The organism is Phenylobacterium sp., assembly GCF_036563285.1.
GTDB lineage: Bacteria > Pseudomonadota > Alphaproteobacteria > Caulobacterales > Caulobacteraceae > Phenylobacterium.
The window spans coordinates 171,654-227,101 of the sequence record NZ_DATCMR010000002.1; the positions used below are offsets into that span (position 1 = coordinate 171,654).

Sequence of the window (55,448 nt, forward strand, 5' to 3'; positions counted from 1 at the left end):
GCGCCGAGCCAAGGGGGAACGGGACTCTCGGTATTGGGTGACGAGCGCCGGAGCGCCTTACCAGGTCAAGTGACCGTTTGTGGGCTCGCCGGGGGGCAGATGCTCACGGCCATCAGCGATACCGACCGGTGCTTTGAACCGGCCGGCGGCTAGCGTTCATCGAATGACGGAGGCTGCGACCTCCACAACACTCAGTGAGGCGGCCGGATCGCAGCGCTGGCAGGCCGGGCCCTGGTGCGCCATGTTTCGGCCGGTGGAAGACGCCCCCGCCATCGTGATCTTCGGAGCCGCCGTCCGCGCCGACGGTCGCCCGTCGCCGGCGCTCGCCCGGCGGATCGGCTACGGCCTGGAGGCGGCGGCCGACATCGGCCACGCCCCGATCCTCTGCTCCGGCGCGATCGGCCGGCACGGCCCGTCGGAGGCCTCGGTCATGGCCGCGGCGCTGAAGGCCCGCGGCGTCGAGCCGGCGCGCATCGTGCTGGACGAGGACAGCCGCGACACCCTGCAGAGCGTGATCGCCGCCGCGCGCTTCCTGAAGGCGAGGGGGCTGTCGCGCTGCATCGTCTGCTCCGATGGCTACCATATCCCGCGCATCCGCCTGCTCCTGGGGGCCCTTGGCGTGGCGACCACGCCCGGCCCGCTGGCGCCGGGGCGCGGCGGCACACGGCTGCGCCACCGGCTGAAGATGACGCTGCGCGAGGCGGTGGCGATCCCCTACGACCTCGGCATCGTGCTGGCGCGGCGCCGCGGCTTCCTGCAGGCGATCCACGGATGATCCGGGTGGGCACGGCCGGCTGGGCGGCCCCGCGTACGGTGCGAGACCGCTTCCCCGAAGCCGAAAGCGGCCTCGCCCGCTACGCCGGCCGCTTCGACTGCGCCGAGATCAACTCCACCTTCTACCGCTCGCACAAGCCGTCGACTTATGCGCGCTGGGTGGAGCAGACGCCGGACGGCTTCCGCTTCGCCCTGAAGATCCCGAAGACCATCACCCACGAGCGGCGGCTCGCCGACAGCGACGACCTGCTGGAGGCCTTCCTCGCGGAGGCGGCCCTGCTCGGCGACAAGCTCGGTCCGCTGCTGGTCCAGCTTCCGCCGAGCGCCGCCCTGGACAGCCCCACGGCCGAAGCCTTCTTCCGGTCCTTCCGCAGCCGCTTCGACGGCGCCGTCGCCTGCGAGCCGCGCCATCCCACCTGGTTCGAGGCCGACGCCGAGGCGCTGCTGCGCGAGCATCGGATCGCCCGCGTGGCCGCCGATCCGGCCCGCGTCCCGGCCGCCGCCGAGCCGGGCGGCTGGGACGGCCTCAAGTACTGGCGGCTGCACGGCTCGCCGCGCATGTACTGGTCGTCGTACGAGCCGGCCTGGCTCGCCGAGCTCGCCGCCCGGCTCAGGGCGGCGCCCGCCGAAGCCTGGTGCATCTTCGACAACACGACCTCGGGCGCCGCGGCCGCCAATGCCCTGGACCTCCTCGAACAGCTGGATTGACAGGCGGGATTACATGCGTAGTTTGCCTCTCGGACTACAAACATAATCTGGGAGAGAGACACCATGCGTTGGAAACCCCTGGCCGCCGGCATGGCCGCCGCGCTCGCCGCGACCCACGCCGCCGCGCAGGCCTATGCCCCCCCGGACCCGCAGCTCGTCCCGGTCGACCCCGAGGAGCGGCTGCACATCCTGCGCGTCTTCATGGACGGCGACCCGGTGGTGAAGCTCGTGCTCGCCGGCCTGCTCGTCGCCGCGATCGCCGCCCTGGTGCTCTGGATCCTGCAGGCCAGCCGCCGCACCGCCGCGCCGCGCTCGATGACCTTCCTCGCCGTCTGGAGCCGGTCGGCCGTGCTCGTCGGCCTGTTCGGCGCCAGCTACACCCTGATGAACTCCGCCATCGGGCTCTCCAACCTGCGGCCGGCGCCGTCCATCGGCGTCGTGGCGCCCGGCCTGGCCGAGGCCCTGCTGTCGGTGATGCTGGGCCTGCTCGGCGCCGCCATCGCCACCATGGGCCACCGCCACCTGCAGGCCAGGCTCGTCCGCCCGGTTGAGGTCGAAGATGCGGCCGAGGCCGGACCGCGCGCCACCGTCCGCCTCGCCCACGAGGCTGGTTAGGTCTCTCCCCTACTGAGGGCGGCAGCCACCGGAGGGGCCGCCCTCAGGCTCTTTGCGCTATTTCCTGGTCGATCCAGGCGCCCGCGCTACAGTGAGAGAGGATCTTTCTCATTGTGCATCAATGGCTTACCTGTCGTCGAGAGTTGTCGCGCTGACTCGCGCAACTAGCCCTGACGGCCAATGTGACATCGCCTTGGCTAGGCGGTGCGGTTCAGCGTGATCGCCGTGGCCGCCGCGGCCGAGTTGGTCGCCGTCGTCGCCCCGGGGCCATAGCCCGCCGACTGCTGCCGCTGGCTGGCGACCTCGTCGGCGATGGCCCGCACCAGGCCCTCGGTCACCGTCTTGGCCGCCATCACCGCGCGGCCGTGGCGGGCCAGCACGGCGTCGAAGGCCTCTGTCGCGCGGACCAGCTTCTGGCGCTGGTCCGGCGGCGCGCCGAACACCAGGTTCGGCTCGGCGCGGACGCGGGCCGACTCGTGGCGGTAGATGTTGGCCAGCCGCTGGGTCTCCTCGACCTGGGCGGCGGCGTCCTGCGGCCGGCGGCTTTCGAAGGCCTGGGCCTCCCGGGCGATGAGGTCGGTCAGCCGCTCGGTGAGGATGATCAGCTGCTCCACCCGGTCGGCGGCGTCGTGGGCGGCGAGCGCCATGGCGGTCCTCCTACTTCAGTCCCTGCAGCTTCAGCATCTCGCGGGCGATGGTGTCGGAGAGCCCGATCCCGCCCGACTTGACCATCTGGTTGGCCATGGCCTCGGTCATGAACGACTTGAACATGCTCTCGCCCGGGCCGCCGTCGAACGGGGCGGCGGGCTCCACGCCCTCGAACATCTGCTGCAGCATGATCGACAGGAACTGGGTCTCGAACTTCCTCGCCGTCTCCTGGATCTGCCCGCGCTTGGCGAGCTCGGCGGCGTTGGCCGGGCCGGTCGGCTGCAGCAGGGACGGGGAGACGGAGACGGGGGCTAGGTCGGCCATCACATCACCTCGATGTCGGCCTGCAGGGCGCCGGCCGCCTTGATGGTCTGCAGGATGGAGATCATGTCGCGCGGGGTGACGCCCAGGGCGTTGAGGCCGGCGACCAGGCTCGCCAGCGACGCGCCGTTCCGGATGGTCACGAACTGCCGGCCGGTCTCCTCGTCCACCGAGACCTGGCTCTGCGGGACGACGGCGGTCTGGCCGGTGCGGGCGAAGGGCGGCGGCTGGCTCACCGCCGGGCTCTCCTGGACCGTGATGGTCAGGTTGCCCTGCTGGATCGCCACCGTGGAGACCCGCACGTTCTCGCCCATGACGATCACCCCGGCCACCTCGTCGATGACCACCTTGGCGGGCGCGTCCGGCTCGACGGAGAGGTTCTCCACCTGGCTGACGAAGGTCATCATGTCCTGGCCCGACGCCGGGCGGATCGAGACGATGGTGGGGTTCTCGGCCAGGGCCGAGCCCGGGTACTTGCCGTTGATGGTGTCGGCGATCCGCCGGGCGGTGGTGAAGTCCGGGTTGCGCAGGGTCATGCGCAGCTGGCCCATGTGGGCGAGCTGGAACCCGATCTCGCGCTCGACGATGGCCCCGCCGGCGATCCGGCCGGCCGTGGGCACGCCCTTCGAGACGGTGGAGCCCGAAGCGCCCGAGGCGCTGATCGAGCCGGTCTGCACCGTCCCTTGCGCCACGGCATAGGCCTGGCCGTCGGCGCCGAGCAGCGGGGTGACCAGCAGGGTGCCCCCCAGCAGGCTCTTGGCGTCCCCCAGCGCCGACACCGAGGCGTCGATCTGGGCCCCGGCCGCCGCGAACGCCGGGAGCTTGGCGGTGACCATCACCGCGGCCACGTTCTTGGTGTTGAGCTGCGCGTCGCGGACGTTGACGCCCAGCCGCTCCAGCATGGCCTCGAGGCTCTGCTTGGTCATTGGCACGTTGCGCAGGGCGTCGCCGGTGCCGTTCAGGCCCACGACGATGCCGTAGCCCACCAGCATGTTCTCGCGGACGCCCTCGAACTCGACGATGTCCTTGATGCGCGACTTCGCCGCCGCCGGCTGCGGCACGGCCATCGCCAGGGCGGCGAGGAAAACGAGGACTGAGCGGAACGAGCGGATCATGGTTAACCGTGAAGCTGCTTCGGACCCCGCCATGCGACGGTCGTGCCACTCCACGGCTCTCGAAAAGCGCAGCAGTTTCAACGTCGGTAGGGCGGGGAAGGGCGGCGCCCGGCGCCCGTCGGCAAAAACTGCCCGGCATTAACCATACCGCAAGCAAGGAAGCCGAAGACTGCGCCTCATGAAGGTCATCGGGCCCAACGGAATCGGCCAGACGCAAGGCCCCCGCCAGGCGCGGCCCTCGGGCGCGGGCGGATTCCGGTTGCCGGGCGCCGCCGACGCGGCCGGGCCCTCGCAGGCGGCCTCGGTCTCCGGGATGTCGAGCGTCATGGGCATGGACGCCCTGCTCGCTCTCCAGGACGTCGGCGGCCCCCTGGAGCGCAAGCGGCGCGCGGTGAGCCGCGCCGGGCGAATCCTCGACGAGCTCGAGAAGCTGAAGGTCGCCCTGCTTGACGGCGAGGTCACGAACCTCGACATGCAGCGTCTGCAGCGCGCCGTGCGGGAGGCGCGCGACCAGACCGACGATCCGCGGCTGGAAGCTGTGCTGGAAGAGGTGGAGATGCGGGCCGCCGTCGAACTCGCAAAACTTGAGGTTGCGACCCGTGCGGCGTAATCGCACTGCCGATTTCGTACGATTGAAACCCGCGTTCTCTTTGCTATACACCCACCGCGTGTTCCGGCTTACCCAGGGGGCGTGAGGTTTGCATGAAGGCAGCCGCAGTTTTGGCTGAGAAGCCTGAGTATCGTCCCTCCGAGGACGAGGAGTTCATGAACGAGCGTCAGCTTGAGTACTTCAAGCAGAAGCTTCTGAACTGGAAGGAGGACATCCTCCGCGAATCTCGCGAGACGCTCTCGCATCTCCAGACCGAGACTGAGAATCATCCCGACCTCGCCGACCGTGCGTCGTCGGAGACCGACCGGGCTCTGGAGCTGCGCACGCGGGACCGCCAGCGGAAGCTGATTTCCAAGATCGACGAGGCGCTTCGGCGCATCGAGGACGGCTCCTACGGCTATTGCGAGGAGACCGGCGAGCCGATCGGCCTCGCCCGGCTGGAGGCCCGCCCCATCGCCACCCTGAGCCTCGAAGCCCAGGAGCGGCACGAGCGCCGCGAGCGCGTCCACCGAGACGACTGAGACATCCGACCTTTGGGCCCCGAAAGGGGCCTTTTTCTTGCGCGGGTTTGGTGCGCGGCCGAGCTTGGCCTATATATGCTCACACTGAGCATTTCTCCCTTACGCCCGTTACGCGTTAGCAAGGGCAGGGAGAGCCAGGGAGCGCCAGCCGTGCCGAAGCCGTTCTACGCGATCCACAGCCACGGCTTCGTCCGCGCGGCGGCCTGCACGCCGAAGGTGCTGCCGGGCGATCCCGGCTACAACGCCGACGAGACCCTGAAGCTCGCCAAGGAAGGCGACCTGGAAGGCTGCGACCTGATGCTGTTCCCCGAGCTGGGGATCAGCGCCTACGCCATCGACGACCTCCTGCTGCAGGACGCCCTGTTGGCCCGGGTGGAGGACGAGATCGCCCGCCTCGCCAAGGCGAGCGCGCGGCTCAAGCCGGTGCTGATCGTGGGCGCGCCGCTGGCCCACTCCGGCCGGCTCTACAACTGCGCTGTCGCCATCAGCCGCGGGAAGATCCTGGGCGTGGTCCCGAAGAGCTTCCTGCCCAACTACCGCGAGTACTACGAGAAGCGCTGGTTCGCGCCGGGCCACGGCGTCAGCGGCGTGACCATGCGCCTGGCCGGCGAAGAGGTCCCGTTCGGCACGGACCTGCTCTTCGAGGCGGCCGACCTGAAGGACTTCGTCTTCGCGCTGGAGATCTGCGAGGATTTCTGGGCCCCCGCGCCGCCGTCGACCCAGGCGGCCATGGCCGGAGCGCTGATCCTCTGCAATCTCTCGGCCTCGAACATCGTGGTGGGCAAGGCCGACGAGCGGGAGTTGCTCTGCGCCTCGCAGTCGTCGCGCTGCCAGGCGGCCTACCTCTATTCGGCGGCGGGGCCGGGGGAGAGCACCACCGACCTCGCCTGGGACGGGCAGGCCTCCATCCACGAGCTGGGCCGCCGGCTCGCCCAGACCGACCGCTTCCCGGCCGGCTCCCAGATGGCGGTCGCCGACATCGACGTCGAGCGCCTGCGCCTGGAGCGGATGCGCTCGCCCACCTTCAACGACGCCGCGGTCGCCGCCGGCCATCCGGAGCGGCGCTTCCGCCGCATCGCCTTCGAGCACAAGCCCGCCTTCGACGACGTGGGCCTGATCCGGCCCGTGGACCGCTTCCCGTTCGTGCCGGACGATCCCGCCCGCCTCGACAAGGACTGCTACGAGGCCTTCAACATCCAGGTGCAGGGCTTGGCCAAGCGCCTGCAGGCCACGAAGTCCAAACACGTGGTCATCGGCATCTCGGGCGGGCTCGATTCCACCCACGCCCTGATCGTGGCGGCCAAGGCCTTCGATGCCCTGGGCAAGCCACGCTCGGACATCCTGGGCTTCACCATGCCGGGCTTCGCCACCAGCGAGGGCACCAAGTCCAACGCCTGGAAGCTGATGCGCGCGCTCGGCGTCACGGCCGAGGAGATCGACATAAGGCCGGCGGCCATCCAGCTGCTGAAGGACATGGGCCACCCCTTCGCCGAGGGGCAGCCGGTCTACGACGTGACCTTCGAGAACGTGCAGGCGGGCCTGCGCACCGACTACCTGTTCCGGCTGGCCAACCAGCGCGCGGGGTTCGTGGTCGGCACCGGCGACCTGTCGGAGTTGGCGCTGGGCTGGTGCACCTACGGCGTCGGCGACCAGATGAGCCACTACAACGTCAACGGCTCGGTGGCGAAGACCCTGATCCAGCACCTGATCCGCTGGGTGGCGAAGACGGGCCAGTTCGACGCCGCGGCGTCCGAGACTCTGCTGTCGGTGCTGGGCACCGAGATCTCGCCGGAGCTCGTGCCGCCGGACGAGAACGGCCAGATCCAGTCCACCCAGGCCAAGATCGGGCCCTACGAGCTGCAGGACTTCAACCTCTACTACATCACCCGCTATGGGCTGCGGCCGTCGAAGGTGGCGTTCCTGGCCTGGCACGCCTGGCATGACGTGGAGAAGGGCGACTGGCCGATGCACTTCCCCGCGGAGACGCGGAACGCCTACGACTTGGCCGCCATCAAGAAATGGCTCGGCGTCTTCCTCTTCCGCTTCTTCGAGATCAGCCAGTTCAAGCGCTCGGCCATGCCGAACGGCCCCAAGGTGATCTCCGGCGGCAACCTGTCGCCCCGCGGCGACTGGCGCGCGCCCTCGGACGGTACGGCGCGGGTCTGGCTGGAAGAGCTGGAGGCCAACGTCCCCTGAGGACGGCGGCCTAAGTCGCTGAATTCGCGAGCTTGCGCCCGCTCAACTCATCCGGGCAACGCGGATCTCGTCGGCCGGATCATCCGAGGCGCCCCAGGTCAGCAGGGCCGGCACCACGTCCTCGATGCGCTCGACGGCGACGAAGCTGTCCATGAAGCCTTCCGGGGTCAGCTTCTCGTCCACGGTCATCTGGAAGGTCTCGAACAGCGGCTTCCAGAAGTTGCGCGGGTTGTAGAACACCACCGGCTTGGCGTGCAGGTCGAGGCGGCGCCAGGAGAGCAGCTCGACCACCTCCTCCAGGGTGCCGATGCCGCCGGGCAGGATGACGAAGCTGTCCGAGCGGTCGAACATCATCATCTTGCGCTCGTGCATGTTGGAGACGACCACGTGTTCGACCTCCTCCAGCACACGCTCCTTCGACAGCAGGAAGTCGGGGATGATGCCCAGCACGCCGCCGCCGGCCTGGTGGGCGGCGCGTGCGGTCGCGCCCATCAGGCCGACGCCGCCGCCGCCATAGACCAGCTTCAGCCCGGCGCCCGCCAGCGCCCGGCCCAGCGCGGCGGCGGCGCTGAGGAACTGCGGGTCGGCGGCGTCGGACGAGCCGCAGAACACACAGACGGACTCAAGGCGGGAAACGGACATCTAGGCGGTCACTCCGAAGGGCCGGCGCTTGTAAGCGAGCCAAGCCTGATTAGCTATGGTCAGGGTTAAGGACTTTCAACCAACGGGCGTTCCCGGGCGGGATCTCGCGCCTTGGCCGTCGAGGTGAGGCGAGGGCGGTTGGCGCATATCCACGCAGGCGGGCGGAGATTCGGCGGGGCCGGCGCCGTCGCGCCGAGGGAAACCAAATTCGACTTCTGGGGCTCGCTAGCCGACCTCGGGCGGCTCGTCATGCGCTCCGGCGCGCCGCAACTGCGGCTGCGGATCGCCGCGGCCCTGGTGCTGGTCGTCTCGGGCAAGCTGGCCGGCGTCGTCGCGCCGGTGATGCTGGGCGACGCGATCGACACCCTGTCGCCCGCCGGCCGTGGCGCGGTTGTGGTGGGGGCCAGCTTCATCGGCCTCGCGGTCGCCTTCGCGGCGCTGAGGCTGGCCGCGGCCTGTGCGCCCTTCGCCCGCGACGCCATCTTCGCCCGCGTCTCCGGCGCCACCCTGGCGAGGGCGGCTGTCGAGAGCTTCTCGCACGCGCTCTCCCTCTCGCTCGACTACCACCAGACCAAGCAGAGCGGGACGCTGTCGCGGACGATCGAGCGCGGCTCCCGGGCCACCGACTTCCTGATCCGCAGCCTGATCTTCAACCTGGGCCCCACCTTCGTGGAGCTGGTCCTGGCCATGGCCGTGATGGTGGTGCGCCTGGACTGGCGGTTCGCCGCCACCGCCCTCGTCACCCTGGTGATCTACGCCGCAGTGACCTTCAAGATCACGGACTGGCGACTCTCCCACCGACGCGAGCTCAACGACGCCGACAGCCGCGCCGCGGGGCTGTCGATGGACGCCCTGATGAACTACGAGACCCTCAAGGCCTTCGGCGCCGAGCCGCGGATGGTGGAGGGCTACCGCCAGGCCATGGCCCAGTACGTGGACGCCGGCGCGCGGGCCAACGTCTCGCTGAACCTGCTCAACGCGGCGCAGTCCTTCATCCTGAACCTGGGGCTGGCCATCATGACCGTGATGGCCGGCGTGGCGGTGGCGGGCGGGCGGTTCGGCATCGGCGACATCACCGTGGCCATCCTGCTGCTGCAGGGCCTCTACGCGCCCCTGGGCATGCTGGGCTTCCAGTACCGCGAGATCCGCCAGGGCTTCATCGACATGGAGCAGATGGTCAGCCTGACCGCGATCAAACCGGAGATCACGGATGCGCCCGACGCTCGCGACCTGCCGCCGGCCGACGCCCAGGGCGCGGCGCTGGCCTTCGAGCACGTCAGCTTCCGCCACGATGCGCGCTCCCAGGGGCTCACCGACGTCACCTTCGAAGCCCGCCCCGGCGAGACCGTCGCCCTGGTGGGGCCGTCGGGCGCCGGCAAGACCACGGCGGTGCGCCTCGCCATGCGGCTGCTCGACCCGCAGGAGGGGCAGGTGACCCTCGACGGCGTCGACATGCGCCAGGTGCGGCAGGCGTCGCTCAGGCGCGCGATCGCGCTGGTCCCCCAGGACGTGGCCCTGTTCAACGACACCCTCTACGCCAACGTCGCCTTTGCGCGTCCCGACGCCACGCCCGACGAGGTGAGAGGCGCGGCAGACGCCGCCGAGCTCGGCCCCTTCGTCGACGGACTGCCGAACGGGCTCTCCACCATGGTCGGCGAACGCGGCCTGAAACTCTCCGGCGGCGAGCGCCAACGGGTCGGCATCGCCCGCGCGCTGCTGGCCAATCCGCGCCTGCTGATCCTCGACGAGGCCACCAGCGCCCTGGACGGTCCGACCGAGGCCGCCATCCAGGAGACACTGCGCAAGGTGAGGGCAGGGCGCACGACCCTGGTCATCGCCCATCGGCTTTCCACCATCGCCGACGCCGACCAGATCCTGGTGCTGCGGCGCGGGCGGATCGTGGAGCGCGGCACGCACGACGAGCTGCTGGCGAGGGCGGGCGAGTACGCGGCGCTGTGGCGGCGGCAGACCCGGGCCGGCTGACGCCTACTCCGCGGCCTGCGGCAGGTCCTCGCCGACCACGGCGCGCCTGGGCTTCGGCTCGAGGCCCATCCGCCGGCGTCCCCAGGCGAAGACATTGCCGAACCGGCGGGAGGCCACTTTCGGCGCGGCGAGCAGGACCGGCGTCAGCACCAGCGTCAGCAGGGTGGAGAAGGAGAGGCCCCACACGACCGCCGCGGACAGGTGCACCCAGATCTGGGAGCCCGGCGACTTGGTCTCGACGATGCCGGCCCCGAAGTTCGGGTGGACCTGGAACATCAGCGGCAGCAGGCCGACCACCGTCACCAGGGTGGTGAGCATCACCGGCCGGAAACGCTGGGTGGCGGCGCGCACCGCCGCGTCGTCCGCCGGATAGCCCTGCCGCCTGAGCTGGTAGAACGTGTCCACCAGCACGATGTTGTGGCCCACGACGACGCCGGCCAGCGACACGATCCCGGTGCCCATCATGATCACTGACAGGTAATCGAAGGTGCCGGCGACGTTGACGACCACGCCGAGCAGCACGCCCACGGTCGACAGCGCGACCGCGGAGAGCGTCACCAGCACGCCGTAGAAGCTGTTGAACTGCCACAGCAGGATCACCGCCATCAGGAACAGCGAGACCGCCATGGCGATGGCGAAGAACTTCGCCGCGGCCTGGCCCTCCTCGTCCGCGCCGGTGAACTTCCAGCGGACGGCCGGGTCGGTGAGCGTCTTCTCGAGCCAGGGCTTGAGCGTCTCGATCTTCTGGTTGGCCGCCACGCCCTTCTGGGTGTTGGCCTGGATGATCACCAGGCGCTGGCCTTCGCGGCGCTGGATCTGGGTGATCTGCTGGGCGGGGACGCGCTTGACGAAATAGCTCGCCGGCACCGGGCCCATGGGGGTGGTGATCTTGAGCCGGTCGAAGGCGGCGTTGTTGCGGGCGTCGGCCGGGAAGCGGACGCGGATGTCCAGCTCGTCCTGCACGTCGTCCGGCCGGTAGCGGCCCACGAGCACCCCGCCGGTCAGGAACTGGATCGCCTGGCCCACCGAGAGCACGTCGGCCCCGTAGCGGCCGGCGGCCTCGCGGTCGACCTGCAGGTTCCACTCGATGCCGGGGGAGGTGCGGTTGTCCTCCTGCTCGATCAGGTCGGGGTCGCCCATCAGCCTGGCGGCCACGGTGTCGGCGGCGCGGTAGAGGGCGACGGGGTCATGGCTCTGCAGCTGGACCTGGATGGCCTTGCCCGTGGGCGGGCCGTTCTGCGGCAGGCGCACCTCCACCTGCATGCCGGCGACGTCCTTCACCCGGCCGCGGATCGTCTCGGTGATCTCCAGGCCGGTGAGGCCCTTCTCCTTCAGCTCCTCGTACTTCTCGAACTCGACCTGGACGCGGCCGACGGTGTCGTTGGGCGCCGAGTTCGGTCCGCCGTTGCTGGAGAAGCCGCCGGCGCGCACGTAGAGGGAGTTGATGCCGTCGATGCCGGCGAGGCGGCTCTCCACCTGCCGCACCAGTACGTCCTGCGCTTCCGGCGAGAGGTTGCCGCGGGCCTTGACGTAGACCGTGACGAATTCCGGATCCTCGACCGGGAAGAATTCCACCCGGTGCTTCTGCATCCCGAAGGCGACGACGATCACCGCCACGATGGCGAGCGCGCCCAGGCTGGTGCGGCCGGGGTGGCGGCCGAGGACGGTCAGGGTGCGGGCGTACCAGCCCATGAAGCCGGTCATCTCGGTGGGGTCGCCGTGCTCGGACTTCATGATCTCGGCGAGGTGCGCCTCGTCGGCCTTCTTCGTGCCGCCGAACAGGGAGCCGAAGGCCGGCGTGAACACCAGGGCCACGAAGATCGAGGCGCCGAGGACGAAGAACAGGGTCAGCGGGAAGAAGCTCATGAACTTCCCGGTGATCGAGTTCCAGAACATGAAGGGCAGGAAGGCGCAGAGCGTCGTCAGGGTGCCGTTCACGACGGGCCAGAACATCCGCTTCCCGGCGGCGGCGTAGGCCTGCTCCTTCGGCAGGCCCTCGGCCATCTTCCGGTCGGCGTACTCCACCACCACGATGCCGCCGTCGACCAGGATGCCGACCGCGAGCACCATGCCGAACATCACCATCTGGTTCAGGGTGATGCCCATGAAGTTCATGGCCATCAGGCCCAGCATGAAGCAGATCGGGATCGACAGCCCGACCATCAGGCCCTGGCGGATGCCCAGGCTCCAGACCACGATCATCATGACCAGCAGGCTGGCCATCAGCAGGCCGCTCTGCAGGATCGCCAGGATCCGGCCGATGAAGTCCGAGTTGTCGTAGGTGAAGTTGACTTTCACGGTCGACGGCCAGCGGGCGGACTCCTCCTCGACCACCTTGTGGACGGTCTTCACCGTCTCGAGGATGTTCGCGCCGTTCCGCTTGGAGACGTCGAGGGCCACGGCCGGCTCGCCGTTGTAGCGGGTGATGAAGGCCGGCTCCTTGAACGTGCGGCGCACGTCGCCGATGTCGCCCAGGGTCACCAGCCGGTCGCCATTCTTCTTGATCGGCAGGGCCAGGATGTCGGCCGGGCCCTGCACCACGCCCGGCACCTTCACCGCGAAGCTGCCGGCGCCGGTCCGCAGGTTGCCGGCGGGCACCAGCTGGTTGTTGCGCGCGATGACCTGGGCCACCTCGCCGGCCGTGACGTTTAGGGCCTCCATGCGCACGGGATCGATGCTGACCTCGAGCAGCTCCTCGCGGACGCCGGACTCGAAGACCTCCTGCACGCCGGGCGAGCTTTCCAGCCGCTCCTTCAGGTCGCGCGCGATCCGGGTGAGCTCGCGCTCCGGCGCCGAGCCGGAGAGCACGATCCCGATCACCGGCTGGTCGGCGAAGCCCTGCTCCTGGATGATCGGCTCCTCGGCGTCGGGCGGGAAGCGCCCGCGCGCCAGGTCTACCTTGGCGCGCACGTCGGCGAGCGCCTGCTCCGTCGAGAAGCTGGGGTCGAACTCCAAGGTGATGATGGCGAGGTTCTGCCGCGCCACCGCGTTCATGTGCTTGACGCCCTTCAGCGTCTGCAGCTGCACCTCAAGCGGCTTGACCAGCAGGCGCTCGGAGTCCTCCGGCGACACGCCGGGGAAGGGGACGATCACCGAGATGTAGGGCAGCTTGATGTCCGGCTGCGCCTCGCGTGGCATGGTGAGGTAGGCCATGAAGCCGAACAGGCAGGCGACCAGGGTCACCCCCAGCACCACCTTCCGGCGCTTGATGGCTCCGTCGATCAGGGCCGCGATCATCTCAAATCTCCAGCCGCCGGGACGCTAGCGCGCCGAGGCGACGCGAACCTTCTGTCCGTCGGCCACGTACGACTGGCCGACCGTGATCACCCGGACGGGGCCGGCGAGCCCGCTCACCCACACGCCCTGGGGCGTCTCTTCCTGGATGGTCACGGGGGCGAAGGCGACCCGATCGCCGACGAGGTAGCGCACGCCCTGGCGCCCCGCGGTGTCCAGCACCAGCGCCGAGATCGGCACCAGGTGCGCGGGGCCTGCGCCTGCGCCCACGCGAACCTCCGCCGAGAGGCCGGAGCGCACCTGCATCGACGGGTTCTGGACGGCGACCTCGATGTGATAGGTGCGGGTCTGCGGGTCGGCGTCCTGCGCCACGTAGCGGACCTGACCGGAGAGCATGCGGCCGTCGACGAGCCGGGCCGTCGCCGGGCTGCCGACGCGCAGCCGGGCGGCCTCGGTCTCGGGCACGTCGCCCACTACCAGCAGCGGGTTGAGCTCGATCATGGTGCCGCACGGCTGGCCGGGCGCGAGATAGGTCCCGATCTCGGCGTCGCGCTTGTCGAAGACGCCGGAGAAGGGCGCGCGGATGTTCACCTGGTTGAGCGCGATCTCCGCCTGGCGGACCCCGGCCTGGGCCAGGTCAAGGGCGGCCTGGGCCTCCAGCACCTGGGTCTGCGAGCGGTAGCCCTTCTGCGCGAGCTCCTGGGCCGCCTGCCGCTGCAGTTGCCGGGACCTCAGCTGGGCGCGAGCCTGGTCGAGCGTCGCCTGGCGCGCGTCCACCGAAAGCCGGCAGAGCACGGTCCCGGCGCGGACGAACGAGCCTTCCCGGGCCGGGGCCTGGGCCACCACGCCGGCGGTCTCGGAGCGCACCACGACGGTGCGGGCGGATTCGGTGCGGCCGCGCAGCACGACCTGGCTCTCGCGCACCGCCTCGGGCACGGCCACGACCTGCACGCTCGGCAACTCGTTGGCGGCCTTCGCCGCGGCCGTCGGCTTCGCCTCGGCCGTAGACGGGTGGCCGCCGAAGACGCTGCGGACCAGGAAATAGATCGCCAGGGCGCCGACCAGCGCGATGACGAACATGTACTGCGGCTTCAGACGCATAGGAGCTATCCCCGACCCCTCAACTCCGCCCTGCGCACCCACACGCGATGCGCCGGCTGTACCATCCGTAAATGGAGTCCGGAGCTTCTGATGCCACCGTTACGCGAGTGCAAATGAATTCGCGGACAGGTGGCAGGCGCAGTGTTTCGAGCTTATCTCGCCTCCGAGTGCAGCACGCGTTGCCGACGCGCGCCGCGTGACCACGTGTCGCACAGCTTACGCAGTAAGGGAAAGAGCCTTGAAGTACCTCCACACCATGGTGCGGGTTCGCGACCTCGACGCCTCGCTGGATTTCTACTGCAACAAGCTGGGCCTGGTGGAGGCGTACCGCACCGAGAACGAGCAGGGCCGCTTCACCCTCGTCTTCCTATGCGCGCCGGACGACCTGGAGACCGCCCGCGAGAATAAGGCGCCGATGGTCGAGCTGACCTACAACTGGGATCCGGAGGACTACCAGGGCGGGCGCAACTTCGGCCACCTGGCCTACGCCGTGGACGACATCTACGAGGCCTGCCGGCGGCTGAAGGACGGCGGCGTGGTGATCAACCGGCCGCCGCGGGACGGGCGCATGGCCTTCGTCCGCTCGCCCGACAACATCTCCATCGAGCTGCTGCAGAAGGGCGGCGCGAAGCCGCCCGCGGAGCCCTGGGTTTCCATGCCCAATGTGGGCAGCTGGTAGCTGCAACCGGCAGCTTACGACCTCAGCGCCTGGTCCAGGTCGGCGATCAGGTCGTCGGCGGCCTCCACCCCCACCGACAGGCGCACCAGGGAATCGGCGATGCCGATGCGGGCGCGGGTCTCCGGCGGGATCGAGGCGTGGGTCATGATCGCCGGGTGCTCGATCAGGCTCTCCACCCCGCCCAGGCTCTCGGCCAGGGTGAAGAGCTGCGTGCGCTCCAGGAAGGTGCGCGTGCCGGAGAGGTTGCGGTCCAGCACGGCGGTGATCATGCCGCCGAAGCCGTGCATCTGCTTGCTCGCCAGCCCGTGCTGAGGGTGGCTGGGCAGGCCCGGATAGATCACCTGCGCCACGCCCGGATGCCGCTCCAGCCACCGGGCGATGGCCAGGCCGTTCTCGCAGTGCCGCTGCATGCGCAGCGCCAGCGTCTTCAGCCCCCGGAGCGTCAGGTAGCTGTCGAACGGCGAGGCCACGGCGCCCACCGCGTTCTGCAGGAAGGTGAGCTTGTCGCGCAGCTCAGGGTTGTCGCCGACGACGAGGGCGCCGCCGACCACGTCGGAGTGGCCGCCGATGTACTTGGTGGTGGAGTGCATCACCACGTCGAAGCCCAGCTCCAGCGGCCGCTGGACGTAGGGGCTGGCGAAGGTGTTGTCGGCCGCCGAAATCAGGCCGCGGCGCCTGGCCAGATCGGCGATCGCCTCCAGGTCGGCGAGCCGGAGGAGGGGGTTGGTCGGCGTCTCTACCCAGATCAGCTTCGTCTTGGGCGTGATCGCCGCCTCGATGGCTGAGACATCGGCCATGTCCACGAAGCTGAACTCCAGCCCCGCCGAGCGCCGCTTCACCTTGTCGAACAGCCGGAACGAGCCGCCGTAGAGGTCCTCGCTGGCGATCACGTGGTCGCCGGCGTCGAGCGCGTCCAGCAGGGTCGAGATCGCCGCCAGTCCGGAGGCGAAGGCATATCCCTTGGTCCCGCTCTCCAGGTCGGCCAGGGCGCGCTCCAGCGCGAACCGTGTCGGGTTCTGGCTGCGGGAGTATTCGAAGCCCTTGTGCTCGCCGGGGGAGGTCTGGGCGTAGGTGGAGGTGGCGTAGATCGGCACCATCACCGCGCCCGTGGTGGGGTCGTGCTCCTGGCCGCCGTGGATGGCGCGGGTGGCGAAGTCGAGCCGGTTCTTGCCGTGCAGATCGTCGCTCACGCCGTGCGCCTCAGGTAGTTGATCAGGTCGATGCGGGTGATCAGCCCCAGGAACTCCTTGCCGTCCATGACGATCGCCACCTGGTCGCGCTCGAAGATCGGCAGCAGGGCCTCCAGCGGCTCGTTGGCCTGCAGGGTGTTGAGCTTGGCGGTCATGGCCGCGCTCACCGGCCGGCGGAAGCGGGCGTCCTGCTTGGGATGCTCCACGGCCTCCAGCAGGTCGCTCTCGTCGATCAGCCCGATCAGCCGCCCGTCGTCCATCACCGGCAGCTGGCTCACGTCGGCCTGGCGCATGCGGTTGTAGGCGGTGAGCAGGGTGTCGTCGGGGCCGACCGTCACCGTCTCGCCCTCGGTCCGCGCGATCAGGTCGCGCAGGTCGCCGTGCAGCTTGCGGTCCACCAGGCCCTGCTCGGCCACCCAGCTGTCGTTGTAGACCTTCGACAGGTAGCGGGAGCCCGTATCGCAGACGAGGGTCACCACCCGCTTCGGCTCGGTCTGCTCGCGGCAGTAGCGCAGGGCGCCGGCCAGCAGGGTCCCCGACGACGAGCCGGCCAGGATGCCGGCCTTGGTGAGCAGCAGGCGCGCCGTGGCGATGCTTTCGCTGTCCGGGATCTCGTAGGCCTTCTTCACGAAATCGAGGTCGCAGTTGTCGGGGATGAAGTCCTCCCCGATCCCCTCCACGACCCAGGAGCCGGGCTCCACCGTCTCCCCGCGCTCCACCAGCGGCGCCAGGATCGAGCCCACCGGGTCGGCCAGCACCATGGCCGTCTTCGGCGAGGCCTTGGCGAAGAACCGGCCGAGGCCGGTCAGCGTGCCGCCCGAGCCCACGCCCACCACCACCGCGTCCACGTCGCCCTCCATCTGCTCGAGGATCTCAGGGCCGGTGGAGGTCTCGTGCGCCTTGGGGTTCGCCGGGTTCGAGAACTGGTTGATGTAGACGGCGTTGTTGAGCTTCGCCGCGATCGCCGCGGCCATGTCCTGGTAGTATTCCGCGTGGCCCTTGCCGACGTCGGAGCGGGTGATGCGGACGTCCACCCCCATCGCCCGCAGGTGCTGGATCTTCTCGCGCGCCATCTTGTCGGGCACCACCAGCAGCAGCTTGTAGCCCTTCAGCAGGCCTACCTGCGCCAGGCCCAGGCCGGTGTTGCCGGCGGTCGCCTCGACGATGGTGCCGCCCGGCTTCAACTCGCCCGAGGCCTCCGCCGCCTCGATCATCGAGCGCGCGATGCGGTCCTTGATCGACCCGCCCGGATTGGCGCTCTCCAGCTTCACGAACAGCCGGCAGGGGCCGGTGTCGAAGTCCTTCAGCTCCAGCATCGGCGTACGGCCGATGAGCTCCAGGGCGGTCTGCACGACCGGCGGGACGGGGGGTGTCGTCAAAGGCAGGCCTCCGGGGGCGAAACGCGCTCACACCGGCGTGATTTTGCGCGCAGCCCGGCTGTCGAGACATAGGCGTTGCCCAAACACCCGCGCAAGGCGGAAGTTTCTTGCGCCCGGTTACCTCAGGAGCCCCAACGGCACAGCGTCACCCATCGCCCGGTAGCCGGCGTCGTTGGGGTGCAGCCAGTCGCCCACCTGGAAGTCCGCCCGCATCCGGGTCGGCCGGGCCGGGTCGCGCACCACCGCGTCGAAGTCGATGACGCCGTCGGCCTCCCGCTGGGCGCGGATCCACTGGTTGACGGCCGTCCGCGCCGCCTCGCCCTCCGGCCGGAAGTAGGCGGCGCCCTCGTAGGGGACGATGGTGGCCAGGATGACCTTGATCCCCTGGGCGTGCGCCCGAGCGATCAACTGACGGTAGCCGGCGATCAGCGCCTCGGCGGGCGGGGAGGGCCGCGCGCCCAGGTCGTTGACGCCCTCCAGCACGATCATGTGCGTCGCGCCGGGGACGGAGAGCACGTCGCGGTCGAAGCGCGCCAGCGCCGATTCGCCGAAGATCGGGATCGCGCCCACGCTCAGCACCCGGTTGCCGCTGATCCCGGCGTTGACCACGGCGGCCCGTCCGCCGAGCCGCTCCGCCAGCCGGTCCGGCCATCGGCGGTTCGCCCCCACCGTGGAGCCGAACCCGTCGGTGATGGAATCCCCCAGGGTCACGATCACCGGGCCACGCCGGCCGCCCTCCACCTCCACGGCGGACAGGAAGGTGCGCGCCTGGGTCGTCGCCGCCGGCTTGAACGGCTTGTCCGTGTAGTCGCCGGGCGGCGAGACGTCCGCCAGCTGCTCGCCGCGCGCATGGCAGCTGCACGGGCCGGCTTCGCCGGGGAAGTAGAGGCTGATCTTCAGCTGGGCGAGGGCAGGGACGCTCAGGTCCACGGCGTCGCTCAGCAGCGGGGCGCGGGCAGGGACGGTCACCGACGCGGCGCCGGAGAAGGTCACCTCGCGGACGCGCCCGGGCAGCGGCCGTCCGGCCCCGTCGAGCAGCGCCACGCGCACCCGGCCCACCTCGAGCGGCTTGTCGCCGTACTCGTTGGTCAGGCGCAGGCGCAGGCGCGCGCCTCCGGCGCTCAGGCGCACGTACTGCACGACCGTCTGGTTGTTGATCAGCGGGGTCGCGCGATTCGGCTGGGCGTTGGCCGCCGCGGCCTGCGGCAGGCCCGGCGGCGCCGCCCAGCTTCCGCGCCAGGTCTGCGCGGCCGCGCTCGTCGAGATCGCCGCCGCCAGCGCGACCGCCGCCAGGAACCCACGCATGACGCTTCCCCCGCAACCGTTGTCGCGGCCACGCTAGGCGAGTTCAGGATGTGGGGGGAAGGGTCTCGATGGCTCCCGGAGCAGGACTCGAACCTGCGACAAGTCGGTTAACAGCCGACTGCTCTACCAACTGAGCTATCCGGGATCAGGCCGTCGAGAGGCCGCGCATATACGCGTGGGCCGCGCCGGGCGCAAGCGGCGCAAAGCCGCAAAGAAAAACAGCCTGGGGACGAGCCCCAGGCTGGTACAAAGTCGGTGATGGTGGGGTGTCTTCAAGGAAGACGAGGCAGAGACTCGGCCTGTTCGGTAAACCGGGAGTTAACGCGCCGAATTGGTTCCAATGCCGCCTCGGATTGAGCTTCCGGGCTGAGGCGCCGCGCATTGTCGCCCCGGATTGGACAGGGCGGTACGATCCGCTACTCACGATCTGATTCCGCACGAACGAGTAGGGCTTCCATGCGCATCCACTTCACGGGCATCGCCGGGGCGGGGATGAGCGCGGTCGCCCTGATGATGCGCGACGCGGGCCATGTGGTCTCCGGCTCCGACGCGGACGCCTTCCCGCCGCTGTCGACCTATGTGGAGAGCCTGGGTTTTCCCTTCTTCCGCAGCTTCGCGGCCGCGAACCTCCCGGCGGACCTCGACGTGCTGGTGCTCGGCGCCAGCGCCAAGCTGGGCGGCGCCGACAACGCCGAGGTGGCGGAGGCGCGCCGGCGCGGCGTGAAGGTCACCACCTTCCCCGAGCTGGTGGGGGAGGCGACGCAGGCTCGCCTGAACACCGTGGTCGCCGGCTCGTTCGGCAAGTCGACCTGCACCGCGCTGATGGCGCACATCCTGAAGGAGTCCGGCCGCGACGCCGGCTGGATGATCGGCGCCATCTCGCCCTCGCTGCCCGCCACCGGCCACTGGGGGACCGCGCCGGAGGTGATCCTGGAAGGCGACGAGTACATCGTCGGGCCCTCGGACAGGCGCTCCAAGTTCGTGCTCTACCATCCGCGCGACGTGCTGCTGACCAGCCTCGTCCACGACCACGTCAACGTCTTCCCGACCTTCGCCGACTACGAGGCGCCGTTCCGCGAGCTGTTGCGGCTGATGCCGAAGGACGGCCTCTTGGTCGCCCGCCAGCACCCGGCGATCCGCGCCGTGGAGCGCGAAACCGCCAGCCGCATCGTCTGGTACGACACCGCCCCCTGCGCCGGTTGGTACTCGGAAGGCGTGGTCTACGGCGAGACCACCCGCTTCACCCTGGTGACCCCCGCCCGCCGCCGGATCCCGCTCGCCACCACCCTGCTCGGCGAGCACAACATCGAGAACATCGTGGGCGTCGCCGCCTACCTGCTGGAGCGGAGCCTCGTCACCGAGGCCGCGCTGCAGGCTGCGGTGCTCTCCTTCGCCGGCATCCGGCGGCGGCTCGACCGCCTCACCTCGCGCTCGGCCGTGCCCGTGATCGAGGGCTTCGGCTCCTCCTACGAGAAGGCCCGCTCGGCCATCGAGGCCATGCTGCTGCACTACCCTACGCGCCCGCTGACGGTGGTGTTCGAGCCGCACACCTTCTCCTGGCGCAACCGCGACGCGCTCCCCTGGTACGACACGGTGTTCGACGGCGCAGCCCGCGTGCTGGTCTGTCCGCCGCCCAGCCACGGGGCCGACAGCCACAACCAGTCCAGCTTCGACGAGATCCTGACCCGCACCGCCGCAGCGGGCGTCCCGACCCGCGGCGTGCGCACGGCCGACGAAGCGACCGCCGAGCTCTCGGCCCTGACGGGCGACGAGGTGGTCCTGCTGCTCTCCTCCGGCCCGCTGCTGGGCCTGCCCGATAGCCTGCCGCCGGTGTTCGAGAAGCTCTACGGAGCAGCCGAGGCCGCCTAGGCTCCCTGCGCCTTGCGGGCGCTGGCCTCCACCACCTCGCGCGGGATCAGGCGGATCGTCGAGCTCGCCTTGGCGAGCACCTTGCCCGCGCCGTCCAGCAGCCGGCCCTCGGCGAAGCAGGTCGCCTTGCCCGGCTTCTCGATCCATCCCTCTGCGACCACCAGCCCCGGGCGGGCCGGCGCGAAGTAGCTGACCTTCAGCTCTAGGGACATGGGCGTCATCTCCGGCCACAGCGTCAGCGAGGCGTGCGCCATGGCCGCGTCGATCCAGCCGCAAACGAAGCCGCCCTGCGCCACCCCGCCCGAGTGGCACATGTGCGGACCGACTTCGTACTCGATCACCGAGCGGCCGTTCTCGTCCGTCACGATGCGGCGCTGGCCGAGCGTCGTCTGCAGGGTGGGGGCGATGGAGTGGGTCATGGGCGAGCCGGCGTCGGTTGGGTGTACTCGTCGCTACGCTTTCCGTAGGCCTCGGTGAACTGCTTCCGCTTCGGGCCCAGGTAGCCGAACAGGTAGGCGGCGACCTTGCGCATCTGGATCTCCTCGGAGCCTTCCGTGATCCGGTAGCGGCGATGGTGGCGGTAGATGTGCTCGAAGGGCTTGTGCCGGGAATAGCCGATGCCGCCGTGCACCTGCATGGCCCGGTCGGCGGCCTCGCAGACCAGCCGGTTCGCCCAGTAATTGCACATCGAGACCTTGTCGGAGATCGTCCGCTCGATCTCCTTGTGGTCCATCCGGTCCATCTGCCAGGCGGTCTTGCGGATCAGCAGCCGCAGCATCTCGCACTGGGTCTGCAGCTCCACCAGCGGCCACTGGATGGCCTGGTTCTCAGCCAGGGCCTTGCCGAACGGCTTGCGCTCGCGGGCGTACTTCACGCTCTCGTCTATGCAGAACTGCGCCGCCCCCAGGCTGGAGGCCGCCTGGCGGATGCGGTTCTGGTGCACGAAGCTCTGGCCCAGCCCCAGCCCGCGGTCGATCTGCCCCCAGTAGCTGTCCTCCGGCACCCAGACGTCGGTGAAGCTCACCCGCGGGTGGTCCGTCGGCATGTTGAAGGTCCACAGGTACTCCTCGATCTTCACCCCTGGCGTGTCCGCCGGCACGATGAAGCACGTGATCCCGGTGGCGTCGCCGTCCTCGCCGGAGGTGCGGGCGAAGACCATCACGTGGGTCGCCACGTGCATCCCCGTTGTCCACATCTTCTCGCCCCGGATCAGCCACCCCGGCTTCCCGTCCTTCTCGTGGGGGACCGCGCGGGTCTCCATGAAGGTGGCGTCGGAGCCGTGGTTGGGCTCGGTGAGGCCGAAGCCGGTGCGCATCTTGCCGGCCAGCAGCTTCTCGCCGTCGCGCTCGTATTGGGCGTTGGTGGCGAACTCCTTGAACATGAGCACGAAAGGGTTGTTGCCGACGATCGAGTGCTCGGTCTGCAGGTCGTTGAACAGGCCCAGCCCCTTGGCCGCCAGGTGCTCGCGGATGATCGCCATGGCCAGCTGGCTGCCGCCCTTGCCGCCCATCTCCTTGGGCCAGGCGTAGCGGAGGTGGCCGGCGGCGTCGGCGCGCCGCCGCGCCTCGGCCAGCAGCTCCTCCCACTCCTTCCGCGGCAGGCCCTGGTTGTCCCAGTCGGTGCGGGCGTGCTCCCGCCGATGGTCGAAGAACCGCTCGTTGTCGTCCTGGGCCTGCAGCGGCGCGATCTCGGCCTCGATGAACCGGTCGAGTTCGTCCAGGTAATCCTGGATGTCCTGGGGAATGTCGAAATCCATGACGGCGGCGCCTCCACGTCGGGGGCTGCCGTCGCGGTACGATTTACAAGCCCGCCCGGCGCCCTCCAGATGGGCAAAGCCTAGACCAGCTGGAGACTTCCGTCGGGTCATGAATCCGGACGTGCCCGAACTGCTCGGAAAGCTCGCCGCCCGCCTGGGCGGGGAGGGGACCAGGCTCGTCTCGGCCCAGCGGCTGTCCGGCGGCGCGTCGATGCACACCTGGGCCTTCGACCTCGAGGGGCCCGCCGGGCGCGAGGCGCTGATCCTGAGGCGGCGGGCGGCCCCCTTCGATCCAGACACTGCGCGATCCATAAGCCTGGCCACTGAAGCCGCGCTGATCCGGGCGACCGGGGCCAATGGGGCGCGTGTGCCCCTCGTGCGTCATGTCTGCGACGAGGCCGATGGGCTGGGGGAGGCCTATGTCATGGGGCGGCTGCAGGGTGAGGCCCTCGGCCGGAAGATCGTCGGCGACCCGAGGTTCGACGCCGTGCGGCCAAGGCTCGCCCGCCAGTGCGGCGAGGCGCTCGCGCCCATCCACGCCACGGCCGCACCCCCTGAGCTGAACCTGAAGGTGTCCGACGCGGAGGGCGAGCTCTCCCGATACGAGGAGGTCTACCGCGCCTCCGGCGCGCAGCGGCCGATCCTGGAGCTCGCGTTCCAGCACCTGCGGAAGAACCTGCCTGAGCCCGTCGAGCCTGTGCTGCTGCACGGCGACTTCCGGAACGGCAACATCATGTTCGACCCAGAGGCCGGCGTGGTGGCTATCCTCGACTGGGAGCTGTCCCACATGGGCGACCCGGCCGAGGACATGGGCTGGATCTGCACCAACTCGTGGCGCTTCGGCCGGCCGGAAAAGCCGGTCGGCGGCTTCGGCGACTATCGGGACCTGCTGGACGGTTACGCGGCGGCGGGCGGCCGGCCGATCCCGCTCTCCCGCGTCCGCTTCTGGCAGACGCTGGGTTCGCTGCGCTGGGGCGTCATGTGCCTGATGATGTACCTGAGCTGGCAGAGCGGCGCCGAGCCGTCCGTCGAGCGCCCGATGATCGGCCGCCGGGTCTCGGAGACCGAGGCCGACCTGATCGTCCTCCTGGAGCAGGGCCTGTGATCACCCACCCCAAGACCGAGGAACTGGCCAAGGCCGTCGCCGACTGGATCGACCAGGTCAGGCCCAGCCTGGATCCGCACAACCAGTTCCTAGCCCGGGTAGCGGTCAATGTTCTGGGTGTCGTCCAACGCGAGTTGACCCAGGGCCCGCCGGCCGAGGCCGAGGCCGTCCGGCTGATGGCGGAGCTGCTGGGCCACCCGGGCAGCTTCGCCGAGCTGAACGCCGAGCTTTGCGACCGCATCCGCTCGGGCGAGCTGACGGTCGAGAGCCCCGGCCTGGCGCCGGCGCTCACCACCATGGCCATGGCCCAGGTCGCCATCGACCAGCCGAAGTACCGGCACGAGGTCTAGGCCGCTTCCAGCACGCGGATGATCTCGCTCTCGCGTTCGTTCCAGAGGATCGAGACGCGGGCGGCGCGGGCGGCGTCCTTGCCGAGCGCGGCCTTCACCTCCCGCTGGCGCAGCCGCTTGGCCGACAGCCGCAGCAGGGTGAAGCCCGAGCTCTGCTCCTGCTCCTCGTCGTGGAAGCGCAGCACCGCGTCGACCACCGCAGCCGGCGTCGGCGCGGGGCGTGGGTCCTCGATCGGGCGGATCGTGCGGGGCTTGAAGCGGCGGTAGCTGGCCATGAGGTTCGAACTCCGTTGCGGGTTGCGACAGGTTCGGTTCTGATGGGCCTCTACGTCAGAAACGGACGCACAAGCTGTGAGACACGAAAAAGGGGCCCGGCTGCTGGAGCTGGCGCGGCTGCTGGCCTCCACCGCCGAAGGGCTCACGCTGGACGAGATCGCCGACCGGCTGGGCGTCGGCCGCCGCACGGCCGAGCGGATGCGTGACGCCGTCCGCGAGGTGTTTCCCGCGCTGGAGGAGGTGGACGACCCGCCCACCCGCCGTTTCCGTATCCCCTCCGGCCTGGACGGGCTCTTCCAGGCCCCCACCGCCGAGGAGCTCGCCGCCCTGGGCACCGCGGCCGACACCTTCGCCAACCAGGGCGCCAGCGCGCGGGCGCAGGCGCTGCGGTCGCTGGAGCAGAAGGTGCTCTCCGCCACCCGCGCCGCCGCGCGTCGCAGGCTGGCCCCCGACCTGGAGGCCCTGCTGCAGGCCGAGACCATCGCCGTGCAGGCCGGCCCGCGCCCCTTCGAGGACGAGGCGGTGCTCTCCGGCGTGCGCGAGGCCTTGAAGGCCGGCTCCACACTGGCGTTCCGCTACGAGGGCGGCTCGACGCCGGGCCGCGTCCGCGAGGTGCACCCCTACGGGATCCTGTTTGGCCGGGCGAACTACCTGGTGGCCGGGGAAGGGGAGGGCGGCCCGCGCAACTGGCGCCTCGACCGGCTGGCCGACGTCACCGTCACCGGCCGGCCCGCCAGGCGTCCCGAGGGCTTCTCCCTGCAGGACTACGCCGACGAGAGCTTCGGCATCTACCAGGACGACACAGAGGACGTGGAGCTGCGCATCCTGCCCCAGTCCGCCGAGGGCGCGCTGCGCTGGCGCTTCCACTCCGACCAGGTGCTGGAGAAGCAGGCCGACGGTTCCGTCATCGTGCGCTTCCGCGCCAGCGGCATGCGCGAGCTCGCCTGGCACCTCTTCACCTGGGGCGACCAGGTGCAGATCCTGAAGCCCCAGCGCCTGAAGGACCTCATCGTCGAGCAGATCGAGCTGGCCCGCCGCGCCCATACGTCCGGAACTGACGCAGGCCGCGCCTAGAGCACTCCTCGATGAACGAGGAGACTCTTGTGACCGCCATCGACTACGCCAGCCTCTACGAGCTGCAGGTCCGCCCCCGCCGCAACCGCCTGCGCCGCGCCGCCGCGCTCGCCGTCTGGAGCGGCCTCTTCCTGGTGCGCCCGAAGCTGGCGCTCGCCATCTGGCGCGAGCGGCGCGGCTAGGCCGCAAAAGCCTTGAAGCCGCCGCGCGCATCGCACTCTATGACGGCCCCACCCAGGGGCGTTCGGACCAGACCATGATTGTGCGTGCGTTGGCGGCTGTGGCCGCGGGAGTGATGCTGATGGCGGCGGCGCCGGCCGACGACCCCTACACCTGGATGGAGGAGATCGAGGGCGCCAGGGCGCTCGAGTGGGCGAGGGCTGAGAACGCCGCCTCCCTGCCGAAGCTGCAGAACGACCCGCGCTACAAGGGCCTCTACGAGGACGCCCTGAAGATCGCCACCGCCACCGACCGTATCCCGGCGGTGGCGTTCGGCGGCGAAGGGACGCTCAGGAATTTCTGGCAGGACCAGACCCACGTGCGCGGCATCTGGCGTTCGACGACCATCGAGAGCTACCGCAGCGGCTCGCCGCAATGGCGCACCCTGCTGGACGTGGACGCGCTCGCCAAGGCCGAGAACGCCAACTGGGTCTGGCACGGCGCCACCTGCCTGCCGCCGGACGAGCGGCTCTGCCTGGTCGGCCTCTCCAATGGCGGCAAGGACGCCGAGGAGGTCCGCGAGTTCGACACCGTCACCGGCAAGTTCGTGCAGGGCGGTTTCCGCCTGCCCGAGGGCAAGCACCGCTACGACTGGCTCGACCGGGACACCCTCGCCCTGGCCGAATGGAAGGCCGGCGAGACCACCACCTCCGGCTATCCCTACACCCTGAAGCTCCTCAAGCGCGGCCAGCCGCTGTCGGCCGCCCGCGAGGTGTTCCGCGGGACCAAGGACGACGGCGGCTACGGCGTCTCGCCGATCGTGCTGCGCGACCCCGACGGCAGCGTGCAGGCGCTGATCGCCTACCGGCCGCTCGACACTTTCAACGCCGAGCACCACCTGATTACCGAGCGCGGGCCCGTGAAGCTGGCGCTCCCGACCCGATCCCAGGTGCAGGGCTACGTCACCGGCCGCCTTCTGGTCTCGCTGGAGGCCGACTGGGCCGGCTTCAAGGAAGGCGACCTCCTCGACTTCGACCTCGCGGCGGTGAAGCGGGACCCGGGCAGCCTGAAGGCGAGCCTCGTCCTGCGGCCCTCGCAGAGCCAGTCGATCGAACAGGTCTCGACCACCCGCAACCGCCTGGTCGTGGCCCTCTACGAGAATGTGAAGGGCCAGATCGTCAGCTACCGCTACGGCGCCGGCGGCTGGACCTCGACGAAGCTCGAGCTGCCGAAGGATTCCACCATCACCGTGGGCTCGGCGTCAGACCACGACGACGGGCTGATCCTCAACGTCACCAGCTACCTGACGCCGTCCAGCCAGTGGCTGGCGGACGCCGCCTCTGGCCAGCGCGCGACCCTGCGCACCCTGCCGGCCCGCTTCGAGGCCTCGAAGCACACCGTGGAGCAGCTCTGGGCCACGTCCAAGGACGGCACCAAGGTCCCGTACTTCGTGGTCCGGCCCCGGGACCTGAAGTTCGACGGGCAGGCGCCCACGCTGCTCTACGCCTACGGGGGTTTCCTCTCGAGCGAGACGCCGCAGTACGCCGCCACGGTCGGCAAGCTCTGGCTGGAGAAGGGCGGCGTCTATGTGGTCGCCAACATCCGCGGCGGGGGCGAGTTCGGGCCCCGCTGGCACAACGCGGGCCTGAAGCTGAACCGCATGCGGGTCTACGAGGACTTCTTCGCGGTCTCGGAAGACCTGGTCCGCCGCAGGATCACCAGCCCGCGCAGGCTGGGCATCATGGGCGGCTCCAACGGCGGCCTGCTGATGGGGGTGGCGCTCACGCAGCGGCCGGAACTCTACAACGCCGTGGTGGTGCAGGTGCCCCTGTTCGACATGATCGCCTACACGCACATCGGGGCCGGCGCCTCCTGGGTGGGCGAGTACGGCGACCCGGCCGTGCCGGCCGAACGCGCGGTGCTCGACACCTACTCGCCGTACCAGAACCTGAAGCGGGGCCAGAAGTACCCCAGGCCCTTCATCTGGACGTCCACCAAGGATGACCGCGTCCACCCGGCCCACGCGCGCAAGGCGGCCGCGCGGCTGAAGGAGTACGGCTACGACTACCTCTACTACGAGAACGTGGACGGCGGGCACGCGGGCTCGGCCAACCTGAACGAGCGGGCCATGCGCCAGGCGCTGGAATACACCTATCTTATGCAGCAGCTGATGGACTGAACGCCGTGTTCTGCGAGATCCCCGATCTCCTGACCGATGACGAGGTCCGCCGGCTGCGCGAGCTGGCGGCGGGCCTGGCCTTCGTGGACGGCCGGGCGAGCAATCCGGGCTCGACCATCAAGCGCAACCTGCAGGCCGACTTCGCCCACCCCGCGCACAAGGCCTCGTCGGACATCCTGATGGCCGCTTTCCGCCGGCACCCGACCTTCATCGCCTTCGCCTTCCCGAAGATGATCGCCCCGCCGATGCTGACCAAGCACCAGCCGGGGATGCACTACGGCCCCCACGCCGATGCCGCGTTCATGCCCGTCGGCGCGCGGCCGCTGCGGGCCGACCTCTCCTGCACCGTCTTCCTGACCGAGCCGGCCGACTATGACGGCGGCGAGCTCTCGGTCCGGCTGGGCAGCCGCGAGGTGGACTTCCGGCCGCCGCCGGGCGCAGCGGTGGTCTATCCCTCCACCACGATCCACGAGGTGAAGCCCGTGACCCGCGGCGAGCGGCTGTGCGGCATCACCTTCATCGAGAGCGACGTCGTCGACCGCGCCAACCGCGAGCTGCTCTACGAGCTCAACGAGGTGCTGGCCGAGGAGGGCGAGAAGCTCAGCTTCGAGGCGCGGACCCGTCTGGCGCACGTGGCGGTGTCGCTGCACCGCCAGTGGGGCGACGCGGGCTGAGCCGCCAGATCGCCGCGCCCAGCGCGGCGACGCCGGCTGTCATCGCCAGCATGGTCCAGCCGGACATCAGCGCCGCCGCAACCGAGAACGCGATGGCGGCCGCCGCCAGCGCCAGCAGGCCGGCCTTGCGGCTGAACCGCCAGATGGCTGCCACGCACAGGATGTAGATCGCCAGGGTCAGCACCACCGAGGCGTTGGCGAGCACCCCGAACTGCGCGCCCAGCGTCGGCTGCACGCTGAGGATCGCGACGCCGCTCATCAGCCCCGCCAGCACGAGGAGGCTGCGGACCGGCGTGCCGTCCGCCCGCGACGTGGCGAGCCAGGCCGGGAAGAGGCCCTGGTCCGCCGCCGCCCGCATGATCTGGCCGGCGACCAGCATCCAACCCGCCAGCGTTCCCGAGGCTTTGAGCAGGGCGCACGCCGCAATGAGGGCTCCGGCCGCGCCGCCGAGCACCCGCTGGACCACCAGGGCGAACGGGGCCGTGGAGGCCTCCAGTTCGACGGCGGGTACGATGCCCATGATCGCGGCGACGGCGGCGATGTAGACGGCCGCGGCGAGCGTCACGCCGCCGATCACCGCGATCGGAATGTTGCGCCGCGGATTTCGTACGACGGCGGCGCAGGCGCTGGCGCTCTCCAGGCCAAGGAAGGCCCAGAAGACCGAGACCACCGCGGTCTGGACCGCCGCCGGCGCCGAGCGTCCCGACACGTTCCACGAAGCCTCGAAGATTGCCGGCTCGAACCAGATCCAGCCGCCTACCGCCACGAGCAGGATGGGCGCGAGGCCAAGGGCCAGGGTCGCCGCGCCCATCCGACCCACCGCCCTGGGGCCGAGCAGGGCGGCGAGCGTGATCAGCCAGATGACGGCCATAGTGGCTGCCGCCGAGCCGGCGGGCGTCTTCAGCGCCGGGACGAAGTAGGCGGCGTAGCCCGTGACCGCGAGGGCTATGGCGACATTGCCGATCAGGCAGCCCACCCAGAACAGCCACCCGGCCTGGAAGCCGGCGAACGGCCCAAGGCCCGCACGTACATAGGCCACCAGTCCGTCGTCCTGCGGCCGCAGGCGGGCGAGGGCCGCGAAGGCCCCGGCCAGCACCAGGGCGCCTGCCGCCGCGATCACCCAACCCACCAGGCTGATGGACCCGATGGCGCCCAGGCTCGCCGGCAGTAGGTAGATCCCCGAGCCGATCATGTTGCCGGCCACGATCACCGTGGCGAGCACCGGCCCGAGCTTGCGGCCTTCGGCGGCGACCGGCGCTGTCATCCTTCCCCCCGCGGCGACCTTCGCCGCAGCTCCGGCCGCTGGCAATCGCCTTGACCGCCGCGCCGCGAACCCCGCCGCCAAAAGAATTCGGCAGGACCTAACCCCGTCCGCCGGCCGGCTGCGTAGGTCGTCATGTGAGAACAAGGCAGGCGGACATGACAGCAAGGCAGAGAACGGCGGGATCCCTCGGGCGGCGGGCGGTCCTCGCCATGGCGGTTTCCGCGCTGCTTGCAGGCGCGGCGAGAGCTCAGGCGCCGTACGATCTCGTGGACCTGACAGTGGTGGACCGCGAGAGCGGCGCCCCGATGCGGGTCTGGCGTCACAAGGGCCGCTCGTTCGTCGCCGGCCGGCCCGGCGCCCGCTACAGCCTGCGCCTGACCAACCGCAGCGCCGGCCGCGTGCTGGTGGTCATGTCGGTTGACGGCGTGAACGTGCTCACCGGCGAGACCGCCGGCTATGGCCAAACGGGCTACGTCTTTGATCCGTACGAGTCCTACGACATCAGCGGATGGCGCAAGTCTGACACCCAGGTCGCCGCGTTCACCTTCGCCGGCCTTTCGCGGTCCTATGCGGCGCGAACCGGACGCCCCGGAGACGTCGGGGTCATCGGCATCGCGGCCTTCAGGGAGCGTGTCGTCGCACCGATGGCCCGCATGGCTGTCCCGTCGGAGCCGGTGTACGAGTCCAGCGCGCCGGCGAGCCGGGGAAGCCCGTCCACCGAGGAGGTTGTGGTCTCCGGTTCGCGCGTCCGCGGCGCCGCCGTGGCGGCCCCGCCGCCCGTCGTGGCGCAGGCCGCGCCGCAGCGGCGGACCGAGAAGCTGGGCACGGCGCACGGCGCCCGGGAATGGTCGGCGGTGACCAGCGTGCCCTTCGAGCGCGCCACCGCCTATCCGCAGCTGATCCGGCAGATCGAATACGACAGCTATCCGAACCTGGTCGCCGCGGGGGTGATCCCGCCGCGGCCGGCGCCGGCGCCCAGGCCGCGCCCGTTCCCGAACGGCGGCTATGTGCCGGATCCGCCGGGCGGCGCCTGAGCCTTTGCCGTTGCGGCCGTGCAGCGGCTAGGCTTGGCCTTGATGGAGCCCGACGCGTGGGACGACGCCGATCTGCTGCGCGCCCACGCCGCGGGCGATGCGCAGGCCTTCGCGCGGCTCTATGACCGCTACGATCGCAGCTGCTTCCAGTTCATCAGGCGTCTCCTCGGCGGGGCCCACAGCGAGGCGGCGGAGGACGTGCATCAGGAGACCTGGATCGCGGTGTCGCGTAACGCGGCGGCCTTTGACCCCGGCAAGGCGACCTTCCCCGCCTGGCTCTTCACCATCGCCCGGCGCAAGGTCTGGGATCACTATCGCCGGCAGAAGGTGGCCGTCGTGGCGTCCGGTCCGGAGGACGGCGCGTTGATGGTCCCCGATCCCGGGCAGAGCCCGCTGGAGCAGGTGCAGTCGCGCGAGCAGGCGCAGGAGATCGTCACGGCGGTGGAGGCCTTGCCCCTGGAACAGCGCGGCGTCTTCGTCATGTTCGCCCACGCAGGGCTGTCGCTCGACGAGATCGCTCAGGTCACGGGCGTCGCCGTCGAGACCGTAAAGAGCCGGCTGCGCTACGCGCGGGCCAAGTTGCGGCAATCCCTGGCGGGGGAAAGGGTCGGCCATGTCTGATCACGACCGCGCACCCGACCCGGCGGACACGGCCTATGTGCAGGCCGAAGCCGTTCTGAGCGACGACGAAGCGCGCGCGGCGCGGCGGGCCCGGGTGCTCGCCGCTGTCGCCGCCGACGCCACGACCGCTTCCCCAGCCGATGCAGGCCCGTCACGGCGAGGGCGCTGGGGGCAGGGGGGCTGGCTCGTCGCGGCGAGCGTGGCGGGCGTGAGCGTCCTGGTGGCCGCGCGGCTCGTGCTGCAGGCGCCCGCCGCTCCACCCGTCGCGCCGCAGCCGGAGGCCCGGCGGCCCATGGAAGCCCCTGCGGCGGTTGAGCCTGCTTCGACGGCCGCGCCTCCGACCCCCGCCAACGTCCCCGCTCCGCCGCCGCAGCCGAAACCCGCCGTCGCGGCGGCAGCGCCGCCCCCGCCCCAGGCGCGCCCGCCCGCCGCCGAGGCTGCGTCGCCTGTCGAGCCGCGTGCGGCGCAACCGCCCGCAGCGCCCGCGGCGGCCCAGCGTGCAGGGGTCGAGGAAGTGGTCGTGACCGGCTCGCGCAGGACGGAGCGGCTGGAGCCGGCTCCGGAGGCCATCGAGCGCACGCCGCCTGTGGCGTTTCCCGACGACGGACCTGCCAGGCTTCGAGCGGCAGCCGCCGACGGCCGCACGGCCGAGATCCGCGCCCTGCTGGCTGGCAACGTCCCTGTCGACGCCGCCGGGGCGGACGGCGAGACCGCACTCATGAAGGCCGTCCGCGCGCGCCAGCCGGCCGCCGCTGCGCTCCTGCGCCAGCGCGGGGCCAGCCTTGACCGCCGCAACCGAGCCGGTGAATCGGTCCGGGACATGGTCGCTGCGATCGGCGACGCGCGGCTCGATCGAGCGCTCGGGCTCGATCGCTGACTCGAGGTGACGGGAAGTTGGAGGCCTGACCGAGAATCGAACTCGGGTGCGCGGATTTGCAGTCCGCTGCGTCACCACTCCGCCATCAGGCCGCCGGAGAGCGCGGAGGGCTACCAGAAGGCTTTGCCCGCGGCAACGTCTCTCGCCGCCATCCGATTGCCTTCCTCGGCGGCGCAGACCTATAAGCCGCGCGAGACGCCCGCCGCTTCTGTCGAGGGACCTATCCGAATGGCCGACCCCGCCGCCGCCAGGCTCAACATGGTGGAGAGCCAGGTGCGCACAAACGACGTCACCGACGTGCGCCTCCACGACGCCATGCGGGCCCTGCGGCGCGAGGACTTCACCCCGGCGGGCAAGGCCTTCCTGGCCTACGCCGACGCCGAGGTGGAGTACGCCCCCGGCCGCTGGCTGCTGAAGCCGCGCGACGTCGCCAAGCTGCTGCAGGCGGTGCGCCCGATGCCGGGCGAGCGGGCCCTGGCCATCGCCGCGCCCTATGCGGCCGCGGTGATCGAGACCCTGGGCGTGGCGGTCACCCGCCTGGACGGCGAGGACCTCACGGCCGTCCCCGCCGGGGAGTTCGACGTGATCGTCTGCGAGGGCGCCGTCGCCCGCGCCCCGGAAGCCTGGCAGGGCGCGCTGGCCATGGGCGGCCGGCTCGGCGTGGTCGAGCGCGACGGGCCGGTGGGCAAGGCCTGCATCTATGTCCGCGCCGAGGACGGGGTCGGCCGCCGTGAGCTTTTCGATGCGACTCCGCCGGTCTTGGCCGGTTTCGAGGCGCAACACGGTTTCGCCTTCTGAGTGCGCGTGAAACACCGACGAAACTTCGGCGTGAAAAAAGCTTAAGGTGACGCCGCGTTGGTCTTCCCGTTACGGGTCGGCATATAGGGTTTAGGTCTCTCTCGCCTATTCGGGGATAATTCTTATGTCGAAGAGCCTTCGCGGCCGTTTGCTAGCCGCGATCTTCAGCGCCTCCGCCTTCGGGCTGACGGCGGCCCCGGCGGCGGCCGAAACCCTGGCCGACGCCATCGCCATGGCCTACGAGACCAACCCCGTCCTGGCGTCCCAGCGAGCCACCCAGCGCGCCCTTGACGAGACCTATGTCCAGGCCCGCTCCGGCTGGCGTCCGACCCTGAACTTCACGAGCACCTACGCCTACGCTGAGACCCGCACGCCCGGCGAATCGCGCACGTTCGCCCAGCGCCTGTTCGGGCCGGGGGTCACGAACGGCAACACCCAGTCCAATAGCCTGAGCTTCAACCAGCCGATCTGGACCGGCGGGCGCGTGGCGGCGGCGGTGTCGGCGGTCGAGGCCGACATCATGCAGGGGCGGGAGAACCTGCGGCGCGTGGAAGCCCAGGTGCTGGCCCAGGTGATCCAGGCCTATGTGGACGTGCGCCGCGACGAGGCCGCTCTCGGCATCCGCCAGCGCAACGTTGAGGTGCTGCAGGCGCAGCTACGCGAGAGCCAGGCCCGCTTCGACGTGGGCGAGATCACCCGCACCGACGTGGCGCTCTCCGAGTCGCGCCTGGCCGGCGCCCAGTCGCTGCTGCAGAACGCCGAGGCCCAGCTGGCCATCAGCCGCGCCAACTACGCCGCCGCTGTGGGCCGCAATCCCGGGACGCTCTCGCCCGAGCCCTCGCTGGCGTACCTGATGCCGCCGACGGTGGACGAGGCCTTCACCGTCGCCGAGACCTACAGCCCGCTGCTGCGGTCGCAGCAGTTCGCCGAGCAGGCGAGCCGCGCCCGCGTCGCCGGCGCCCGCGCCGAGCGGCTGCCGAACATCTCCGCCGGCGCCAGCCTGGTGTTCAGGGACGACTCCGCACTGGAAGGCATCGCCCGCGAGCAGTTCGCGCGTGAGACGAGCGTCGGCGTGACCGTGCAGGTCCCGATCTTCAACGGCGGCCTGACGAGCTCGCGCATCCGCCAGAACATCGAGCGCAACAACGCCGATCGGATCACGGTGGAGACCCAGCGCCGCAGCGTGCTGCAACAGGTGACCCAGAGCTGGAACCAGCTCATGGCTGCCCGCGCCCAGATCGCCTCGACGGCCCAGCAGGTGCGCGCCGCCACCATCGCCACCGAAGGCACCCGCGAGGAGCAGAAGGTGGGGCTTCGCACCACCCTGGACGTGTTGAACGCCGAGCAGGAGCTGCGCAACGCGGAGCTCTCCCAGGTGCAGGCGCGCCGCGACGAATACGTGGCCGCGGCGACCGTGCTCTCCGCCATGGGCCGGCTGGAGGCCAGGAACCTGGTGCCGACGGTGCCGCAGTACGACGCCAAGGCCAACTTCCGCCGCCTGCGCATCACCTGGGGCTGGGTGCCGTGGGAGGAGCCGATCTCGATCGTCGACCGCGTCGTCGCCCTGCCGCCCGCGCCGCAACCGAAGGACAAGCCGACCGAGCCGCCGATCGGCCCGGGCCTGCAGCCGCCGCCGAACCCGGCGGTGGTCACCCAGCCGCAGGCCGCCGCGCCGACCCCGCAGCTGCGCCCGGCGCTCAACGTCTTGGACCTGTTCAGGCCGAAGCGGCGCTAGCTCATCTCGGTTCGCCTTGCAGGCGAACCGGGCTCGCGTGGCAAATTGCAGGATCGGCTCGGGGCGCTTAGGCTAGGGGCCAGATTCTCACGCATTCAGCGGCGGTCCCAGGCCCATGTCCGAACAGACTTCGCAAGAACCGACCATGGAGGAGATCCTCGCCTCCATCCGCCGCATCATCTCCGAGGACGATGCGCCGGCTGCGGATGCGAAGGCGACCCCGCCGCACGCCGAGCAGCCGCCGACCCCGGTCGAGCCGGAGCCCGCGCCAGCCGCCGAAGCCGCGCCCGAGCCCGAGCCTGCGCCGGCCCCTGCGCCGGAACCCGAGCCGGTGCAGGCCGCCGCGCCGCCTGAGCCGGAAGACGACGACCTGGAGCTCACCGACAAGGTCGAGACCCACGGCGATCTCGACGTCTACACCCCGCCGCCCGCGGCCGCCCCGGAGCCCGCGCCCGTCCGCGCCATGGAGCCGCTCGTGAGCGACCGCGCGGCGTCGGCCGCCGCCTCGGCGTTCGACCGCCTGAGCGCCACCATCGCCATGCCGGCGGAAGGGCGCACGCTGGAAGACGTCGTCCGCGAGCTCCTGCGCCCGCTCCTCCAGCAGTGGCTCGACGACAACCTCCCGGGCATCGTCCAGCAGGCCGTCGAGGCCGAGGTCGAGCGCATCGCGCGCAGCCGAGTACGCTAGGCCCAAGATACCGCTCATCCCCGCGCAGGCGGGGACCCAAGCGGCGTTTGCGGACGCTCCGGCCTCAGGGATTCCCAATCAGCTCAGCTTGGGTCCCCGCTTTCGCGGGGACGAGCGGATGTGTATTGCACCGCACTCCACCAAGCTGAGCTCATGCTAGACAAGACCTTCGATCCCAAGACCGTCGAGCCGCGCCTCTATGCCGCCTGGGAGGCGTCGGGCGCGTTCGCGCCGATCGACGACCCGGCCGCCGAGCCGTTCTCCATCGTCATCCCGCCGCCGAACGTCACCGGCTCCCTGCACATCGGCCATGCGTTGAACAACACCCTGCAGGACGTGCTGATCCGCTTCGAGCGGATGCGCGGCAAGGCGGCCCTGTGGCTGCCCGGCACCGACCACGCGGGCATCGCCACCCAGATGGTCGTCGAGCGCCAGCTGGCCGCCGAGGGCAACCAGTCCCGGCGCGACCTCGGCCGCGACGACTTCGTCGCCAAGGTCTGGGAGTGGAAGGCAAAATCCGGCGGGACCATCGTCAACCAGCTTCGCCGCCTGGGCGCCTCCTGCGACTGGTCCCGCGAGCGCTTCACCCTGGACGAGGGCCTCTCGGCCGCGGTCCGCAAGGTGTTCGTGACGCTCTACAAGGAGAAGCTCATCTACCGCGACAAGCGGCTGGTGAACTGGGACCCGCACTTCCAGACCGCGATCTCCGACCTCGAGGTCGAGCAGCGCGAGGTGGACGGCCACTACTGGCACTTCGCCTATCCGCTCGAGGACGGCTCCGGCGAGATCGTCGTCGCCACCACCCGGCCCGAGACCATGCTGGGCGACACCGCCGTCGCCGTGCACCCGTCCGATGAGCGCTATACCGCGCTCATCGGCAAGGCCGTGCGCCTGCCGATCGTCAACCGGCCGATCCCCATCATCGCCGACGAGTACCCGGACCCGGAGAAGGGCTCCGGCGCGGTGAAGATCACGCCCGCCCACGACTTCAACGACTTCGCCGTCGGCAAGCGCCACAACCTGCCGATGATCAACATCTTCGACGACTTCGCCCGGCTGAACGACAACGTGCCGGCGGAGTACCGGGGCATGGACCGCTTCGCGGCGCGGAAGAAGGTGGTGGAGGCGTTCGAGCAACTCGGGCTCCTGCGCGACGTCGAGAAGACCCGCCACACGGTGCCGCACGGCGACCGCTCCGGCGTCGTCGTCGAGCCCTACCTGACGGACCAGTGGTACGTGAACGCCGAGCACCTTGCGCGCGAGGCGATCTCGGCCGTCGAGACCGACCGCACGGTCTTCGTCCCCAAGCACTGGGAGAAGACCTATTTCGAATGGATGCGGAACATCCAGCCCTGGTGCGTCTCGCGCCAGCTCTGGTGGGGCCACCGCATCCCGGCCTGGTTCGGACCCGACGGCCGGGTGTTCGTCGAGGAGACCGAGGAGGAGGCGCGGCGCCAGGCCCGGGAGCATTACGGCCGCGACGAGCCCCTGCGCCAGGACGAGGACGTCCTGGACACCTGGTTCTCCTCGGCGCTTTGGCCCTTCTCCACCCTCGGCTGGCCGGAGAAGACGGACGACCTGCGCCGGTTCTACCCGACCCACACCCTGATCACCGGCTTCGACATCATCTTCTTCTGGGTCGCCCGGATGATGATGCAGGGGCTGCACTTCATGGGCGACGTCCCCTTCAAGCGCGTCTTCATCAACGCCCTGGTGCGCGACGCCGAGGGACGGAAGATGTCGAAGTCCAAGGGCAACGTCATGGACCCGCTGGAGCTGGTCGACGACTACGGCGCCGACGCGCTCCGCTTCACGCTCACGGCCATGTCCGGCCAGGCCCGCGACATCAAGCTCAGCCGCCAGCGCATTGAAGGCTATCGCAACTTCGGCACCAAGCTGTGGAACGCCACCAGGTTCTGCCAGATGAACGGCTGCGCCCGCGCCGAGGGGTTCGACCCGGCGGGAGTGAAGGTCACCCTCAACCGCTGGATCGTCGGCGAGACGGCGCGCACGGCCCAGGCGGTGACGAGCGCGCTCGCCGACTGCGGCTTCGACGAGGCGGCGAACACGCTCTACCGGTTCATCTGGAACCAGTTCTGCGACTGGTACGTGGAGTTCGCCAAGCCGCTGCTCACCGGCGACGATCAAGCCGCCAAGGTGGAGACCCAGGCCACCGCCGCCTGGGTGCTCGACCAGGCCCTGCTCCTCCTGCACCCGGTGATGCCGTTCCTCACCGAGGAGCTGTGGGGCCAGACGGCGGACGCCGGCGCGCCGCGGGCCCACGCCGACTTCCTGATGACCGCGCGCTGGCCGGAGCTGCCGGACAGCCTGATCGACACCGCGGCCGACGCCGAGATCGCCCTGCTCATCTCCGCGATCACCGAAGGCCGTTCGGTGCGGCAGGGCCTCAACGTCCCGCCATCTGCCCACCCGGCGCTGCTGGTGGTGGACGCGACCGACCGGCAGCGCGAGGTGCTCCGCGCCAACGCGGCCCTGGTCCAGCGCCTGCTGCGGGTCGCGGAACTCCGCTTCGTCGACGCCGCCCCGGAAGGCTCCATCCCCTATGTGGTGGAAGGCGCGACCCTGGCCCTGCCGGTCGCGGAGTTCATCGACCTCGCCGCCGAACGCGCCCGCCTGAGCAAGGAGGTCGGCACGCTCTCGCAGGACATTGAGCGCACGGCCAAGAAGCTCGGCAACCCCGACTTCGTCTCCCGCGCGCCGGAAGAGGTCGTCGAGGAGAACCGCGAGCGCCTGGCCGAGGCTGAAGCGGCCAAGGCCAAGCTCGAGGAAGCGCTGAGCCGACTCGGCGCGGTGGCCTGATCTATTCGGCCGCGGCCGGCGCCTTCATCGGCGCCGGCCGGGCTCGGCGCGGCGGGAACAGCTTCCGCCGGTAGGACTCGGCCCCATAGACCGCGAGCGCGGCGAGCGAAAGCCCCGTCAGGAAGGTGAGCAGCTTCCAGGCGAGGCCGCCCACCTTCGAGGCGTGGATCGGCCAGAAGGCGTTGTAGGCCCGCTGCTGCAGCGGATGCGCCATGGCGTCCTCCGCCTGCAGGATCCGCCCCGTCTTGGGGTCGACGTGCACCACGGTCCGCCCATTGGTGTGCCACTCGCCGGGCTGGCGCAGCCGCACCACCGCCGCGCGGCCCGCCTTGGCCGGCATCACCGCCATTCGCAGCGTCGCCTCCGGGAACTGGGCCTGGGCGGCCGCGAGGGCGCCCGCCCAGTCTGTTTCGCCGGCCCCTGCCGCGGGCGGCTTGGCCGGCGTAAAGCCCATCACCTTCGGGGTCCATTGGTTCAGCGCCACCGCTGACCCGGTGAGGGTGATGACCACCGCGATCGGCGCCGCGATCACGCCCAGGTCGCGGTGCGCCGCGAGCCAGCCGGCGCGGCCGCCGCGCCGCGGCGACAGGGTCCAGGCGAAGCTGCGCCAGCTCGGCAGCCACAGCACCAGGCCGGTCAGGATCATCGTCAGCGCAAAGAGCCCGGCGATCCCCGCGACCTTCACGCCGGTTTCGCCGGCGAGCAGGTGGTGGTGCAGGTCGAACAGCCAGTCGACCACGCGCTCGTTCTTGCCCCACCGCTGGACCACCGCCCCGTCGGGGGCGATGTAGCCGCCGCCGTCGGCGGTGTTCACCTGGTGCAGGCCGACCTCGGGGGAAGCGAACACCACGGAGCGCACGTCGGCGAACTCCGCCTTCGCCGCCGCCACGGCCGCGGCGGCGCCGGCTGGGGTCACCGTGACCGCCTCGGCCGCGCCGGGCACGGTTGCGCGGATCCACTGCGGCTTGAAGACCAGGCTCGCGCCCGACAGCGCCAGCGGCACGAGCAGCAGGCACAGCGCAAGTCCCGCCCAGGCGTGGATCTTGCGCAGCACCCCCATCACAGGGCGCGGGAGACGGTGAACTTCACCGTCCGCGGGGCGCCGACGCCCAGCAGGTTGTTGCCGGCCGAGTTCCAGTAGGCCTCGTCCAGCGCGTTCTCGACATTGACCTGGAAGCTGGTGAGGCCGCCGGCGATTTCCCGCTCGTAGCGGGCGCCGAGGCTCAGGGTGACATAGGCGTCGACGAAGGCCTGGTTGCGCGTGTTCACCGGCCGCTCGCCCACATAGAAGACGCCGGCATTGACCGAGAGGCCTTCGACCTGCGCGATACGGTAGTCGGCGAACAGGCTGCCGGTCCACTCCGCGGTATTCTCCGGCGTGCGGCCGATCACCAGCGGGTCCGAGGCGCGTTCCAGGCTGGCGTCCATCCATTGGCCCGAGGCGATCAGCGAGAGGCTCTCGGTGAGCTCGCCGGCGGCCATGAACTCCACGCCGCGGTACTCGGTCTCGCCGTCGAGGACGAAGCGGTTCTGGCTGTTGATGAAGGCCGACGGGCGAACGATCTCGAAATAGGCGATCGAGGCTACGACGCTGTCGCCGAACTCCGCCTTGGCGCCGGCTTCCCACTGGGTGGAGGTGGCGGGCGGCAGGAGCTCCTGGGGGTTGACGACGCCCGTCAGCGGCGCAACGCCGCCTTCCTCGAGCCCTTCCAGATAGGTGGCGTAGAGGCTGACGTTCGGCAGCGGCTTGTAGACCACGGACAGCGCAGGGACGGTGTCGTCGGCCGTGTAGACGGTAGGCGCCAGGGTGAGGGCCGGATTGGACAGGTTGGGCGCCGGGATGTTGATGCTCTCGTAGTCGGACAGGCGCAATCCGGCGATCACCTGCAGCGGACCCCACTGCATCCGGTCCATCACGTAGTAGCCGATGTCGGTGATCTTCGTGGCCAGGGCAGGGGTGGGCGTGCCGAAGTTGGGCTGCGCCACCGCGCGCGGCGTGAAGAGGTTCTGCGCCACCGTACGGTTCGGACCGACGTAGCCGCGCGATGTCCGCTGGTTCGCCGTAAAGCCGAAGGTGAGCTCGTGCTCGATGGGGCCGGTGTCGACGAGGCCGGTCAGCTCGGTGCGGACGTTGCGGTTCACGAACCGCTGGTCGCGGGTCAGCGAGATCTGCAGCGTCCCCTCGCCGGTGGTCAGGCTGTAGTTCTGGAACTGCGAGAAGTAGCGGTCGCGCTCGGTCAGGGCCTGGCCGAGGTCAAGCCGAACCGCCCAGCGGGGGGTAAGCTCGTAGTCGACGCTCAGCAGGGTGTTCTTCGCGAACGCGTCGTACCGCTGCCACTTGTCCCCGAGGTTGAGCTTGGGGTCGGGAATCTCCGGCAGGCGGATCACCCCGCCCACCGCCGGCAGCAGCGCGATCGCCGGCGGCTCGGAGATGTCCTTGCTGATGAACTCGTAATCCAGCCGCACGGTCAGCCGGTCGGTGGGCTCCAGGTCGAGCGCGACGGCCGCCAGTGCGCGCTCGCCCTGCACCCGGCGGATGCCCGGCTCCACCTCGCCGTAGGCGAAGTTCGCCCGCACGCCGACCTGACCGTCGAGGAAGCGTCGGCTCACGTCGAGCGCCCCGATCAGTGAGCCGTGGTCGTCGCCGCGCACGGAGAGGACCGTCAGCGGGTCCGCCTCCGCCCGCTTGGTGGTCATGTTGATCACCCCGGAAGGCGGCACGAAGCCGTAGTAGAGCGCCGAGGCCCCCTTAAGCACCTCCACACGCGCCTTGTTCTCCAGCGGCAGGTCCACCAGGTTGATGATCGGCAGGGCCCCGTTCAGGCGGTAGTTGCCCCGGTTCTCCACCAGGATCCCGCGGATCGAGATGTTGTCGTAGGTGGCCCCGTTCAGCTGCGAGCGGGTGACGCCGGCCGTGTTGCGCAGGGCGTCGTGCAGGGTCAGCGCCGCCTGCGCCTCGATCACCTCGCGCGAGATCACGTTGACGGTCAGCGGGGTGTCGATGACGCGGGCGTTGCGGAAGGCGCCGACCTGCACGGTCTGGGCGCCGAAGCCGCGGTCGGCGGTGACCACCAGCTCGTCCAGGGTGCGCCCGCTCTCAGCCTCGGCCTCGGCGGCGCCCGCCTGGGTCGCGAACACGCTCGCCCCCATGAGCAGCAGGGGAAGGAGGACGCGACGCGCGGGAAGGGGAGACATCAGACCTGCGAATGAAAATGCGAATAATTCGCAATTACCGAGCGCAGGGCTGCGGGTCAACAGCCGTGGTGGTCAGGACTGTGTAGCGAGCACCTGGGCGAACATCATCCGGTGGCCCTCGGGGGTCGCCACGGCCATCTCGCGCACGCCCCACGGCTTGTCGGCGGGGCGAGAGCGGATCAGCGCCCCGCGGCCCTCGAACTCCGCGGCGAGCGCGTCGACGTCGTCCACGTTGACGTAGGCGAAGTAGCTGTGGTCGCCGAGCTCGGCCGGCGGGATGGCGTCCGGGCAGGCGCCGATCATCATCCGCAGCCCGTCGCGCGACAGGCATTCCCAGTTGCCGGCGTCGTTCCAGTCGCGGCTGAAGCCCAGCACCTCGGTGAAGTAGCGGGTGGTCGCGGGGAGATCGCGGACCGCCAGGACGTGGGCGTAGGGCGTGAGCGTCACGGGACCTCCCGCAGCCAGATGTTGCGGAAGCTGATCGGCGGGGACGGGTCGCCGTGCGCCTGCAGCTTGATCGGGGAGGGGCCGTGCGCCCGGTACACGGGCTTGCCGATGTAGACCGTAGGCCCGGCGAGCTCGAAGCCGTCCTGCACCAGGACCCCGTTGTGGAAGGCGGTCACCCGGGCCGGCTTCGTCACGGAGCCATCGGCGGCGAACACCGGCGCGCGCCAGATCACGTCGTACGTCTGCCATTCGCCGGGCGGGCGGGACGCGTTCACCAGCGGCGGGTTCTGCTTGTAGACGGAGCCGGCCTGGCCGTTGACGTAGGTCTCGTTCTTCCAGCTATCCAGGATCTGCAGCTCGTAGCCGAGGTCGCCCGCGCCGGTGGACGCCAGGAAGAGGCCGGAGTTTCCGCGCGCCTGGCCAGAACCGGTGATGTTCGCCGGCGCCCGATATTCCAGGTGCAGCTGGTAGTTCCGGAAGCTCCGCTTAGTCTCGATGTTGCCGGCGGTCTTCACCACCGTGATGACGCCGCCCTCGACCTTCCAGCCGGCCGGACCCTTGGTGCGGGTGGAGACCCACTGATCAAGGCTGCGCCCGTCGAAAAGCACCACGGCGTCGGCCGGCGCCGCGGCGTCCGTCCGCCCGGGCGTGACCACCGGCGGGATCGGCGTCCACTGCTCGGTGTCCGCAGGCTTCGGCCCCGGCGCGTCCTGCGCCAGCGCCGCGGCGGCGAGGGCTAGGAGCGCGCTCCTCACAGCTCCCAGCCCTTGCGGTAGGTGCGGCCGAGGAAACGGTTGGCGTCGGCGACGTTGGTGACCCGGCCGGCGGCGCCGTCATAGTCGATCGCCTGCTCCGCCTTCAGCGCCACCACGCCCAGGTTCATGGTCTCGTTCAGCGGCACGGCGTACTCGAAGGGGCAGGAGATGGCTTCCTCGCCGCGGATGGCCCGGATCCAGTTCATCTCGTGCCCGGCCATTCCGCCCTGCACGCGGGGCAGCGAGCGCGGCACGGCGGCCGCCGCCTCGGTCAGGCCGTCGCCGATCAGCACCGGCTTCTCCCCGTAGGTCTCGTGCATCAGCATGCCGCGCGCGCCCATGAACAGCACCCCACCGTCTGGGCTCATCTTCAGCTCCGCGGGGAAGCCCGCCGGGGTGGGCGGCAACAGCCCGCCGTCGTACCAGGTCAGGCTGAGCGGCCCGCCTTCGGCGTTGCCGAACTCATAGCGGGTGATGGTGCCCAGCGGATAGCTGCCGAGCTCAGCCGGCTGCTTCATCTCCCAGAGGCTCGCGTTACCCGGCCACCGGGTGTGCCGCGTCTCCACCCGCGTGGGCAGCCCCGGCTCCAGCGCCCAGACCGGGAAGTCGATCAGGTGGGCGCCCATGTCGCCCAGCGCGCCTGTGCCGAAAGGGACCCAGCCGCGCCAGTTGAAGTGCGCGTAGTCCGGGTGGTAGCCCCAGCTCACGTCCGCCGGGCCCAGCCACAGCTCCCAGTCCAGGTTCGCGGGCTTGGCTTGCGCCTCGGGCCGGGCGATCCCCTGCGGCCACACCGGCCGGTTGGTCCAGACCAGCACCTCGCGCACGGGCCCGATCACCCCCGCGCGGATGAGCTCGACGACCCGGCGGCCGTCGTCGCCGGAGTGGCCCTGGTTGCCCATCTGGGTGACCAGCTTCGGATTGGCGCGGGCCAGCGCCAGCAGCCGGCGGCCCTCCTCGATGGAATAGGTCAGCGGCTTCTGCACATAGACGTGCAGGCCGCGCTGCATGGCCATCTGCGCCGCCACCGCGTGGTGGTGGTCCGGCGTGGCGATCACCACCGCCTCGATGTCCTTGCGCGCGTCGAACATGCGTCGGTAGTCGGCGAACCGCTGGGTCTTGTCGTAGGCCGCCTTCAGCGCGACGCGCTCGGGGCGCAGCTGGCCGTCCTTCAGCATTCCCTTCGCCACGCGGTCGAAGTCCACGTCGCAGGCGGCCACGATGTTCTGGCCGGTCAGCTTCGACATGTTGGAGGCGCCCTGGCCGCCGGCGCCGATCACCGCCACGTTGACCCGCTGCCCGGGCTTCAGCCGCCGCGGCGCCGTGAGCGCGGGAGAGGCGAGGGCCGCCGCCCCCGCCGCCAGGACTCCGCGCCGGGTAAGGGCGCTCACTTCGGCTTCCGGAACTTCAGCAGGAACTGGTCGGTCTTGCCGCGGATGGCCGGGTTGAAGACCATCTTCGTGTGGTCGTCCGCCGGATCGGCCACCGCCTTGCTCTCGCTGTCCAGTCTGAAGCCGGCCTTCATCACGTCCGCCTTCACCCGCGACACGTCGATCCGGTGAAGGGTCTCGGTGACGCTCATCGGCGCCCCGGGCGCGGCGGCATGGTCGAGGATCACATAGACCCCACCGGGCTTCAGCGCCGCGTAGACCGCCCTGTTGAAGCCGTCCACGTCGGCCGGCCCCATGAACTTGTCGTAGAGGTCGTGGTAGTTCTGGCGGATGAACACCGCGTCCAGGCCCGAGGGCAGGGCCATGGCGTTCACAGGCGGCTGGCTCACCACCACGTTGCGATGCGCCGGCTGGGCGGCCACCTGGGTCAGCATCGGGATCACCTCCGGGTGGGCCTTCACCACCTCGGCCGGCATCACCGCATAGACCTTGCCGTTCGGCCCCACCGCCTGGCTCAGCGCGCGCACGAACCGGCCCGCCACGATGTCGGCCACCTTGTCGCCGGGCTTCAGCCCGATGAAGGCCACTACCTCCGGGCCCTTCATCGACGGGTCCGTCAGGGCGTCCGGCCCGGGATTCTGCTGCGCCTGGACGCTGGAGCCGAGCCCCGCCGCCAGCAGCACGCCGGCCGCGATCGCCCCTCTGAAATGCTTCATCCTGCGCCTCCTCCTGAAGCCGAGCTTAGCATGGCGTCACCCTGGCGGAACCGCGTTACGGACGCCTCCGCCGGGCCCTCTCGAACAGCTGTTTGCGCATCCCGCCGCCTTGTGCTTGTTCCTGGGCCAAGTGGACGCGGCCGGACGAGGTCGCGCGAGTAAGCAGGAGACGCTTCCGATGTCCGAGGTCCAGGCGAACGATCTGCCACCCGGCTGGCCCGCCATGTCGATCGAGCAGGCCCACGCCCTTCTGACGGCGCCAGGGACGCCCACCGAGGTGGAGGAGATCGAGATCCGCGGCATCCGGACTAAGGTCTGGAAGAACCTGCCGCCGGCGATCCGCGACGTGGTCACCTGGTCGCGCCAGCACGGCGAGAAGATCTTCCTGGTCTACGAGGACGAGCGGGTCAGCTTCGAAGCCTTCCACCGCGCCGTGGCGAACTTCGCGAAGGAGCTGCAGGCCCAGGGCGTGCAGAAGGGCGACCGCGTCGCCGTCATCATGCGCAACCTGCCGGAGTGGGTGGTGGCCTTTTACGGCGCCGCGGCGGCGGGCGCCGTCGTCACGCCCCTCAACGCCTGGTGGACCGGACCCGAGCTGGAGTACGGCCTGACCGACTCCGGGACGAAGATCGCGGTGATGGACTACGAGCGCTACGAGCGACTGATCGAGCACATCCCCAACTGCCCGGACCTCGCCCGCGTCTACGTCAGCCGCACCCGCGACGAGGAGATCGCCCACCCGCTGGTGACCAAGTTCGAGGACGTGCTGGGCGGCGCGAACGCCTGGAAGGACCTGCCGGACACGCCGCTGCCCGACGTGGCCATCGCCCCGGACGACGACGCGACCATCTTCTACACCTCCGGCACAACGGGGAAGCCGAAGGGCGCCCTGGGCACCCAGCGCTCGGTCAACACCAACATCTTCACCGCCGCGGCGGCCTCGGCCCGCAGCTTCCTGCGCAAGGGCGAGCAGCCGCCGGCCCCGGACCCCAACGGGCCGCAGCGCTCGGCCCTGATCAGCGTGCCGTTCTTCCACGTCACCGGCTGCTTCGCCGTGCTGAACCCGACGCTGTTCGCCGGCGGCAAGCTGGTGATGATGTACAAGTGGGACGTGATCCGCGCCTTCGAGCTGATCGAGCGCGAGAAGATCATGCTGGCCGGCGGCGTGCCGACCATCGCCTGGCAGCTCCTCGAGCACCCCGCCCGCGCCAGCTACGACCTCTCGTCGCTGGAGAGCGTCTCTTACGGCGGCGCGCCGTCTGCCCCGGAGCTGGTGCGGCGGTTGCGCGAGGTGTTCCCGAGGTCGCAGCCCGGCCAGGGCTGGGGCATGACCGAGACCTGCGCGGCGGTCACCTCCAACGGGGGCGAGGACTACGTGAACCGCCCCACCAGCTGCGGCCCGGCGGCGCCGGTCGCCAAGCTGGAGATCCGCGATCCGGTGGACGGCAAGACCGTCCTGCCGCCGGGCGAGGTGGGCGAGCTCTGGTCCTTCGGGCCGATGAACTGCAAGGGCTACTGGAACAAGCCCGAGGCCACGGCCCAGACCTACGTCGACGGCTGGGTGCGCACCGGCGACCTCGCCCGCCTCGACGAGGAGGGCTTCTGCTACATCATCGACCGGGCCAAGGACATGCTGATCCGCGGCGGCGAGAACATCTACTGTGTGGAGGTGGAGAACGTCCTCTATGACCACCCCGCGGTGATGGACGCGGCGATCGTCGGCAAGCCGCACCGCACCCTCGGCGAGGAGCCGGCGGCGGTGGTGACCCTGAAGCCGGGCGCCTCGGCCACCGAGGACGAGCTGCGGGCCCACGTGGCCGAGCGGCTGGCGGCCTTCAAGGTGCCGGTCGAGGTGAAGTTCTGGCACGAGACCCTGCCGCGGAACCCGAACGGCAAGATCCTCAAGAACGAGCTGAAGAAGCTGTTCGAAGGCGAGACGGTCTGAGGAAGCGAGCCGATGTCCTGCTGGTGGAGCGCGGCTTCTTCGAGAGCCGCGCCAAGGCCCGGGCGGCCATCGAAGCGGGCGGCGTCACGGCCGATGGGGCTCCGGTCGCCAAGGCCTCGCAGGAAGTGGACGAGGCGGCCGAGCTCACCGTGCCGGACTCACACCAGTGGGTGGGGCGTGGCGCGCTCAAGCTGCTCCACGCACTGGACACTTGGCCGATCGCCGTCGAGGGCAGGGTGGTCCTCGACGTCGGCGCCTCCACCGGCGGCTTCACCGAAGTGGTGCTGAGCCGCGGGGCGGCCAGGGTCTACGCCGTGGACGTCGGCCGCGGTCAGCTGCATCCGCGGCTCGCGGCCGACCCGCGCGTGGTCAGCCTGGAGGGTCTCGACGCCCGCTCCCTTACGGCCGCGCACATGCCCGAGCCGCCCGGCCTCGTGGTCACCGACGTCAGCTTCATCGGCCTGGCCAAGGCATTGCCCGCGGCCCTGGCGCTCGCGCCGCCCGACGCTGACCTGGTGGCGCTGGTGAAGCCGCAGTTCGAGGTCGGTCCCGAGCGGGTGGGGAAGGGCGGCCTGGTGAAGGACGACGCGGCCCGCGCCGACGCGGTGGCCGGTGTGCGCACCTTCCTCGAAGGCGCCGGCTGGGCCGTCCAGGCGGTCGTCGAGAGCCCTGTCACCGGCGGCGACGGCAACGTCGAGTTCCTGCTGTGGGCCAAAGCAAAGGGCCGCCCCTGAAGGCGGCCCCTGTACGCTTACGCTACTGACTGGAGACTAGTCGACGACCTGGTAGCGGCCGCTGCTATCCATGCAGACGCGGACGAAGCGGGTCTGGACCCGGCCGTCCGGCATGTGGATCGGGCTTTCGGCCAGGGTGCAGCCGTCGGCGCCGACCTCACGCTGGGTCATCCGGTAGCGCTCGCCGCCGCGGCCGTAGGCGTAGGAATTGTCCGCGTACACGCCGCCGTAGGCGCGGTCGCGGTGACGGCGGCCACCGCGCGGCTGGTACACGTCCTGCTCGTAGCCGAAGCCCGGCTGGGCGTAGGCATAGGGCTGGGGCTGCGGGTTGTAATAGGCCTGCGGGGCGCGCGCGTACTGCGGCTGGCCGCCGGTGCAGGCCGCGCCGTTCTTGCCGATGGCCGCGCCGGCGAGGGCGCCCACCGCGCCGCCCAGCAGGGCGCCGTCCTGGCGGGCGTTGCGCGCCGCCGCGTTCGCGCCGACCGAGGCGCCGATCGCCCCGCCCAGCAGGGCGCCGACGACGCTGCGGCCGGAGGACTCGCGCTTGCACGGGTCGTAGCCGTAGCCGGCGCCGTTCCCGTTGTAGCCGTACTGGCCATAGGGCTGGGCCGCGGCCGTAGCGGCGGCGCTCAGCGCCATGGCGCCGGCGGCCAGAGCGACCACGCCCTTGGCGAACATCGAACGCTTGGTCATGTGGAGGATCCCCTGCTCTCGAAAATGCGGGCCGCTTGCCGCGACCTCGGCTGTCGTTATGGCCACGCCAAGCTGAACGTCGGCCAACAAGGGCGTTCATCTTTGTTCACGCCTCGCGCTAAGACGCCGCATGCGCCGTCCTCGTCCCAATCCCAGACCCGCCCCCGCCGGCCCGCCGGTGGAGCTCGCCATCGAGGCTATGGGCGGCGAGGGCGACGGCGTGGCCGTCGGTCCCGCCTTCGTGCCCTTCACCCTCCCGGGCGAGCGGGTGCTGGCGAAGGGCCGGGGCGATCGGCGCGAGCTCGTCGAGGTGCTCGCCGCCAGCGCCGACCGTGTGACGCCGCCGTGCCCGCACTTCTTCGCCTGCGGCGGCTGCGCCCTGCAGCACTGGGCCCATGAGCCCTACCTCGCCTGGAAGGTGGAGCGGCTGAGGGGCACGCTCGCGCGCCAGCACCTCGAGGTCGAGTTCCTGCCGGCCTTCGCCGTCGCGCCGCAGACGCGCCGCCGCGTGGCGCTGCACGCCCGCCGGGGGAGCCGCGAGGCCGCCCGCCTGGGCTACAAGATGCGCAAGAGCTGGGACCTGGTGGACATCGCCGTCTGCCCGATCTCCGATCCCCGGATCCAGGCCGCGGTCCCGGCGCTGAAGCGGCTGGCCGCGCCGCTGTTCGAGCATCCGAAGTCCGCGCCCACCCTGCACACCACGTTGACCGACACCGGGATCGACGTCGACATCACCGGCGTGGAGGCCAAGTCCGGCGGCCTCTCCGCCGACGGCCGGATGCAGCTCGCCGAGCGCGCCGCCGAGGCGGACTTCGCCCGTGTGACCCTGGCCGGCGAGATGGCCTACCTGGCCCGCCAGCCCACCGTCCGGCTGGGCCCGGCCACCGTCGCCCTGCCGCCCGGCGCCTTCCTGCAGGCGACGCCCGGCGCGGAAGCCGCCATGGCCGCCTTCGTCGCCGAAAACGCCCAAGGGGCGAGCCGCATCGCCGACCTCTACTGTGGGGTCGGCACCTTCACCTTCCGTCTGGCCGAGATTGCGCCGGTGCACGCGGCCGACTTCGCGCCGGAGGCCGTCCACGCGCTCACCTCCGCACTGGCTACCGCGCCCGGCCTCAAGGGCGTCGCCGCCGAGGCCCGTGACCTGGTCCGCAGGCCGGTTCTGGCCGAGGAGCTGCGGAAGACCGACGTCGCCGTGTTCGACCCGCCGCGCGCCGGCGCCGCGGAACAGGCCGCCGAGCTCGCCCGCTCCTCCGTCGCGCGAGTGCTCGGCGTCTCCTGCAACCCCGCCACCTTCGCGCGCGACGCCCGCATCCTCGTGGACGCCGGCTTCCAGCTGGAGCGGGTGTTGCCGGTCGACCAGTTCCTCTGGTCGCCGCACATAGAACTTGTGGGGGTGTTCTCGCGGTGAGCGGCGACCATATGGAGCCGATGGTTCCGCTCTCCGTCCTCGACTTGTCGCCGATCATTCAGGGCGCTGACGCCCGCCAGGCGCTTGCCAACTCCCTGGATCTGGCCCGCCACGCGGAGCGGCTGGGCTACCGCCGCTTCTGGATGGCCGAACACCACAACATGCCCGGCGTGGCCAGCGCCGCGACCGCCGTCTGCCTGGCCCACGTCGGGCAGGGGACCTCCACCATCCGCATCGGCGCCGGCGGGATCATGCTGCCCAATCACGCGCCGCTGGTGATCGCCGAGCAGTTCGGCACGCTGGAGGCACTGTTCCCCGGACGCGTCGACCTGGGCCTCGGCCGCGCCCCTGGCACGGACCAGCTCACTGCGCGGGCGCTGCGGCGCACCCTCATCGGGGACGTGGACCGCTTCCCGCAGGACGTGGTCGAGCTTATGGCCTACTTCCAGCCGCTACGGCCCGAGCAGCGGGTGCAGGCGGTGCCAGGCGCGGGACTGAACGTGCCGGTCTGGATCCTGGGCTCGTCCACATACGGCGCCCAGCTCGCCGCAGCGCTGGGGTTGCCCTACGCCTTCGCCTCCCACTTCGCGCCCGCGGAGTTGGAGCAGGCGATCGCCATCTACCGGCAGCGGTTCGAGCCCTCCGAGCAGCTCGCCAGGCCCTACGTCATGCTCGGCTTGAACGTCGTCGCGGCCGAAACGGACGCCGAGGCGAAGCGGCTCTTCACCTCCATCCAGCAGGCGTTCCTCAACCTGCGCACCGGCCGTCCGGGCCCGCTGCCGCCGCCGGTCGACGACATCGAGGCCCGCTTCGCCGCCGCCGGGATGACGCCCGGCATGCAAGGGGCGCTAGCCACTGCCGTGGTCGGTGGCCCCGAAACCGTTCGCCAGGGCTTGGCCGCGTTCGTCGAGAAGCACGCGCCCGACGAGGTCATCGTGACGGCGCAGATCTACGACCACGCCGCGCGGCTACGGTCGTTCGACATTCTGGCGCGGGCGGCGGGACAGCTGGCGCAGGCCGCCTAGGTCCCGAACAGGTCGATCTGGTCGCCGGCCTTCGGCGGAGGGCGGAACTGGGTCATGTCCAGGCCGTCGAAGTCGAAGTCCAGGCCGTAGCGCTTCTTGGCGGCGTCGAACCGGCGCGACATCAGGGCGGCGAGCGGGCCTTCGCCGCGCATCCTGCGGCCCCACTGGCTGTCGTACTCCTTGCCGCCCCGCATCTGCCGCACCAGCGACATCACCCGGGCGGCGCGGTCCGGATGGTCGCTCGCCAGCCACTCCTTGAACAGGTCCTTGATCTCCAGCGGCAGGCGCAGCGCGACGTAGCCCGCGCCGCGCGCGCCGGCCGCGGCCGAGGCCTCCAGGATGGGCTCGATCTCGTGGTCGTTGAGGCCGGGGATCATGGGGGCGGCCATGACGATCACCGGCACGCCGGCCTCGCTCAGCCGGCGCACGGCGTCGAGGCGCTTCTCGGGCGTGGCGGCCCGCGGCTCCATGGATCGGGCGAGCTTGCGGTCGAGGCTGGTGATCGAGATCGCCACCCGCACCAGGTTCTTCGCCGCCATGGCCGAATAGATGTCGACGTCGCGCAGGATGAGCGCCGACTTGGTGATGATCGAGAAGGGATGGTTGAACCGCTCCAGCACCTCCAGCACGCCGCGGGTGACGCGAAGAGTGCGTTCCTGCGGCTGGTAGGGGTCGGTGTTGCCGCCGACGTGGATCACCTCCATCCGGTAGCGGGGATTGGAAAGCTCGGCCTCCAGCAGGCGCGCGGCCTCGGGCTTGAAGAACAGCTTGGATTCGAAGTCGAGACCGGGCGAGAGGCCCATGTAGGCGTGGGCGGGCCGCGCGTAGCAGTAGATGCAGCCGTGCTCGCAGCCCCGGTACGGATTGATCGAGGCGTTGAAGCCAACGTCGGGGCTGTCGTTGCGGGTGATGATCGCCTTGGCCTTCTCGGCCGAGACGGTGGTCCGAAGGGGCTGCGGCTCGGCGTCCTCAACCGTCCAGCCGTCGTCGAAGCCCTCCCGGATCTGCGCCTCGTAGCGGCCGGTGGCGTTCGAACGCGCGCCGCGCCCGCGGATCTGCTGGGTGAATGTGGTCACTGAGGCAGCGTAGTGTCTTCGCGCGAACAAAACAAGAACTCACTTGACGCTGCTTATGCCCGGCGGGCTGTTGCGGCCATGCTCTCCGTGATCGTCGATGCGCAAGGGGCCGAAGATCGGCTCGCCGGGCTGTTCGCGGCGCTGACGCCCGCGGCCGTGGAGGGGCTGGTGCGCGAGGTGCTGGTCGCCGGCGCCGCCAAGACCGAGCTGGGCGCCGAGGCCGTCGAGGCCATCTGCAAGGACATGGGGGCGGAGGAGGTCGGCGACCTTCCTGCGGCCGTGGCGCAGTCCAAGTCCGACTGGGTGCTGGTGCTGCCGGCGGCCATCCGCTTCCGTGACGGGTGGGTCGAGCGGCTGCGGGACCATTTGGCGGCGGGCCCGGCCGACGCGCTCGTGCGGGGTCAGCGGGAGGGCGGCCTGTTCGCGAAGCGCCCGGCGGGCGTGCTCACCCGTCGCGAGACGGCCTCAGGGCTGGCCGGCCTGGACGCCCTGCTGCGAAAGCTCGACCGGCGCGCTCGGCGGCTGGACTAGGTCCATCCGCGCGTCGATCAGGCGCGCGCCACCCGCGAGCGCATCCAGGGTCGGCGTGTCCTGGCCCCACTGGCGCCGGTAGGTCCAGTAGGCCGCCATCACCTTCTCGACGTAGTTGCGCGTCTCCTGGGCGGGCAGGCACTCGATGATCAGCAGCGGGTCGGCGTCGTTCCCCACCTTCTTGAGCGTGTTCAGCACCGCGCCGGGGCCGCCGTTGTAGGCGGCGACCACGCGCAGGATGTCGTAGCCCACGCCGCGGTCCATCAGCCAGGCGATGTAGTCCTGGCCGGCCCGCATGTTGTAGGAGGCGTCGAACAGCGGCGACGGATCCTTCTTCAGCTTGTCGTCGCCCACGGCCCGCGCCGCGCTCTCGGGCATCAGCTGCATCAGGCCGATCGCGCCGACCGGCGAGATGGCGGCCGGGTTGAAGCGGCTCTCCTGGTAGCCGATCGCGTAGACCAGGGCCTTGTCGATCGTGAAGCCGCCGACCGGCGTCAGCTCCGGCGCAGGGTATTCCGAAAGCCCGGGCGACATGCGCTTCACCGGCGCGGCGCTCGCCGACGAGCGCTCGGGGGAGGCCGCGCCCAGGGCGCCGATCAGCTTGGTCCAGCTGTCGCGTTCCTTGTCGCTGCGGGCCAGCGCCAGGCCGGCGCGCAGCTCGACACGCGCCTCGTCGACCCGGCCCAGTTGGACTAGGGCCGCGGCGCGGTGGGCGCGAACGTGCTTCTGGGCGAACTTCACCAGCTCGGGGTCGGCCTTTGCCAGCGGCGGCGCATTGCGCCGCGGCTGCGGCGCCGAGGCGTCGTAGGAGACGCGCACGATCTCGCCCGTGTCGGCGGACTGGGTCGCGAGCAGGCGGATCTGCCGGTCGGCGATCATGCCGTAGAAGGTGGTCGGGTGCTGGGCGGCCAGCCGCAGGAAGCCGCGGGCCTTGCCCTCGTCGCCCATCAGGCTGGCGGTGCGGTGCGCCCAGTAGGCGGCGCCGGAGCGCAGCCAGGGATCCTGGTTGGCGTCCTGCGCCAGCTCGGTGAAGAAGCCGTGCGCCTGGACGTAGTTGGCCAGGCGGTAGGCCGCCAGGCCGGCGATCCAGCGCTCGCCGGCGGCCGGCGCCAGCTCCAGCGCGCGGACCGCGTCGCCCGAGTAGAAGGCCTCGCGGGCCATGCGGCCGGCGTCGACGGTCGGCAGGTCCACCTTGTGCAGGTCGGCGATGGAGAGCTCGGGCTCCGGCGGGGCCTCGGCCTCGGCGGGCTTGCGCTTGGCGGCCAGCGAGAACACCCGCTCGGCCAGCGGCAGGTCGCGGAACTTGGACAGCCAGCCGGTCAGCTCCTCGAACGAGGCCTTGTGGGCCGAGGGGTGCATCAGCTGGCGGAAGGAGATGTAGCCGAGGAGCGACTTGTCCTTGATCTCGACGGCCTTCATCTGCGCGTCGATGAAGTCGCCCCGGTCGGACGCCTCGAAGGCCATGGCGTAGGCCTGCGCGTCATTGGCCGAAAGCGGCGCAAGGCCGTCGGCGAAGGCGGGCGCGGCTATAGCGGCGCTCGCCAGGAGCACGGCCGTACCTACGCGAAGGCGCTGAACTAGCGACATCCGGCCATTTTCGCGTCGCCTTGTCTAACGTGAGGCTAACGCGACCCTTTTTCTCGAACAGATTCCCGACGTTATGGACGGCTTTAACTATGATCAACCCGTCATCGCCGAGGCGAGAGGTCGCGGTTCGCCGCGGCGCAGGGGACATGACGTAAACGTGTGGCGTCAGTCCGGCCGGTCCGGGCGGTCCAGGCGCTCGGTCAGGGTGAGCAGGTCGGCCCAGGCGCGCTTCTTGGCGGCGGGCTGCCGCAGCAGGAAGGCCGGGTGGAGGGTCGGCATGGCCGGCAGCTCGTGCGCGCCGTCTGCTGAGCGCCATTCGTGCCAGCGGCCGCGCAGGGAGAGGATGCCTTCCTCCTTCTTCAGCATGGCCTTGGCCGAGGCCCCGCCGACCAGCAGCAGCATCTTGGGCTTCACGATGGCAATCGCCCGCTCGACGAAGGGGGCGCAGATCGCCTGCTCGGCGGGCGTCGGCGTGCGGTTGCCGGGCGGGCGCCAGAAGACGGTGTTGGTGATGAACACCCGCTCGGTCAGGCCCGCCGCCGCCAGCATCCTGTCCAGCAGTTGGCCCGCGCGGCCGACGAAGGGCTGGCCGGCGCGGTCCTCGTCCGCGCCCGGGCCCTCGCCGATGACCATCAGCGGGGCGTCGGCCCGGCCGCGGTAGAACACGGCCTGGGAGGCGGCCCCTTCGAAGCGCAGGCCGCAGCCCTCGAAGGCGGCGATGGCGGCGCCGAGCGCCTCGATGTCGGTGGCTTCCGCAGCCATGGCCTGCGCCTGGGCCACGGCGGCCGAGACGTCCGGCTGGTTGCGTAGGGTGGGCGCGGCCGGGGCAGGCGCCGCGGCTCGCCCCGGCGGCGGCTGCGGCGGAGCCACCTTGCCCGCCTCAATGCGGTCGAAGGTCTCGTCGAGCAGCATGCCGTCGACGCCAGCGTCGGCCCAGAAGGCGAGTAGGCTCTCGGCGATGCGGGCGTTGGACGGCTCGGCCGCGGCGGTCATGGCCCACTCATCGCGCGCCCGGGCCGCCTTGTCAGCAGGCGATCTAGTCCAGCGTCACCCGGCCGGCGAGCGGCTGGATGCGCACGGGCATCCCGTAGAGCGCCTGCAGGTCCCCGCATCTGGCCACCGCGGCGGCGAGCGAGGTGCGGTCGGGGGCGTAGACGTCCAGGTGGATGGTCCCGGTGGTCTCGTCGTAGCCCTCGCCCTGCAGGTCCGGGAGCATGGCGCGGAGGCGATGGGCCACCCGGAGGCGGATCGCCTCCACCTGCTTCAGGCTGTGCGGCGCGCCGTACTCGACGACCACCGGCACGCCGGCGGCGCGATCCCCCAGGCGCATGGGCGGCAGCGGGTCATGGCCGGTCACGCGGAACACCAGGCGCGGCCGCACCGGTTCCGCCGAAGCCGTGTCGACGTAGAGCCCGGCCAGCCGGTCGGGGTAGCGGGCGCGGACCTGCTTCACCAGCCACAGGCTGTCGGACCAGACCTCGCGATGGCGCCGGCTCTGCTCGGCCGTGCGTTCCAGCGGGGCGGGGGCGGCGAGGCACGTACCGCGACTCTGCGGGGCCGCCGACGCGCTCGTCGGGGGAAGGCCGATGAGAAGGATCGCGAGGGCTGCGGCGGGCTTCATCCGCCGATGGAGCCATGCGCGACGTGA

Annotated in this window: 52 protein-coding genes and 2 tRNA genes (1 of these 54 only partly in view); 28 read left to right on the forward strand and 26 right to left on the reverse strand. The window is 70.7% G+C overall.

Annotation, left to right across the window (positions count from 1 at the left end):
- The 4 genes from VIL76_RS01065 to VIL76_RS01080 all read left to right on the forward strand — a co-directional run.
- On the forward strand, positions 1-73 hold the 3' end of the coding sequence (locus VIL76_RS01065) for a hypothetical protein (protein ID WP_332043128.1). It extends 1,964 nt beyond the left edge of the window; the window shows 73 of its 2,037 coding nt (coding positions 1,965-2,037); the start codon falls outside the window, past its left edge; the stop codon is at positions 71-73.
- 90 nt (positions 74-163) lie between these two features.
- Positions 164-775 (forward strand): YdcF family protein, encoded by a 612-nt coding sequence (locus VIL76_RS01070; protein ID WP_332043129.1) that lies wholly within the window; start codon positions 164-166, stop codon positions 773-775.
- Positions 772-1,482, forward strand: coding sequence for a DUF72 domain-containing protein (locus VIL76_RS01075; RefSeq protein WP_332043130.1), 711 nt, complete (start codon positions 772-774; stop codon positions 1,480-1,482). Before VIL76_RS01070 ends, VIL76_RS01075 begins: the two co-directional genes overlap by 4 nt.
- A 63-nt stretch (positions 1,483-1,545) precedes the next feature.
- Positions 1,546-2,097: a MotA/TolQ/ExbB proton channel family protein gene (locus VIL76_RS01080; protein ID WP_332043131.1), complete on the forward strand. Its 552-nt coding sequence runs from the start codon at positions 1,546-1,548 to the stop codon at positions 2,095-2,097.
- A gap of 197 nt (positions 2,098-2,294) precedes the next feature.
- Here VIL76_RS01080 and VIL76_RS01085 read toward each other — a convergent pair whose 3' ends face one another.
- The 3 genes from VIL76_RS01085 to VIL76_RS01095 are packed head-to-tail and all read right to left on the reverse strand — an operon-like array spanning position 2,295 to position 4,181.
- The gene (locus VIL76_RS01085; RefSeq protein ID WP_332043132.1) at positions 2,295-2,744 is read right to left on the reverse strand and encodes a flagellar basal body protein; all 450 of its coding nucleotides are present in this window, start codon (positions 2,742-2,744) and stop codon (positions 2,295-2,297) included.
- Positions 2,745-2,754: 10 nt separating this feature from the next.
- The gene (locus VIL76_RS01090; protein ID WP_332043133.1) at positions 2,755-3,069 is read right to left on the reverse strand and encodes a rod-binding protein; all 315 of its coding nucleotides are present in this window, start codon (positions 3,067-3,069) and stop codon (positions 2,755-2,757) included.
- Positions 3,069-4,181 (reverse strand): flagellar basal body P-ring protein FlgI, encoded by a 1,113-nt coding sequence (locus VIL76_RS01095; protein ID WP_332043134.1) that lies wholly within the window; start codon positions 4,179-4,181, stop codon positions 3,069-3,071. The genes VIL76_RS01090 and VIL76_RS01095 overlap by 1 nt, the downstream gene beginning before the upstream one ends.
- 178 nt (positions 4,182-4,359) lie before the next feature.
- On the opposite strand from VIL76_RS01095, the gene VIL76_RS01100 reads away from it, so the two are divergent.
- The 3 genes from VIL76_RS01100 to VIL76_RS01110 all read left to right on the forward strand — a co-directional run bounded on the left by VIL76_RS01100 (position 4,360) and on the right by VIL76_RS01110 (position 7,508).
- The gene (locus VIL76_RS01100) at positions 4,360-4,791 is read left to right on the forward strand and encodes a flagellar assembly protein FliX (RefSeq protein ID WP_332043135.1); all 432 of its coding nucleotides are present in this window, start codon (positions 4,360-4,362) and stop codon (positions 4,789-4,791) included.
- A gap of 92 nt (positions 4,792-4,883) precedes the next feature.
- Positions 4,884-5,312: an RNA polymerase-binding protein DksA gene (dksA, locus tag VIL76_RS01105; RefSeq protein WP_332043136.1), complete on the forward strand. Its 429-nt coding sequence runs from the start codon at positions 4,884-4,886 to the stop codon at positions 5,310-5,312.
- 150 nt (positions 5,313-5,462) lie between these two features.
- On the forward strand, positions 5,463-7,508 hold the full coding sequence (locus VIL76_RS01110) for an NAD(+) synthase (RefSeq protein WP_332043137.1): 2,046 nt from the start codon (positions 5,463-5,465) through the stop codon (positions 7,506-7,508).
- A gap of 42 nt (positions 7,509-7,550) precedes the next feature.
- On the opposite strand, the gene VIL76_RS01115 is transcribed toward VIL76_RS01110, so the two are convergent.
- Positions 7,551-8,150, reverse strand: a complete 600-nt coding sequence (locus VIL76_RS01115; RefSeq protein WP_332043138.1) for a TIGR00730 family Rossman fold protein — start codon at positions 8,148-8,150, stop codon at positions 7,551-7,553.
- Between the two features lie 138 nt (positions 8,151-8,288).
- On the opposite strand from VIL76_RS01115, the gene VIL76_RS01120 reads away from it, so the two are divergent.
- A complete protein-coding gene (locus tag VIL76_RS01120) occupies positions 8,289-10,133 on the forward strand; it encodes an ABC transporter ATP-binding protein/permease (protein WP_332043139.1) in 1,845 nt (614 codons plus the stop codon).
- Positions 10,134-10,136: 3 nt separating this feature from the next.
- Here VIL76_RS01120 and VIL76_RS01125 read toward each other — a convergent pair whose 3' ends face one another.
- On the reverse strand, positions 10,137-13,370 hold the full coding sequence (locus VIL76_RS01125; protein WP_332043140.1) for an efflux RND transporter permease subunit: 3,234 nt from the start codon (positions 13,368-13,370) through the stop codon (positions 10,137-10,139).
- Positions 13,371-13,394: 24 nt separating this feature from the next.
- The gene (locus tag VIL76_RS01130; RefSeq protein WP_332043141.1) at positions 13,395-14,468 is read right to left on the reverse strand and encodes an efflux RND transporter periplasmic adaptor subunit; all 1,074 of its coding nucleotides are present in this window, start codon (positions 14,466-14,468) and stop codon (positions 13,395-13,397) included.
- Positions 14,469-14,706: 238 nt separating this feature from the next.
- On the opposite strand from VIL76_RS01130, the gene VIL76_RS01135 reads away from it, so the two are divergent.
- Positions 14,707-15,147 (forward strand): VOC family protein, encoded by a 441-nt coding sequence (locus VIL76_RS01135; protein ID WP_332043142.1) that lies wholly within the window; start codon positions 14,707-14,709, stop codon positions 15,145-15,147.
- A gap of 14 nt (positions 15,148-15,161) precedes the next feature.
- On the opposite strand, the gene VIL76_RS01140 is transcribed toward VIL76_RS01135, so the two are convergent.
- The 4 genes from VIL76_RS01140 to VIL76_RS01155 all read right to left on the reverse strand — a co-directional run bounded on the left by VIL76_RS01140 (position 15,162) and on the right by VIL76_RS01155 (position 19,166).
- The gene (locus tag VIL76_RS01140) at positions 15,162-16,337 is read right to left on the reverse strand and encodes a cystathionine gamma-synthase (RefSeq protein ID WP_332043143.1); all 1,176 of its coding nucleotides are present in this window, start codon (positions 16,335-16,337) and stop codon (positions 15,162-15,164) included.
- Positions 16,334-17,716: a pyridoxal-phosphate dependent enzyme gene (locus tag VIL76_RS01145; protein WP_332043144.1), complete on the reverse strand. Its 1,383-nt coding sequence runs from the start codon at positions 17,714-17,716 to the stop codon at positions 16,334-16,336. Before VIL76_RS01145 ends, VIL76_RS01140 begins: the two co-directional genes overlap by 4 nt.
- Positions 17,717-17,833: 117 nt before the next feature.
- Entirely contained in the window at positions 17,834-19,021 is a 1,188-nt protein-coding gene (locus VIL76_RS01150; RefSeq protein ID WP_332043145.1) for an SGNH/GDSL hydrolase family protein, read from the reverse strand.
- A gap of 69 nt (positions 19,022-19,090) precedes the next feature.
- Positions 19,091-19,166 (reverse strand) — tRNA-Asn (locus VIL76_RS01155).
- Between the two features lie 311 nt (positions 19,167-19,477).
- On the opposite strand from VIL76_RS01155, the gene VIL76_RS01160 reads away from it, so the two are divergent.
- Complete coding sequence (locus VIL76_RS01160) at positions 19,478-20,890, forward strand: Mur ligase domain-containing protein (protein ID WP_332043146.1); 1,413 nt, start codon at positions 19,478-19,480, stop codon at positions 20,888-20,890.
- Here VIL76_RS01160 and VIL76_RS01165 read toward each other — a convergent pair.
- Together VIL76_RS01165 and VIL76_RS01170 are read right to left on the reverse strand one after the other, a co-directional pair.
- Positions 20,887-21,309 carry a PaaI family thioesterase gene (locus VIL76_RS01165; protein WP_332043147.1) on the reverse strand — a complete coding sequence of 141 codons (423 nt, stop codon included), beginning with the start codon at positions 21,307-21,309 and terminating at the stop codon, positions 20,887-20,889. The genes VIL76_RS01160 and VIL76_RS01165 overlap by 4 nt on opposite strands.
- Entirely contained in the window at positions 21,306-22,646 is a 1,341-nt protein-coding gene (locus VIL76_RS01170; protein ID WP_332043148.1) for an acyl-CoA dehydrogenase family protein, read from the reverse strand. Before VIL76_RS01170 ends, VIL76_RS01165 begins: the two co-directional genes overlap by 4 nt.
- Before the next feature lie 109 nt (positions 22,647-22,755).
- Here VIL76_RS01170 and VIL76_RS01175 point away from each other — a divergent pair, with 109 nt between their 5' ends.
- Both VIL76_RS01175 and VIL76_RS01180 read left to right on the forward strand, forming a co-directional pair.
- Positions 22,756-23,751 carry a phosphotransferase family protein gene (locus VIL76_RS01175; protein ID WP_332043149.1) on the forward strand — a complete coding sequence of 332 codons (996 nt, stop codon included), beginning with the start codon at positions 22,756-22,758 and terminating at the stop codon, positions 23,749-23,751.
- Entirely contained in the window at positions 23,748-24,101 is a 354-nt protein-coding gene (locus VIL76_RS01180) for a DUF6285 domain-containing protein (RefSeq protein WP_332043150.1), read from the forward strand. Before VIL76_RS01175 ends, VIL76_RS01180 begins: the two co-directional genes overlap by 4 nt.
- Here VIL76_RS01180 and VIL76_RS01185 read toward each other — a convergent pair.
- Positions 24,098-24,376: a hypothetical protein gene (locus tag VIL76_RS01185; protein WP_332043151.1), complete on the reverse strand. Its 279-nt coding sequence runs from the start codon at positions 24,374-24,376 to the stop codon at positions 24,098-24,100. The genes VIL76_RS01180 and VIL76_RS01185 overlap by 4 nt on opposite strands.
- A 76-nt stretch (positions 24,377-24,452) precedes the next feature.
- Here VIL76_RS01185 and VIL76_RS01190 point away from each other — a divergent pair, with 76 nt between their 5' ends.
- The 4 genes from VIL76_RS01190 to VIL76_RS01205 all read left to right on the forward strand — a co-directional run bounded on the left by VIL76_RS01190 (position 24,453) and on the right by VIL76_RS01205 (position 28,463).
- Positions 24,453-25,451: a helix-turn-helix transcriptional regulator gene (locus VIL76_RS01190; RefSeq protein WP_332043152.1), complete on the forward strand. Its 999-nt coding sequence runs from the start codon at positions 24,453-24,455 to the stop codon at positions 25,449-25,451.
- Between the two features lie 11 nt (positions 25,452-25,462).
- The gene (locus VIL76_RS01195; RefSeq protein WP_332043153.1) at positions 25,463-25,633 is read left to right on the forward strand and encodes a hypothetical protein; all 171 of its coding nucleotides are present in this window, start codon (positions 25,463-25,465) and stop codon (positions 25,631-25,633) included.
- Between the two features lie 119 nt (positions 25,634-25,752).
- Positions 25,753-27,789, forward strand: coding sequence for a prolyl oligopeptidase family serine peptidase (locus VIL76_RS01200; RefSeq protein WP_332043154.1), 2,037 nt, complete (start codon positions 25,753-25,755; stop codon positions 27,787-27,789).
- Positions 27,790-27,794: 5 nt separating this feature from the next.
- The gene (locus VIL76_RS01205; protein WP_332043155.1) at positions 27,795-28,463 is read left to right on the forward strand and encodes a Fe2+-dependent dioxygenase; all 669 of its coding nucleotides are present in this window, start codon (positions 27,795-27,797) and stop codon (positions 28,461-28,463) included.
- Here the strand turns inward: VIL76_RS01205 and VIL76_RS01210 are convergent.
- Complete coding sequence (locus VIL76_RS01210) at positions 28,390-29,727, reverse strand: amino acid permease (protein ID WP_332043156.1); 1,338 nt, start codon at positions 29,725-29,727, stop codon at positions 28,390-28,392. The genes VIL76_RS01205 and VIL76_RS01210 overlap by 74 nt on opposite strands.
- Before the next feature lie 209 nt (positions 29,728-29,936).
- On the opposite strand from VIL76_RS01210, the gene VIL76_RS01215 reads away from it, so the two are divergent.
- The 3 genes from VIL76_RS01215 to VIL76_RS01225 are packed head-to-tail and all read left to right on the forward strand — an operon-like array spanning position 29,937 to position 32,259.
- On the forward strand, positions 29,937-30,761 hold the full coding sequence (locus VIL76_RS01215; RefSeq protein WP_332043157.1) for a hypothetical protein: 825 nt from the start codon (positions 29,937-29,939) through the stop codon (positions 30,759-30,761).
- Positions 30,762-30,803: 42 nt separating this feature from the next.
- Complete coding sequence (locus tag VIL76_RS01220; RefSeq protein WP_332043322.1) at positions 30,804-31,382, forward strand: sigma-70 family RNA polymerase sigma factor; 579 nt, start codon at positions 30,804-30,806, stop codon at positions 31,380-31,382.
- The gene (locus VIL76_RS01225; protein ID WP_332043158.1) at positions 31,375-32,259 is read left to right on the forward strand and encodes a hypothetical protein; all 885 of its coding nucleotides are present in this window, start codon (positions 31,375-31,377) and stop codon (positions 32,257-32,259) included. The genes VIL76_RS01220 and VIL76_RS01225 overlap by 8 nt, the downstream gene beginning before the upstream one ends.
- Before the next feature lie 18 nt (positions 32,260-32,277).
- Here VIL76_RS01225 and VIL76_RS01230 read toward each other — a convergent pair.
- Positions 32,278-32,351 (reverse strand) — tRNA-Cys (locus VIL76_RS01230).
- Positions 32,352-32,487: 136 nt separating this feature from the next.
- On the opposite strand from VIL76_RS01230, the gene VIL76_RS01235 reads away from it, so the two are divergent.
- The 4 genes from VIL76_RS01235 (at position 32,488) to VIL76_RS01250 (ending at position 38,300) form a co-directional block, all read left to right on the forward strand.
- Complete coding sequence (locus VIL76_RS01235) at positions 32,488-33,057, forward strand: protein-L-isoaspartate O-methyltransferase (protein WP_332043159.1); 570 nt, start codon at positions 32,488-32,490, stop codon at positions 33,055-33,057.
- Positions 33,058-33,181: 124 nt separating this feature from the next.
- Complete coding sequence (locus VIL76_RS01240) at positions 33,182-34,792, forward strand: TolC family outer membrane protein (RefSeq protein ID WP_332043160.1); 1,611 nt, start codon at positions 33,182-33,184, stop codon at positions 34,790-34,792.
- Between the two features lie 115 nt (positions 34,793-34,907).
- On the forward strand, positions 34,908-35,480 hold the full coding sequence (locus VIL76_RS01245; RefSeq protein WP_332043161.1) for a DUF2497 domain-containing protein: 573 nt from the start codon (positions 34,908-34,910) through the stop codon (positions 35,478-35,480).
- 153 nt (positions 35,481-35,633) lie between these two features.
- Positions 35,634-38,300, forward strand: a complete 2,667-nt coding sequence (locus VIL76_RS01250; protein ID WP_332043162.1) for a valine--tRNA ligase — start codon at positions 35,634-35,636, stop codon at positions 38,298-38,300.
- 1 nt (position 38,301) lies between these two features.
- Here the strand turns inward: VIL76_RS01250 and VIL76_RS01255 are convergent, their stop codons facing one another.
- The 6 genes from VIL76_RS01255 to VIL76_RS01280 form a co-directional block, all read right to left on the reverse strand.
- Complete coding sequence (locus tag VIL76_RS01255) at positions 38,302-39,354, reverse strand: PepSY-associated TM helix domain-containing protein (protein WP_332043163.1); 1,053 nt, start codon at positions 39,352-39,354, stop codon at positions 38,302-38,304.
- Positions 39,355-39,359: 5 nt separating this feature from the next.
- Complete coding sequence (locus tag VIL76_RS01260; protein ID WP_332043164.1) at positions 39,360-41,438, reverse strand: TonB-dependent siderophore receptor; 2,079 nt, start codon at positions 41,436-41,438, stop codon at positions 39,360-39,362.
- Between the two features lie 129 nt (positions 41,439-41,567).
- Positions 41,568-41,942 carry a VOC family protein gene (locus tag VIL76_RS01265; protein ID WP_332043165.1) on the reverse strand — a complete coding sequence of 125 codons (375 nt, stop codon included), beginning with the start codon at positions 41,940-41,942 and terminating at the stop codon, positions 41,568-41,570.
- Positions 41,939-42,697 (reverse strand): DUF1080 domain-containing protein, encoded by a 759-nt coding sequence (locus VIL76_RS01270; protein WP_332043166.1) that lies wholly within the window; start codon positions 42,695-42,697, stop codon positions 41,939-41,941. Before VIL76_RS01270 ends, VIL76_RS01265 begins: the two co-directional genes overlap by 4 nt.
- Complete coding sequence (locus VIL76_RS01275) at positions 42,694-44,085, reverse strand: Gfo/Idh/MocA family oxidoreductase (RefSeq protein WP_332043167.1); 1,392 nt, start codon at positions 44,083-44,085, stop codon at positions 42,694-42,696. Before VIL76_RS01275 ends, VIL76_RS01270 begins: the two co-directional genes overlap by 4 nt.
- Entirely contained in the window at positions 44,082-44,801 is a 720-nt protein-coding gene (locus tag VIL76_RS01280) for a methyltransferase (protein ID WP_332043168.1), read from the reverse strand. The genes VIL76_RS01275 and VIL76_RS01280 overlap by 4 nt, the downstream gene beginning before the upstream one ends.
- A gap of 178 nt (positions 44,802-44,979) precedes the next feature.
- On the opposite strand from VIL76_RS01280, the gene VIL76_RS01285 reads away from it, so the two are divergent.
- Positions 44,980-46,746: a class I adenylate-forming enzyme family protein gene (locus VIL76_RS01285; RefSeq protein WP_332043169.1), complete on the forward strand. Its 1,767-nt coding sequence runs from the start codon at positions 44,980-44,982 to the stop codon at positions 46,744-46,746.
- A 23-nt stretch (positions 46,747-46,769) separates the two neighbouring features.
- Entirely contained in the window at positions 46,770-47,480 is a 711-nt protein-coding gene (locus VIL76_RS01290; RefSeq protein ID WP_414695403.1) for a TlyA family RNA methyltransferase, read from the forward strand.
- Between the two features lie 36 nt (positions 47,481-47,516).
- On the opposite strand, the gene VIL76_RS01295 is transcribed toward VIL76_RS01290, so the two are convergent.
- A complete protein-coding gene (locus tag VIL76_RS01295; protein ID WP_332043170.1) occupies positions 47,517-48,173 on the reverse strand; it encodes a hypothetical protein in 657 nt (218 codons plus the stop codon).
- A gap of 130 nt (positions 48,174-48,303) precedes the next feature.
- Here VIL76_RS01295 and VIL76_RS01300 point away from each other — a divergent pair, with 130 nt between their 5' ends.
- Both VIL76_RS01300 and VIL76_RS01305 read left to right on the forward strand, forming a co-directional pair.
- A complete protein-coding gene (locus tag VIL76_RS01300; RefSeq protein WP_332043171.1) occupies positions 48,304-49,581 on the forward strand; it encodes a class I SAM-dependent RNA methyltransferase in 1,278 nt (425 codons plus the stop codon).
- 20 nt (positions 49,582-49,601) lie between these two features.
- Entirely contained in the window at positions 49,602-50,606 is a 1,005-nt protein-coding gene (locus tag VIL76_RS01305) for an LLM class flavin-dependent oxidoreductase (RefSeq protein ID WP_332043324.1), read from the forward strand.
- On the opposite strand, the gene VIL76_RS01310 is transcribed toward VIL76_RS01305, so the two are convergent.
- Positions 50,603-51,682 carry a PA0069 family radical SAM protein gene (locus VIL76_RS01310; protein ID WP_332043172.1) on the reverse strand — a complete coding sequence of 360 codons (1,080 nt, stop codon included), beginning with the start codon at positions 51,680-51,682 and terminating at the stop codon, positions 50,603-50,605. The two genes, VIL76_RS01305 and VIL76_RS01310, sit on opposite strands and share 4 nt — an antisense overlap.
- A gap of 78 nt (positions 51,683-51,760) precedes the next feature.
- Between VIL76_RS01310 and VIL76_RS01315 the strand changes: the two genes are divergently transcribed.
- Positions 51,761-52,213, forward strand: a complete 453-nt coding sequence (locus VIL76_RS01315) for a cell wall biosynthesis glycosyltransferase (protein WP_332043173.1) — start codon at positions 51,761-51,763, stop codon at positions 52,211-52,213.
- Here VIL76_RS01315 and VIL76_RS01320 read toward each other — a convergent pair.
- The 3 genes from VIL76_RS01320 to VIL76_RS01330 all read right to left on the reverse strand — a co-directional run bounded on the left by VIL76_RS01320 (position 52,148) and on the right by VIL76_RS01330 (position 55,421).
- Positions 52,148-53,764: a lytic transglycosylase domain-containing protein gene (locus VIL76_RS01320; protein ID WP_332043174.1), complete on the reverse strand. Its 1,617-nt coding sequence runs from the start codon at positions 53,762-53,764 to the stop codon at positions 52,148-52,150. The two genes, VIL76_RS01315 and VIL76_RS01320, sit on opposite strands and share 66 nt — an antisense overlap.
- 201 nt (positions 53,765-53,965) lie before the next feature.
- Positions 53,966-54,793 (reverse strand): uracil-DNA glycosylase, encoded by an 828-nt coding sequence (locus VIL76_RS01325; RefSeq protein ID WP_332043175.1) that lies wholly within the window; start codon positions 54,791-54,793, stop codon positions 53,966-53,968.
- Between the two features lie 43 nt (positions 54,794-54,836).
- Positions 54,837-55,421, reverse strand: coding sequence for a hypothetical protein (locus tag VIL76_RS01330; RefSeq protein WP_332043176.1), 585 nt, complete (start codon positions 55,419-55,421; stop codon positions 54,837-54,839).
- Positions 55,422-55,448 lie beyond the last annotated feature (27 nt).

Coding starts and splice junctions, on each gene's coding strand:
- VIL76_RS01070 (WP_332043129.1), top strand. CDS start 164: ATGACGGAGGCTGCGACCTCCACAACACTCAGTGAGGCGGCCGGATCG.
- VIL76_RS01075 (WP_332043130.1), top strand. CDS start 772: ATGATCCGGGTGGGCACGGCCGGCTGGGCGGCCCCGCGTACGGTGCGA.
- VIL76_RS01080 (WP_332043131.1), top strand. CDS start 1,546: ATGCGTTGGAAACCCCTGGCCGCCGGCATGGCCGCCGCGCTCGCCGCG.
- VIL76_RS01085 (WP_332043132.1), bottom strand. CDS start 2,744: ATGGCGCTCGCCGCCCACGACGCCGCCGACCGGGTGGAGCAGCTGATC.
- VIL76_RS01090 (WP_332043133.1), bottom strand. CDS start 3,069: ATGGCCGACCTAGCCCCCGTCTCCGTCTCCCCGTCCCTGCTGCAGCCG.
- VIL76_RS01095 (WP_332043134.1), bottom strand. CDS start 4,181: ATGATCCGCTCGTTCCGCTCAGTCCTCGTTTTCCTCGCCGCCCTGGCG.
- VIL76_RS01100 (WP_332043135.1), top strand. CDS start 4,360: ATGAAGGTCATCGGGCCCAACGGAATCGGCCAGACGCAAGGCCCCCGC.
- dksA (WP_332043136.1), top strand. CDS start 4,884: ATGAAGGCAGCCGCAGTTTTGGCTGAGAAGCCTGAGTATCGTCCCTCC.
- VIL76_RS01115 (WP_332043138.1), bottom strand. CDS start 8,150: ATGTCCGTTTCCCGCCTTGAGTCCGTCTGTGTGTTCTGCGGCTCGTCC.
- VIL76_RS01125 (WP_332043140.1), bottom strand. CDS start 13,370: ATGATCGCGGCCCTGATCGACGGAGCCATCAAGCGCCGGAAGGTGGTG.
- VIL76_RS01130 (WP_332043141.1), bottom strand. CDS start 14,468: ATGCGTCTGAAGCCGCAGTACATGTTCGTCATCGCGCTGGTCGGCGCC.
- VIL76_RS01150 (WP_332043145.1), bottom strand. CDS start 19,021: ATGCGTGGGTTCCTGGCGGCGGTCGCGCTGGCGGCGGCGATCTCGACG.
- VIL76_RS01160 (WP_332043146.1), top strand. CDS start 19,478: ATGCGCATCCACTTCACGGGCATCGCCGGGGCGGGGATGAGCGCGGTC.
- VIL76_RS01165 (WP_332043147.1), bottom strand. CDS start 21,309: ATGACCCACTCCATCGCCCCCACCCTGCAGACGACGCTCGGCCAGCGC.
- VIL76_RS01170 (WP_332043148.1), bottom strand. CDS start 22,646: ATGGATTTCGACATTCCCCAGGACATCCAGGATTACCTGGACGAACTC.
- VIL76_RS01175 (WP_332043149.1), top strand. CDS start 22,756: ATGAATCCGGACGTGCCCGAACTGCTCGGAAAGCTCGCCGCCCGCCTG.
- VIL76_RS01185 (WP_332043151.1), bottom strand. CDS start 24,376: ATGGCCAGCTACCGCCGCTTCAAGCCCCGCACGATCCGCCCGATCGAG.
- VIL76_RS01195 (WP_332043153.1), top strand. CDS start 25,463: ATGAACGAGGAGACTCTTGTGACCGCCATCGACTACGCCAGCCTCTAC.
- VIL76_RS01200 (WP_332043154.1), top strand. CDS start 25,753: ATGGCGGCGGCGCCGGCCGACGACCCCTACACCTGGATGGAGGAGATC.
- VIL76_RS01210 (WP_332043156.1), bottom strand. CDS start 29,727: ATGACAGCGCCGGTCGCCGCCGAAGGCCGCAAGCTCGGGCCGGTGCTC.
- VIL76_RS01215 (WP_332043157.1), top strand. CDS start 29,937: ATGGCGGTTTCCGCGCTGCTTGCAGGCGCGGCGAGAGCTCAGGCGCCG.
- VIL76_RS01220 (WP_332043322.1), top strand. CDS start 30,804: ATGGAGCCCGACGCGTGGGACGACGCCGATCTGCTGCGCGCCCACGCC.
- VIL76_RS01225 (WP_332043158.1), top strand. CDS start 31,375: ATGTCTGATCACGACCGCGCACCCGACCCGGCGGACACGGCCTATGTG.
- VIL76_RS01235 (WP_332043159.1), top strand. CDS start 32,488: ATGGCCGACCCCGCCGCCGCCAGGCTCAACATGGTGGAGAGCCAGGTG.
- VIL76_RS01240 (WP_332043160.1), top strand. CDS start 33,182: ATGTCGAAGAGCCTTCGCGGCCGTTTGCTAGCCGCGATCTTCAGCGCC.
- VIL76_RS01245 (WP_332043161.1), top strand. CDS start 34,908: ATGTCCGAACAGACTTCGCAAGAACCGACCATGGAGGAGATCCTCGCC.
- VIL76_RS01250 (WP_332043162.1), top strand. CDS start 35,634: ATGCTAGACAAGACCTTCGATCCCAAGACCGTCGAGCCGCGCCTCTAT.
- VIL76_RS01280 (WP_332043168.1), bottom strand. CDS start 44,801: ATGAAGCATTTCAGAGGGGCGATCGCGGCCGGCGTGCTGCTGGCGGCG.
- VIL76_RS01285 (WP_332043169.1), top strand. CDS start 44,980: ATGTCCGAGGTCCAGGCGAACGATCTGCCACCCGGCTGGCCCGCCATG.
- VIL76_RS01295 (WP_332043170.1), bottom strand. CDS start 48,173: ATGACCAAGCGTTCGATGTTCGCCAAGGGCGTGGTCGCTCTGGCCGCC.
- VIL76_RS01300 (WP_332043171.1), top strand. CDS start 48,304: ATGCGCCGTCCTCGTCCCAATCCCAGACCCGCCCCCGCCGGCCCGCCG.
- VIL76_RS01305 (WP_332043324.1), top strand. CDS start 49,602: ATGGTTCCGCTCTCCGTCCTCGACTTGTCGCCGATCATTCAGGGCGCT.
- VIL76_RS01315 (WP_332043173.1), top strand. CDS start 51,761: ATGCTCTCCGTGATCGTCGATGCGCAAGGGGCCGAAGATCGGCTCGCC.
- VIL76_RS01325 (WP_332043175.1), bottom strand. CDS start 54,793: ATGACCGCCGCGGCCGAGCCGTCCAACGCCCGCATCGCCGAGAGCCTA.
- VIL76_RS01330 (WP_332043176.1), bottom strand. CDS start 55,421: ATGAAGCCCGCCGCAGCCCTCGCGATCCTTCTCATCGGCCTTCCCCCG.